The organism is Pseudomonas sp. XWY-1, from assembly GCF_002953115.1.
Taxonomy (GTDB): Bacteria; Pseudomonadota; Gammaproteobacteria; order Pseudomonadales; family Pseudomonadaceae; genus Aquipseudomonas; species Aquipseudomonas alloputida.
Genome location: NZ_CP026332.1, coordinates 171686 through 227791, shown reverse-complemented (window position 1 = coordinate 227791; position 56106 = coordinate 171686). Strand labels below are relative to the sequence as shown.

Annotated in this window: 52 protein-coding genes, 1 tRNA gene and 1 pseudogene (2 of these 54 only partly in view); 25 read left to right on the top strand and 29 right to left on the bottom strand. The window is 62.5% G+C overall.

Annotated features, from left to right (window positions below):
* Positions 1–344, bottom strand: the 5' portion of a protein-coding gene (locus PRJ_RS01010) for a peroxiredoxin (RefSeq protein ID WP_003255836.1). Its footprint begins 295 nt before the window's first position; the window shows 344 of its 639 coding nt (coding positions 1–344); it begins with the start codon at positions 342–344; the stop codon falls past the left edge of the window.
* Between the two features lie 165 nt (positions 345–509).
* Complete coding sequence (locus tag PRJ_RS01005) at positions 510–1847, bottom strand: OprD family porin (RefSeq protein ID WP_104960592.1); 1338 nt, start codon at positions 1845–1847, stop codon at positions 510–512.
* A 474-nt stretch (positions 1848–2321) separates the two neighbouring features.
* Here PRJ_RS01005 and tauA point away from each other — a divergent pair, with 474 nt between their 5' ends.
* The 4 genes from tauA to tauD are packed head-to-tail and all read left to right on the top strand — an operon-like array spanning position 2322 to position 5813.
* The gene (gene tauA / locus PRJ_RS01000) at positions 2322–3293 is read left to right on the top strand and encodes a taurine ABC transporter substrate-binding protein (protein WP_020191047.1); all 972 of its coding nucleotides are present in this window, start codon (positions 2322–2324) and stop codon (positions 3291–3293) included.
* 13 nt (positions 3294–3306) lie between these two features.
* On the top strand, positions 3307–4095 hold the full coding sequence (gene tauB / locus PRJ_RS00995; protein ID WP_104960591.1) for a taurine ABC transporter ATP-binding subunit: 789 nt from the start codon (positions 3307–3309) through the stop codon (positions 4093–4095).
* Positions 4092–4931: a taurine ABC transporter permease TauC gene (gene tauC, locus PRJ_RS00990; RefSeq protein WP_047603216.1), complete on the top strand. Its 840-nt coding sequence runs from the start codon at positions 4092–4094 to the stop codon at positions 4929–4931. The genes tauB and tauC overlap by 4 nt, the downstream gene beginning before the upstream one ends.
* A gap of 48 nt (positions 4932–4979) precedes the next feature.
* Positions 4980–5813, top strand: coding sequence for a taurine dioxygenase (tauD, locus tag PRJ_RS00985; RefSeq protein WP_104960590.1), 834 nt, complete (start codon positions 4980–4982; stop codon positions 5811–5813).
* Positions 5814–5933: 120 nt separating this feature from the next.
* On the opposite strand, the gene betT is transcribed toward tauD, so the two are convergent.
* Complete coding sequence (betT, locus tag PRJ_RS00980) at positions 5934–7895, bottom strand: choline transporter BetT (RefSeq protein WP_010951610.1); 1962 nt, start codon at positions 7893–7895, stop codon at positions 5934–5936.
* 312 nt (positions 7896–8207) lie between these two features.
* Complete coding sequence (gene epsC / locus PRJ_RS00975) at positions 8208–9140, bottom strand: serine O-acetyltransferase EpsC (RefSeq protein WP_003255846.1); 933 nt, start codon at positions 9138–9140, stop codon at positions 8208–8210.
* Between the two features lie 309 nt (positions 9141–9449).
* Here epsC and tcyJ point away from each other — a divergent pair, with 309 nt between their 5' ends.
* The 9 genes from tcyJ (at position 9450) to PRJ_RS00930 (ending at position 18472) form a co-directional block, all read left to right on the top strand.
* Entirely contained in the window at positions 9450–10244 is a 795-nt protein-coding gene (gene tcyJ / locus PRJ_RS00970; RefSeq protein WP_014589324.1) for a cystine ABC transporter substrate-binding protein, read from the top strand.
* Positions 10241–10909 (top strand): cystine ABC transporter permease, encoded by a 669-nt coding sequence (gene tcyL / locus PRJ_RS00965; RefSeq protein WP_003255849.1) that lies wholly within the window; start codon positions 10241–10243, stop codon positions 10907–10909. Before tcyJ ends, tcyL begins: the two co-directional genes overlap by 4 nt.
* A gap of 2 nt (positions 10910–10911) precedes the next feature.
* Positions 10912–11670, top strand: coding sequence for an L-cystine ABC transporter ATP-binding protein TcyN (tcyN, locus tag PRJ_RS00960; protein WP_010951607.1), 759 nt, complete (start codon positions 10912–10914; stop codon positions 11668–11670).
* Positions 11671–11984: 314 nt separating this feature from the next.
* Positions 11985–13226 (top strand): SfnB family sulfur acquisition oxidoreductase, encoded by a 1242-nt coding sequence (locus tag PRJ_RS00955; protein WP_104960589.1) that lies wholly within the window; start codon positions 11985–11987, stop codon positions 13224–13226.
* Between the two features lie 141 nt (positions 13227–13367).
* A complete protein-coding gene (locus tag PRJ_RS00950; protein ID WP_104960588.1) occupies positions 13368–14549 on the top strand; it encodes an SfnB family sulfur acquisition oxidoreductase in 1182 nt (393 codons plus the stop codon).
* Positions 14549–15934 carry an LLM class flavin-dependent oxidoreductase gene (locus PRJ_RS00945; RefSeq protein ID WP_104960587.1) on the top strand — a complete coding sequence of 462 codons (1386 nt, stop codon included), beginning with the start codon at positions 14549–14551 and terminating at the stop codon, positions 15932–15934. Before PRJ_RS00950 ends, PRJ_RS00945 begins: the two co-directional genes overlap by 1 nt.
* Positions 15927–16727 carry a MetQ/NlpA family ABC transporter substrate-binding protein gene (locus PRJ_RS00940; protein WP_104960586.1) on the top strand — a complete coding sequence of 267 codons (801 nt, stop codon included), beginning with the start codon at positions 15927–15929 and terminating at the stop codon, positions 16725–16727. The genes PRJ_RS00945 and PRJ_RS00940 overlap by 8 nt, the downstream gene beginning before the upstream one ends.
* Position 16728: 1 nt before the next feature.
* On the top strand, positions 16729–17838 hold the full coding sequence (locus tag PRJ_RS00935) for a methionine ABC transporter ATP-binding protein (RefSeq protein WP_104960585.1): 1110 nt from the start codon (positions 16729–16731) through the stop codon (positions 17836–17838).
* Positions 17828–18472 (top strand): methionine ABC transporter permease, encoded by a 645-nt coding sequence (locus PRJ_RS00930; protein ID WP_010951601.1) that lies wholly within the window; start codon positions 17828–17830, stop codon positions 18470–18472. The genes PRJ_RS00935 and PRJ_RS00930 overlap by 11 nt, the downstream gene beginning before the upstream one ends.
* 28 nt (positions 18473–18500) lie before the next feature.
* Here the strand turns inward: PRJ_RS00930 and dibA are convergent, their stop codons facing one another.
* Positions 18501–20396 carry a phosphodiesterase DibA gene (dibA, locus tag PRJ_RS00925; protein ID WP_104960584.1) on the bottom strand — a complete coding sequence of 632 codons (1896 nt, stop codon included), beginning with the start codon at positions 20394–20396 and terminating at the stop codon, positions 18501–18503.
* A 146-nt stretch (positions 20397–20542) separates the two neighbouring features.
* Here dibA and desA point away from each other — a divergent pair, with 146 nt between their 5' ends.
* Positions 20543–21727 carry a delta-9 fatty acid desaturase DesA gene (gene desA, locus PRJ_RS00920; protein WP_014589316.1) on the top strand — a complete coding sequence of 395 codons (1185 nt, stop codon included), beginning with the start codon at positions 20543–20545 and terminating at the stop codon, positions 21725–21727.
* 99 nt (positions 21728–21826) lie between these two features.
* On the top strand, positions 21827–22855 hold the full coding sequence (locus tag PRJ_RS00915) for a sensor domain-containing diguanylate cyclase (protein WP_064491760.1): 1029 nt from the start codon (positions 21827–21829) through the stop codon (positions 22853–22855).
* Between the two features lie 89 nt (positions 22856–22944).
* Here the strand turns inward: PRJ_RS00915 and PRJ_RS00910 are convergent, their stop codons facing one another.
* From PRJ_RS00910 to gabD, 3 genes are all read right to left on the bottom strand, one after another.
* Positions 22945–24204: a response regulator gene (locus tag PRJ_RS00910; protein ID WP_104960583.1), complete on the bottom strand. Its 1260-nt coding sequence runs from the start codon at positions 24202–24204 to the stop codon at positions 22945–22947.
* A gap of 137 nt (positions 24205–24341) precedes the next feature.
* The gene (gene gabT, locus PRJ_RS00905) at positions 24342–25619 is read right to left on the bottom strand and encodes a 4-aminobutyrate--2-oxoglutarate transaminase (RefSeq protein WP_003255866.1); all 1278 of its coding nucleotides are present in this window, start codon (positions 25617–25619) and stop codon (positions 24342–24344) included.
* A gap of 182 nt (positions 25620–25801) precedes the next feature.
* Entirely contained in the window at positions 25802–27244 is a 1443-nt protein-coding gene (gene gabD / locus PRJ_RS00900) for an NADP-dependent succinate-semialdehyde dehydrogenase (RefSeq protein WP_010951596.1), read from the bottom strand.
* A 475-nt stretch (positions 27245–27719) separates the two neighbouring features.
* Here gabD and PRJ_RS00890 point away from each other — a divergent pair.
* The 3 genes from PRJ_RS00890 (at position 27720) to PRJ_RS00880 (ending at position 30296) form a co-directional block, all read left to right on the top strand.
* Positions 27720–27796 (top strand) — tRNA-Arg (locus tag PRJ_RS00890).
* A 162-nt stretch (positions 27797–27958) separates the two neighbouring features.
* Positions 27959–29689 (top strand): dipeptidase, encoded by a 1731-nt coding sequence (locus tag PRJ_RS00885; RefSeq protein WP_104960582.1) that lies wholly within the window; start codon positions 27959–27961, stop codon positions 29687–29689.
* A 169-nt stretch (positions 29690–29858) separates the two neighbouring features.
* A complete protein-coding gene (locus PRJ_RS00880) occupies positions 29859–30296 on the top strand; it encodes a CBS domain-containing protein (RefSeq protein WP_014589311.1) in 438 nt (145 codons plus the stop codon).
* A gap of 6 nt (positions 30297–30302) precedes the next feature.
* On the opposite strand, the gene PRJ_RS00875 is transcribed toward PRJ_RS00880, so the two are convergent.
* The 3 genes from PRJ_RS00875 to PRJ_RS00865 form a co-directional block, all read right to left on the bottom strand.
* Positions 30303–30941 carry a hypothetical protein gene (locus PRJ_RS00875; protein ID WP_003255871.1) on the bottom strand — a complete coding sequence of 213 codons (639 nt, stop codon included), beginning with the start codon at positions 30939–30941 and terminating at the stop codon, positions 30303–30305.
* A 69-nt stretch (positions 30942–31010) separates the two neighbouring features.
* Positions 31011–31253, bottom strand: a complete 243-nt coding sequence (locus tag PRJ_RS00870) for a DUF2789 domain-containing protein (RefSeq protein ID WP_104960581.1) — start codon at positions 31251–31253, stop codon at positions 31011–31013.
* Between the two features lie 61 nt (positions 31254–31314).
* The gene (locus PRJ_RS00865) at positions 31315–31773 is read right to left on the bottom strand and encodes an aminoacyl-tRNA deacylase (protein ID WP_104960580.1); all 459 of its coding nucleotides are present in this window, start codon (positions 31771–31773) and stop codon (positions 31315–31317) included.
* A gap of 98 nt (positions 31774–31871) precedes the next feature.
* Here PRJ_RS00865 and PRJ_RS00860 point away from each other — a divergent pair, with 98 nt between their 5' ends.
* Both PRJ_RS00860 and PRJ_RS00855 read left to right on the top strand, forming a co-directional pair.
* Complete coding sequence (locus PRJ_RS00860; protein ID WP_104960579.1) at positions 31872–33218, top strand: nodulation protein NfeD; 1347 nt, start codon at positions 31872–31874, stop codon at positions 33216–33218.
* 2 nt (positions 33219–33220) lie between these two features.
* The gene (locus PRJ_RS00855) at positions 33221–33973 is read left to right on the top strand and encodes a slipin family protein (protein ID WP_104960578.1); all 753 of its coding nucleotides are present in this window, start codon (positions 33221–33223) and stop codon (positions 33971–33973) included.
* Between the two features lie 48 nt (positions 33974–34021).
* Here the strand turns inward: PRJ_RS00855 and PRJ_RS00850 are convergent, their stop codons facing one another.
* The 3 genes from PRJ_RS00850 to PRJ_RS00840 all read right to left on the bottom strand — a co-directional run bounded on the left by PRJ_RS00850 (position 34022) and on the right by PRJ_RS00840 (position 37345).
* On the bottom strand, positions 34022–34654 hold the full coding sequence (locus PRJ_RS00850; protein ID WP_010951582.1) for a LysE family transporter: 633 nt from the start codon (positions 34652–34654) through the stop codon (positions 34022–34024).
* 193 nt (positions 34655–34847) lie between these two features.
* Positions 34848–35435 carry a mechanosensitive ion channel family protein gene (locus PRJ_RS00845; protein ID WP_010951581.1) on the bottom strand — a complete coding sequence of 196 codons (588 nt, stop codon included), beginning with the start codon at positions 35433–35435 and terminating at the stop codon, positions 34848–34850.
* Positions 35435–37345: an ATP-binding cassette domain-containing protein gene (locus tag PRJ_RS00840; protein WP_104960577.1), complete on the bottom strand. Its 1911-nt coding sequence runs from the start codon at positions 37343–37345 to the stop codon at positions 35435–35437. Before PRJ_RS00840 ends, PRJ_RS00845 begins: the two co-directional genes overlap by 1 nt.
* A gap of 50 nt (positions 37346–37395) precedes the next feature.
* On the opposite strand from PRJ_RS00840, the gene PRJ_RS00835 reads away from it, so the two are divergent.
* Complete coding sequence (locus tag PRJ_RS00835; protein WP_064491755.1) at positions 37396–37875, top strand: TIGR02444 family protein; 480 nt, start codon at positions 37396–37398, stop codon at positions 37873–37875.
* Here the strand turns inward: PRJ_RS00835 and PRJ_RS00830 are convergent.
* Positions 37854–38842: pseudogene (locus PRJ_RS00830) on the bottom strand (AlgP family protein). The gene PRJ_RS00835 and the pseudogene PRJ_RS00830 sit on opposite strands and share 22 nt — an antisense overlap.
* Before the next feature lie 178 nt (positions 38843–39020).
* Between PRJ_RS00830 and PRJ_RS00825 the strand changes: the two are divergent.
* Entirely contained in the window at positions 39021–39659 is a 639-nt protein-coding gene (locus tag PRJ_RS00825; protein WP_049588040.1) for an FKBP-type peptidyl-prolyl cis-trans isomerase, read from the top strand.
* Between the two features lie 8 nt (positions 39660–39667).
* On the opposite strand, the gene rsd is transcribed toward PRJ_RS00825, so the two are convergent.
* From rsd to PRJ_RS00790, 7 genes are all read right to left on the bottom strand, one after another.
* Entirely contained in the window at positions 39668–40138 is a 471-nt protein-coding gene (gene rsd, locus PRJ_RS00820) for a sigma D regulator (RefSeq protein ID WP_104960576.1), read from the bottom strand.
* 231 nt (positions 40139–40369) lie between these two features.
* Positions 40370–40876, bottom strand: coding sequence for a disulfide bond formation protein B (locus PRJ_RS00815; RefSeq protein WP_010951575.1), 507 nt, complete (start codon positions 40874–40876; stop codon positions 40370–40372).
* A 222-nt stretch (positions 40877–41098) separates the two neighbouring features.
* The gene (locus PRJ_RS00810) at positions 41099–42337 is read right to left on the bottom strand and encodes a heme biosynthesis protein HemY (protein ID WP_010951574.1); all 1239 of its coding nucleotides are present in this window, start codon (positions 42335–42337) and stop codon (positions 41099–41101) included.
* Positions 42334–43434: a uroporphyrinogen-III C-methyltransferase gene (locus PRJ_RS00805; RefSeq protein ID WP_104960575.1), complete on the bottom strand. Its 1101-nt coding sequence runs from the start codon at positions 43432–43434 to the stop codon at positions 42334–42336. Before PRJ_RS00805 ends, PRJ_RS00810 begins: the two co-directional genes overlap by 4 nt.
* A gap of 45 nt (positions 43435–43479) precedes the next feature.
* Complete coding sequence (locus PRJ_RS00800) at positions 43480–44247, bottom strand: uroporphyrinogen-III synthase (RefSeq protein WP_104960574.1); 768 nt, start codon at positions 44245–44247, stop codon at positions 43480–43482.
* Positions 44244–45185: a hydroxymethylbilane synthase gene (gene hemC, locus PRJ_RS00795; RefSeq protein WP_104960573.1), complete on the bottom strand. Its 942-nt coding sequence runs from the start codon at positions 45183–45185 to the stop codon at positions 44244–44246. The genes PRJ_RS00800 and hemC overlap by 4 nt, the downstream gene beginning before the upstream one ends.
* 118 nt (positions 45186–45303) lie before the next feature.
* Positions 45304–46047, bottom strand: coding sequence for a LytTR family DNA-binding domain-containing protein (locus PRJ_RS00790; RefSeq protein ID WP_010951571.1), 744 nt, complete (start codon positions 46045–46047; stop codon positions 45304–45306).
* Positions 46048–46344: 297 nt separating this feature from the next.
* Here PRJ_RS00790 and argH point away from each other — a divergent pair, with 297 nt between their 5' ends.
* The gene (gene argH / locus PRJ_RS00785; protein ID WP_014589296.1) at positions 46345–47739 is read left to right on the top strand and encodes an argininosuccinate lyase; all 1395 of its coding nucleotides are present in this window, start codon (positions 46345–46347) and stop codon (positions 47737–47739) included.
* 124 nt (positions 47740–47863) lie between these two features.
* Here argH and PRJ_RS00780 read toward each other — a convergent pair whose 3' ends face one another.
* Positions 47864–48526, bottom strand: a complete 663-nt coding sequence (locus PRJ_RS00780) for a glutathione S-transferase (protein ID WP_019439226.1) — start codon at positions 48524–48526, stop codon at positions 47864–47866.
* A gap of 148 nt (positions 48527–48674) precedes the next feature.
* Between PRJ_RS00780 and PRJ_RS00775 the strand changes: the two genes are divergently transcribed.
* Together PRJ_RS00775 and PRJ_RS00770 are read left to right on the top strand one after the other, a co-directional pair.
* On the top strand, positions 48675–48977 hold the full coding sequence (locus PRJ_RS00775; protein ID WP_010951568.1) for a hypothetical protein: 303 nt from the start codon (positions 48675–48677) through the stop codon (positions 48975–48977).
* Positions 48978–49046: 69 nt separating this feature from the next.
* Positions 49047–49292, top strand: a complete 246-nt coding sequence (locus tag PRJ_RS00770; RefSeq protein WP_003255900.1) for a TIGR02647 family protein — start codon at positions 49047–49049, stop codon at positions 49290–49292.
* 62 nt (positions 49293–49354) lie between these two features.
* Here PRJ_RS00770 and PRJ_RS00765 read toward each other — a convergent pair whose 3' ends face one another.
* From PRJ_RS00765 to PRJ_RS00740, 6 genes are all read right to left on the bottom strand, one after another.
* Complete coding sequence (locus PRJ_RS00765; protein WP_104960572.1) at positions 49355–51298, bottom strand: FTR1 family protein; 1944 nt, start codon at positions 51296–51298, stop codon at positions 49355–49357.
* Between the two features lie 110 nt (positions 51299–51408).
* Complete coding sequence (locus PRJ_RS00760) at positions 51409–52827, bottom strand: efflux transporter outer membrane subunit (RefSeq protein WP_010951566.1); 1419 nt, start codon at positions 52825–52827, stop codon at positions 51409–51411.
* Positions 52824–53699, bottom strand: a complete 876-nt coding sequence (locus PRJ_RS00755; protein WP_010951565.1) for an HlyD family secretion protein — start codon at positions 53697–53699, stop codon at positions 52824–52826. Before PRJ_RS00755 ends, PRJ_RS00760 begins: the two co-directional genes overlap by 4 nt.
* Positions 53696–53908, bottom strand: a complete 213-nt coding sequence (locus PRJ_RS00750) for a DUF1656 domain-containing protein (RefSeq protein ID WP_003255905.1) — start codon at positions 53906–53908, stop codon at positions 53696–53698. The genes PRJ_RS00755 and PRJ_RS00750 overlap by 4 nt, the downstream gene beginning before the upstream one ends.
* Positions 53905–55992, bottom strand: coding sequence for an FUSC family protein (locus PRJ_RS00745; protein WP_020190729.1), 2088 nt, complete (start codon positions 55990–55992; stop codon positions 53905–53907). Before PRJ_RS00745 ends, PRJ_RS00750 begins: the two co-directional genes overlap by 4 nt.
* On the bottom strand, positions 55989–56106 hold the final stretch of the coding sequence (locus PRJ_RS00740; protein ID WP_003255908.1) for a MarR family winged helix-turn-helix transcriptional regulator. 335 nt of this gene lie beyond the right edge of the window; only the last 118 of its 453 coding nucleotides appear in the window; the start codon falls outside the window, past its right edge; its stop codon occupies positions 55989–55991. The genes PRJ_RS00745 and PRJ_RS00740 overlap by 4 nt, the downstream gene beginning before the upstream one ends.

Genomic DNA, 56106 nt, shown 5'->3' with positions numbered 1-56106 from the left:
GCGTTCGGGTGGATCAGGTCGTAAAGGTCGGACACCTTGCGGTCAGCGTCAGCAATGATCGGGAAGTTGACCACGGTATTCTGTGTTTCGTTGATGTCATCGATCCACTTGTGATGCGAGTCGACCGGGTCCACCGACAGGGCGATGGCCTTGACCCCGCGCTTGGCAAACTCGTCCTTCAGCTTGGCGGTCAGGCCCAACTCGGTGGTGCACACCGGGGTGAAGTCGGCCGGGTGGGAGAACAACACCCCCCAACTATTGCCCAGCCACTCGTGGAAGCGGATCTTGCCTTCGCTGGAATCCTGTTCGAAATCGGGGGCGATATCACCGAGTTTGAGGCTCATGGGCTGCGGCTCCTGGGCTAGGTTCTGTACCTTATGGGTTCAATGTGCCTGCAATCGGTTAAAAACAAAAAGAATAAATAACAATTTATTTATAACCAAAATACATATAAATCTGCAGGCACAAAAAAGCCTCGCATCAGGCGAGGCTTCTTTTTCAGCTACGGCTTACAGGAAGTTGTAAGTGTAGTTGAAGATCAGGCGGGTCTGGTCCTGGTCAGCCAGCGAGCTGGTGCCGGTGCCACGGTAGACGCCGTGACGCAGGCTGGCGCCCAGGCCCTTGAAGGTGCCGTCCTGGATAACGTAGTCGACACGGGCGTCACGTTCCCATTCGCTGAAGTGGCCGTTGCCATTGGCATTCTTGCCATCTTCACCTTTCAGGTAGGAAACCGACGCTTTCAGGCCCGGCACGCCCAGGCGAGCGAAGTCGTAGGCGTACTGACCGAAGGTGGTGTTTTCACCGGCCTTGGCGAACTGGTTGATCATGCTGTCGGTGAACAGGTAGAAGCTGGAGCCACCGGCGCCTTCGTTACGACCGTTGCCGTCAACCACGCCGCCCTGGTTCAGCCAGACGAAACCACCGTCGTCACTAATTTGCTGATGGCCCAACAGCAGCGAGTGACCACCCAAGGTGTACGTGAACATTGCGGACCAGGTCTTGTTGTCGACCTCGCCATTGGTTTTGGCGTAACCCTTGTTGTTATCGAAGTTGTAACCACCGCCGCTACCGTTCTTGCCGTCGCTGCTGCTGTCGAAGTAACGCAGGTCGGTTTTGAACGACTGATCGTCAGCGATTTTGAATACGTGAGTCGCGCCCAGGAAATGCTGCTTGTAGAAGTCTTCCAGGTTCGAATAGTAGTACTGCAGCGTCAGGTCTGGCGTGAGCTTGTAGTCCAAGCCACCGTAGCGGAACTTGTTGCTGTCAGCAGACGCGCCGGAAACAGACAGACCGGTACGGTTGCTCGAAGCACGGCCCATGGCGTGGGTCAGCTGACCGGCGTTGATGGTCAGGTTGTCGATTTCCTTCGACTGGATGGTGCCACCCTCGAAGGTTTGAGGCAGCACACGGCCGTCGTTGGCGACCAGGATCGGCAGGTTAGGCGCCAGCGCACTACCGTAGTGCACTTCGGTTTTGGAGAAGCGCGCTTTTGCGTTAGCGCCGAAACGAGCCCACTGGTTTACAGAAGAACCATTGCTGTCGTCTGGCATGAAGCCGCTTTTGTGGTAGCCACGGCCACCATCCAGGTGGATACCCCACAATGCCTGGGCATCAACACCAAAGCCAACAGTCCCCTCGGTGAAACCCGAAATATAGTCAAGTTTGAAACCTTGGCCAGTTTCGCGCTGATCCGGACGAACAGTACCGTGGGCTTCACGGTTGTTGTTGTCGTAGTACATGGTGCGCGAGCTGAGCGACAGCTTGCTGTCCTCAACGAAACCGGCAGCGCCTGCTTGTTGGGCGAGAACCCCCAGTGCCACGGCCAGAGCCAGGCTGGACTTGTACATGTTTTGCTCCTCTACGTTCTAATTTTTGTGTATCTCTGGCGGAGGGGTCTGATGCCCCGCTCACCGGGATGGGCGATTTAGTCCCAAAGCGTGACCGTTAAGTCAATCGTTTCTAAACGTTTCGCGACTTTGGTCTAAGACGCCACCTGCGCTACAGGATAATGACAATCCTATAAATCCAAAATGACTGTTTTATGAATTTGTAAGACTTTTAAGGAATATGTTAGGAACCTTTACTGCCATCCGTTGTAGCAGAGAATCTTCTAATAACTTTTGGTTATTTGCAAACGTTTGCTCATAACCTAATGCCAAATCGTTCTATAGGGTCTTGCAGGCACCTCTGGCTTCGTCAGGGGTCATGGCTTTAAAGCGTTTGGCTCCTAAGCTAATGCAAAAAAGTTATTTATTTTAATTTTCTTAGATCATTTAGCCTTCTCGTTATCCAACACGACTTGCCTGACGAGAGGTTCAACCATGATCCCGCACGCTCCGCTGCGCCTGTTCGCCGCCCTGACCCTCGCCAGCACCAGCTGGTTGGCCCAGGCAGCCGACCTGACAGTGGCCTACCAGACCACTGTCGACCCGGCCAAAGTGGCTCAGGTCGATGGCGACTACGAAAAAGCCAGCAAGGCCAGCATCGACTGGCGCAAGTTCGATAACGGCGCAGACGTGATCACTGCAGTGGCCAGCGGCGACGTGCAGATCGGCTACCTGGGCTCCAGCCCGCTGGCCGCTGCCGCCACCCGCAAGCTGCCGGTCGAGACCTTCCTTATCGCCACCCAGATTGGCGCGGGTGAAGCGTTGGTGGCCCGTGACAGCATCAAGTCGCCGCAAGACCTGATCGGCAAGAAGGTCGCCGTCCCGTTCGTGTCCACCGGCCATTACAGCCTGCTTGCCGCACTGAAAAGCTGGAATATCGACCCTTCCAAGGTACAGATTCTCAACCTGGCGCCGCCGGCCATCATTGCCGCCTGGAAGCGCGGCGACATCGATGCGACCTACGTGTGGGACCCGGCTCTGGGCGTGGCCAAGGAAAACGGCAAGGTCCTGATCACCTCCGGCGAACTGGCGCAGAAAGGCGCGCCTACCTTCGATGCCTGGATCGTGCGCAAGGACTTCGCCGAGAAACACCCTGATGTGGTCAAGGCCTTTGCCAAAGTCACCCTTGATGCCTACGCCGACTACCGCAAAGACCCGAAAGCCTGGCTGGCCGACAAGGGCAACGTAGACAAGCTGGTGAAGCTGTCCGGTGCCAAGGCCAGCGACATCCCGGTGCTGCTGGAGGGCAACGTCTACCCGCTGGCCGCTGACCAGGCCCACGCCCTGGGCGCGCCGACCACCCAGGCGCTGACGGACACCGCCAACTTCCTCAAGCAGCAAGGCAAAGTCGAAGCAGTGCTGCCGGACTACTCGCCGTACGTCAGCGCCAAGTTCCTTCCAAACTGATCCGGAGCCCGTCATGGCCTTGCTCGAGCTGGAGCGCATCAGCGCACAGTACCCAGGCGCCAGCACCCCGGTGCTGGCCGATATCAACCTGAGCCTGGGGCCACGCCAACTGCTGGTGGCCCTGGGGCCTTCCGGCAGCGGCAAGACCTCACTGCTCAACCTTATCGCCGGCTTCGTCGCCCCCAGTGGCGGTCACATCACGCTCGATGGTGTGCCGGTGCAGGGCCCCGGTGCAGAACGCGGCGTGGTGTTCCAGGACGATGCCCTGCTGCCATGGCAGAACGTGCTGGGCAATGTCGCCTTCGGCCTCGAACTGGCCGGCGTACCCCGCGCCCAGCGTGAGGCCAAGGCCCGCGAAATGCTCACCCTGGTCGACCTCGATGGCTTCGGCGAACGGCGTATCTGGCAATTGTCCGGTGGCCAGAAGCAGCGCGTGGGCCTCGCCCGGGCGCTGGCGGCTGACCCTCGGGTATTGCTGATGGATGAACCGTTCGGTGCCCTCGATGCCTTCACCCGTGAGCAGATGCAAGAGCTGCTATTGCAAGTTTGGCAACGCACCGCCAAGCCAGTGTTCCTGATTACCCACGACATCGAAGAAGCGGTGTTCCTCGCCAGCGAACTGGTACTGCTGGCGCCCAACCCGGGACGCGTAGTGGAACGCCTGCAGCTGAACTTCGGCCAGCGCTATGCCGCTGGCGAATCGGCCCGGGCCATCAAGTCCGATCCAACGTTCATCGAAACCCGCGAGCATGTGCTGGCGCGGGTGTTTTCCCAACGCCAAAGCCTGCAGGAGCGCGCATGAGCAGCCTGGACCTGCCGGTCGCCGGCAAACACGACGCCCAAACCCGGCCAGCTGCCACGCTACGCCGCCCGCTGTCTACCCGCTGGATCAGCACCCTGACCCTGGCCAGCCTGCTACTGGTCTGGTGGCTGGTGACGGCCGCCGGCTGGGTAGAGCCCCTGTTCCTGCCCTCGCCCGGCGACATCCTGGCCAAGGCATGGACCTTGCTCACCCAAGGCTACATGGATGCCAGCCTGTGGCAGCACCTGAGCGCAAGCCTTGGCCGCATCGGTCTGGCGCTGGTGGCTGCGACCCTGACCGCAATACCAGTCGGCATCGCCATCGGCTACAACCGCGTGGCCCGCGGCATTCTCGACCCGCTGATCGAGTTCTACCGGCCCATCCCGCCGCTGGCCTACCTGCCACTGATCGTCATCTGGTGCGGTATCGGCGAGCTGTCGAAAGTGCTGCTGATCTACCTGGCAATCTTCGCCCCCATCGCCATTGCCACAGCCACCGGTGTGCGCACGGTAGACCCGGCCAAGCTGCGGGCGGCGCAGTCGCTGGGTGCAACCAAGGCCCAACTGATCCGCCACGTCATTTTGCCCAGTGCATTGCCAGACATCCTTACCGGCATCCGCATTGGCCTGGGGGTCGGCTGGTCGACCCTGGTGGCCGCCGAACTGATAGCCGCCACCAGCGGCCTGGGCTTCATGGTGCAGTCGGCGGCGCAGTTTCTGGTCACCGACGTGGTGGTGCTGGGCATCCTGCTGATCGCTCTGATCGCCTTCGCTCTGGAAATGAGCCTGCGTGCCCTGCAACGCAAGCTGGTGCCCTGGCATGGGCAGATTCACTGAACTCCATTGTCCACGCCAGCACACTGGCGCCCGATTGAAGAGACCGACATGAGCCTGACCATCACTCCCCTAAGCCCAGCACTCGGCGCCCAGATCAGCGGCGTGGACATCAGCCGCGATATCAGCGCAGAAGAGCGCGATGCCATCGAACAGGCACTGCTCCAGCACCAGGTGCTGTTCCTCCGCGACCAGCCGATCAACCCGGAACAGCAGGCGCGCTTTGCCGCACGCTTCGGCGACCTGCACATCCACCCGATTTACCCCAACGTGCCAGACACCCCACAGGTGCTGGTGCTCGACACGGCGGTTACCGATGTGCGCGACAACGCCGTGTGGCACACCGACGTGACCTTTTTGCCGACCCCGGCACTGGGCGCGGTACTCAGCGCCAAGCAATTGCCTGCTTACGGTGGTGATACCCTTTGGGCCAGCGGCATTGCGGCCTTCGAAGCCTTGTCGGCGCCGCTGCGTGAAATGCTGGACGGGCTGACCGCTACCCACGACTTCACCAAGTCGTTCCCGCTGGAGCGCTTTGGCACCACGCCGCAAGACCTGGCGCGCTGGGAGGCCACCCGGCGCAACAACCCACCGCTGTCGCACCCGGTGGTGCGCACGCATCCGGTGAGCGGGCGCAAGGCGTTGTTCGTCAATGAAGGGTTCACTACACGCATCAATGAACTGAGCGAACTGGAAAGCGATGCGCTGCTGAGGCTGCTGTTCGCCCATGCGACGCGACCGGAGTTCAGCATTCGCTGGCGTTGGCAGGAGCATGACGTGGCGTTCTGGGACAACCGCGTGACCCAGCATTTTGCGGTGGATGATTACCGGCCGAACCGGCGGGTGATGCACCGGGCAACCATCCTTGGGGATGCACCCTTCTAGCGGTTGCCCGTCCTGGCCTCTTCGCGGGCCGATCCCGCAGGTACGACACAGGGTTCGAAACCGGTGCCGTGCCTGTGGGAGCGGGCAAGCCCGCGAAGAGGCCAGGACAGGAGAGCTTGGTCAGCGGACCAGGTGCAGGTACTGCATGTGCCGCTCATACTGGTCGAGGATGTCGTTGATGATCTGCTCCTTGCTGTAGCCCACCAGGTCATAGTTCTGGCTGCCTTCGCTCAGGTGCACCTCCGCCCGGTAATAGCGGCGGTTCTTCAACTCCTGCGTACCCAGCCCCCCCAAGGCGAACGATGGTGTGAAATAGCCACGCATCTGCACCTGGTAAATGAACGGCTGTTCCTCGCCATGGCCAATCTTCAGGCTGACGTTGTCATGGCTAGGGTCGTCCTGGGTAATCAGTACCAGGCCTTTCTGCTCGAACACTTCACGCACATCGGCAATCGCCGGGCGCACCACATCATCCATGAAGCGGTACACCTCATCACGCGACGGGAAGTGCACCGCCTGGCTCAGGCGCTGGCGCCAGCCGCCACGACCGCGACGTGACTGGGCGAACGGGGCCAGCGAGTGCATCTGCGCGATCTGCCGCTGCGACTCCAGGTAGAACGCCTTGTGCAGCCCCCACATCATGCACAGCAGAATGAGCGAGAACGGCAGCGACGTCAGCACCACTGCCGACTTCAGCGAATCGATGCTGCCAGCGAACAACAGCGCGCTGGTGATCAGTGCAGTCATCGCCCCCCAAAAGATACGCAGCCAGTTCGGCCCATCTTCATCAGCGTCACCACCCTTGGCCGACAAGGTCGACAGCACCACGGTGCCCGAGTCAGCCGAGGTGACGAAGAACACGAAGCTGATGAACACCGTGGTGGCGATCACTGCCTTGCTCCAGGGGTAGGTTTCCAGCAGCAGGTACAGGCTCATCGACGGGTTATCCAGCGCCGACTGACCCAGTGCGGTCATGCCGTGGTTGATCACCTGGTCCAGGGCGCTGTTGCCGAAGATCGACATCCACGCCAGGGTGAAGCCCAGCGGAATCAGCAGCACGCCAAAGACGAACTCACGGATGGTACGGCCACGGGAGATGCGGGCGATGAACAGGCCCACGAACGGCGCCCAGGCAATCCACCAGGCCCAGTAGAACACGGTCCAGCCGCCCAGCCAGCCACGGTTTTCACCATAGGCATACACGTCGAAGCTCTTGCGCGGCAACGCACCCAGGTAGTCGCCCAGGTTCTGGATCAGCGTGTTGAACAGGTGCTGGGTAGGCCCGGCGAACAGCACGAACAGCAGCAGCGCACAGGCCAGGAACAGGTTGATATCGCTCATCACCCGCACCCCCTTCTCCACCCCGGCCACGGCTACGGCCACAGCCGCGCCCATCATCAGGGTGATGAGGATCACCTGCACCCACTGGCTGTGGCTGATGCCGAACAGGTAGTCCAGACCGGCGTTCAGATGCAACACCCCAAAGCCCATGTCGGCGCCCAGGCCGAACACCGTAGCGATGATGCCGAAGCCATCCACCGCATAGCCGATTGGGCCGTTGATGCGCTTGCCAATCAGCGGGTACAGCGCCGAACGCAGGGCCAGCGGCAGGTTGTGCCGGTAGGCGAAATAGGCCAATGCCATGCCGACGAAGGCGAACACCCCCCAGCCATGCAGGCCCCAGTGCAGGAACAGGATCTGCATCGCCTGGCGCCCGGCCTCGACCGTGCCGGCTTCGCCTTGCGGCGGTTGCAGCATGTGGGTCAGCGGTTCGGAGACACAGAAGAAGAACAGCGTGATGCTGATGCCGGCGGCGAACAGCATGCCGGCCCACGACAGGTAGCTGAACTCGGGTTCGTCGTGGTCGGCACCGAGTTTGATCTTGCCGTAGCCAGACAAGGCGGTGACCACCACGAAGACCAGGTACAGCGTCATCGCCAGCATGTAGTACCAGCCGACCGTGTTGGCCGCCCAGTTCTGCGCCGCCAGCAACCAGTCACCTGCGGCTTGCGGGTTGGAGATGACTACCAGGCCAAAGATGAGGATGAAACTCGCCGCAAAGTAGAACACCGGGGGGTTCATGCGGATCTTGCCATTGGCAAGGGAAGGGTTCGGTGCACTCATAGGGCGTGCACCTCGTCGAATGACGTGAGGTTCGGAATGAACGGGTTCAGCAAAGGAATCCTCCTGTTGAACACCGGCAGCGGACCAGCGTTTTTTCATTGAACAAGCGTTCAAGTTAAACATGGATCGGATTTCAATGCGAATTGGGGCGCTGATTGGTGTCGTCCTGCTCCGGCCTTTTCGCGGGTTAGCCCTCCCCTACATTGGTATGTTCTTTGTAGGAGCGGGCTTGCCCGCGAAGAGGCCAGCACAGGCAATTGCAATGCGGGATCAGTTCTTGTCCTGGCAATCCAGTTGCAGGTTGGCCTGAGTAATGTTGCTTTCAGCCGGCACACTGCGCGTCAGCCACACATTACCGCCAATGGTCGAACCCTTACCGATGGTAATACGCCCCAGCACCGTGGCCCCGGCATAGATCACCACATCGTCCTCGACGATCGGGTGGCGTGGCAGGCCTTTATGCAGCGTACCCGACTCATCGCTGGGGAAACGCTTGGCGCCCAGGGTCACCGCCTGGTAGATGCGCACGCGCTCGCCGATGATCGCGGTTTCACCAATGACCACACCCGTACCATGATCGATGAAGAAGCTCGGGCCGATCTGCGCCCCCGGGTGAATGTCGATACCGGTGGCCGAATGCGCCAGCTCCGAACTGATCCGCGCCAGCAGCGGCAGCCCAGCCTTGTACAGGTGGTGTGCCAGCCGGTGGTGGATAATCGCCAGGATGCCCGGGTAGCACAGCAGCACTTCATCGACGCTGCGCGCTGCCGGGTCGCCGTGGTAGGCGGCCAGCACATCGGTGTCGAGCAGAACGCGCAGTTCCGGCAGCGCAGCTGCAAAGCCCTGGATCAGGCTCAGCGCACGGGCGTCGACGCCCGCCAGCTCAGCCTTGCTTTGCCGTGCTGCGTAGCGAAGTTCAAGACGAGCCTGGGCCAGCAAGGCGGTCAGCGCGGCATCCAGGGTATGGCCGACGTAGAAGTCTTCACTTTCTTCGCGCAGGTCGACTGGCCCCAGGCGCATGGGGAACAGCGCCCCGCACAATTGCTCCAGAATCTGTCGCATCGCTTCGCGCGACGGCAGCTCGCGCCCGCCCTGCTCGCCAATACTGCGGCCATTACGGGTGCGCCATTGCTCACGGGCCCCGCGCAGGCCAGTGACAATGCTCTGCAACTGCCAATGCGCGGATGAAGGTTGTTCGCTCACGGTTTTCTCCTGCCGTATAGGCCATCTGATTTTGTTGCCAGGCCCGCGAAAGGGCCGAACCTGCCTGCATGCAATCCACTTTACGGCAAATCCGAGGCTTGGAAAAAACAACGCTTTATTCCATCCTGCGCTAAGTCAGGCATAAGCCGCGATGACGGAGTGGGTATCGTCGCCTACCCTCAAAGCAGCCGGCACCTGGCAAAAATCAAAAAATGGAATATTAAAGTGATTTTTTAGTATTTCCCGGCCTAATCAGCCAACCCTATAGTCGCCACCTCACTACCTAGACAACAAGCGCGGGGCTCTGCCATGTCGAAATTCGCCAAACCGCTACTCAACGCCAGCCTGGCCCTCCTGCTGGGTGCCGGCCTGCTCAGCCAGGCTTTCGCCGGCGAGCAATTGAAGACCATCCAGGAAAAAGGCGTCATCAACGTCGGCCTCGAGGGCACCTACCCGCCATTCAGCTTCCAGGACGAAAACGGCAAACTGACCGGCTTCGAAGTGGAGCTGTCCGAGCTGCTGGCCAAGGAGCTGGGGGTCAAGGCCAAGATCCAGCCGACCAAGTGGGACGGCATCCTCGCCGCGCTGGAATCCAAACGCCTGGATGTAGTGGTCAATCAGGTGACCATTTCCGAAGAGCGCAAGAAAAAGTACGACTTCTCCGAGCCCTACACTGTCTCCGGCATCCAGGCACTGATCCTGAAGAAGAAAGCCGAGCAGCTGAACATCAAGGGCGCACAGGACCTGGCCGGCAAAAAGGTCGGCGTAGGCCTTGGCACCAACTACGAACAGTGGGTTAAAAAGGACGTGCCGCAAGCCGATGTGCGCACCTATGAAGATGACCCAAGCAAGTTCGCTGACCTGCGCAACGGCCGTATCGACGCCATCCTGATCGACCGCCTGGCGGCGCTGGAATACGCGCAAAAAGCCAAGGACACCCAACTTGCCGGCGATGCCTTCTCGCGCCTGGAAAGCGGCGTGGCCATGCGCAAAGGTGAGCCGGAACTGTTGGCAGCCATCAACAAGGCCATCGACAAGCTAAAAGCTGACGGCACGCTGGCCAAGCTGTCCGAGAAGTACTTCGGTGCCGATGTCACCAAATGATCGCTGAAAGCCTGCAACTCGTTGTCGACTCCGCGCCCTTCCTGCTGAAGGGCGCGGGTTATACGGTGCTGCTCAGTGTCGGCGGCATGTTCTTCGGTCTGGTGCTGGGCTTTGCCCTGGCGCTGATGCGGCTGTCGAAGATTCTGCCGCTGAACTGGCTGGCTCGGGTCTACGTGTCGTTCTTCCGCGGCACGCCGCTGCTGGTGCAGCTGTTCGTCATCTATTTCGGCATGCCGCAAATCGGCATCGAGCTGGACCCGATCCCCGCTTCGCTGATCGGCCTGTCGCTGAACATGGCGGCCTATATCTGCGAGATCCTGCGCGCAGCCATTTCCTCGATCGACCGGGGCCAGTGGGAAGCAGCCGCCAGCATCGGCATGACCCGCGTGCAAGCCATGCGCCGGGCGATCCTGCCACAGGCCTTGCGCACCGCGTTGCCACCGCTGGGCAACAGCTTCATCTCGCTGGTAAAGGACACCGCCCTGGCGGCGACCATCCAGGTGCCCGAGCTGTTCCGCCAAGCCCAGCTGATTACTGCGCGCACGTTCGAAGTGTTCACCATGTACGTGGCGGTCGCGGTCATCTACTGGGTGCTGTGCAGCATCCTTGCGCACTTCCAGAACCGCATGGAAGCGCGGGTCAACCAGCATGACCAGGAGCATTGAGCATGATTGAAGTCAAAGGCCTGACCAAGCGGTTCAAGGGCCAGACCGTGCTCAACGGTATCGACCTGACCGTGCAGCCCGGTGAAGTGGTGGCCATCATCGGCCCCAGTGGCTCGGGCAAAACCACCTTCCTGCGCTGCCTTAACCTGCTGGAAACCCCCGATGCCGGGCAGATCCAGATCGGCGCCATCAGTATCGATGCCAACCGCCCTTTGGGCGGGCAACAGAGTGCGATTCGCCGTTTGCGCCAGCAGGCCGGGTTCGTGTTCCAGAACTTCAACCTGTTCCCCCACCGCACCGCCCTGGAGAACGTGATCGAGGGGCCGGTGATCGTCAAGAAGACGCCCCGCGAGCAGGCCATCGAGCTTGGCCGGCGCCTGCTGGCCAAAGTCGGCCTGGCGGGCAAGGAAGACGCCTACCCACGGCGCCTGTCCGGCGGCCAGCAGCAACGCGTGGCCATCGCCCGTGCCCTGGCCATGGAACCGGAGGTAATCCTGTTCGACGAACCGACCTCGGCGCTGGACCCGGAGCTGGTCGGTGAAGTACTGGCGACCATCCGCGGCCTGGCCGAGGAAAAGCGCACCATGATCATCGTCACCCACGAGATGAGTTTTGCCCGGGATGTGGCTAACCGGGTGATCTTCTTCGACAAGGGCGTGATCGTGGAGCAGGGCGAGGCCAAGGCCCTGTTTGCAGCGCCGAAGGAAGAGCGTACGCGGCAGTTCTTGCGCAAGTTCCTCGGGACTGCGGCCTCCGAGTAAACCTGTTCCGGCCCATTCGCGGGTAAACCCGCTCCTACAGTGCACAGATCTTGAGGCATATGTGTAGGAGCGGGTTTACCCGCGAAGAGCCCGGCACCTCTGTAACCAATCCCCCTTCTATAAATATTCCAAAAAGTTAGTTCATAAAATTTTTATAAATCATTAGGGTATATATACCGGACCACCGGACCAGCACACGTCTGTCGCGATCAGCTGTAGCGACATAACTATTTTGTGAGGTCAGGAATGGTCAGGATCACAATCACCCCAGTGCGTAACGCCAGGGCATTGAGTGCAGCCAAGGAGCGGCACTGATGCCCAGCCAAGCCAACACCCAATTCCATAGCGATCTCGACAGCTCGCCCCCGCTGCTGCCGGCCAAGGTACTGCGCAACGACGCCGAAGCCCTGCAAGCGGCCCGCGAGCTGGCCGAGGTCGCCCGTGAGCAAGCTGCCCGACGCGACCAGCAACGCAAACTGCCCTGGGCCGAAATCGAACTGTTTACCCGCAGCGGTCTGGGCAGCATCACCGTACCCAAGGCCTACGGTGGCCCCGACGTGTCGTTCGCAACCGTCGCCGAAGTGTTCCGCCTGATCAGCGCCGCCGACCCCGCCCTGGGGCAGATCCCGCAGAACCAGTTCGGCATGCTGCAACTGCTGCGCCTGACGGCCAGCGAGGCGCAGCAAGCGCTGATCTTCCGCAGCGTGCTCGACGGCTGGCGCATCGGCAATGCCGGGCCTGAACGTGGCACCAGGGATACCCTCACCCTCAAGGCCCGAATCACGCGCGCCGGCGACAGCTACCGCATAAGTGGCGAGAAGTTCTACTCCACCGGTGCCTTGTTCGCCCATTGGGTGGCGGTAAAAGCCCTAGACGATGAAGGCCGCCAGCGCCTGGCATTCGTGCGCCGGGGAAGCCCGGGGTTGCGCATTGTCGATGACTGGTCCGGGTTCGGCCAGCGCACCACCGCCAGCGGTACCGTGCTGCTGGACCAGGTGCCGGTGGACGCGGAACTGGTGATCGACAACTGGCGCCAGCGCGATATCCCCAACATTCAGGGCGCCGCTTCGCAGCTGATCCAGGCGGCGATCGACGCCGGCATCGCCGAAGCAGCTATCGATGATGCGATCACGTTCGTGCGCGAAAAGTCCCGGCCGTGGATTGAAGCCAACGTCGACCGTGCCAGTGACGACCCTTATGTAATTGCCGACATCGGCCGCCTGAAACTCGAGCTGCACGCCGCCGAAGCACTGCTGCGCAAAGCTGCTCGGGTACTCGACGAGGTCAATGCTGCGCCTATCGACGCAGCCAACGCGGCACGGGCCTCGATTGCGGTGGCCGAGGCCAAGGTGCTGACCACCGAGATTGCCCTGCAGGCCAGCGAGAAGCTGTTCGAGCTGGCCGGCAGCCGCGCCACCCTTGCCGAGTTCAACCTCGACCGCCACTGGCGAAATGCCCGGGTGCACACCCTGCACGACCCGGTGCGCTGGAAGTACCACGCGGTGGGCGCTTACCACCTTAACGGCACCCTGCCTGCACGGCATTCCTGGATCTGATTTGCTGCCTTTGGGGCTGCTGCGCAGCCCTTCGCGGACTTGCCCGCTGCCACAGGATTGTCACCGCCTGAACCGGCATCACTTTACCTGTGGGAGCGGGCAAGCCCGCGAAGGGCCACGAAGCGGCCCCCGGAGAACTCCATGACAATTGCTATCATCACCAGCGACGCCCAAGCCCTGGCCGTCGCCGAAGACATCGCCCAGCAACTGCGCCGCGACAGCGCCTTGCGCGACCGCGAGCGCCGCCTGCCGCTCGCCGAACTCGAGCTGTTCACCCGTTCCGGCCTGTGGGCCATCAGCGTGCCCAAAGCCTTCGGCGGTGCCGGCGTGTCCAACGTCACCCTGGCCAAGGTCATCGCCCGTATCGCGCAGGCCGACGGTTCGCTCGGGCAGATTCCGCAGAATCATTTCTACGGTCTGGAAGTGCTGCGGGTAAACGGCAGCCCCGAACAGCAACAGCGCCTGTACGCCGAGGTACTGGCCGGCCGCCGTTTCGGCAATGCCCTGGCCGAGCTGGGCACCAAGACCGCCCACGAGCGCACCACCCGCCTGAGCCGTGACGGCGACGGTTTCCGCATCAACGGGCGCAAGTTCTATTCCACAGGCGCCATCTATGCCCAGCGCATTCCAACCTCGGTCGTGGATGAACAAGGTATACAACAGTTGGCCTTCGTCCCGGCCGACAGCCAGGGGCTGCAGGTGATCGACGACTGGAGCGGCTTCGGCCAGCGCACCACCGGCAGCGGTTCGGTGGTGTTCGATAACGTGTACGTCAGCGCAGCGGACGTGGTGCCGTTCCAGAGCGCCTTCGAGCGCCCCACCCCGGTTGGCCCGCTGGCGCAGATCCTCCATGCCGCCATCGACACCGGCATTGCCCGCGCCGCCTATGAAGACGCCCTGCACTTCGTGCGCACCCGCAGCCGTCCGTGGGTCGACTCCGGCCTGGACAAGGCCACGGATGACCCGCTGACGCTGAAAAGTTTCGGCCATCTGGCGGTCCGCTTGCACGCGGCCGAAGCCCTGCTGGAGCGCGCAGGCGAATACCTCGACCGCGCCCGCGACGACAGCACTGCCGACAACGTGGCCGCCGCCTCCATTGCCGTGGCCGAAGCACGCGCCATCAGCACCGAAATTTCCCTCGCCGCCGGTACCACCCTGTTCGAACTGGGCGGCAGCCAGGCAACATTGGCCGAACACAACCTCGACCGCCACTGGCGCAACGCTCGCGTGCACACCCTGCATGATCCGGTGCGCTGGAAGTACCACGCCATCGGCAACTACTACCTCAACGATGCCAACCCGCCACGCCGGGGGACCATCTGATGGCCACGCAGATTCTGCTCAATGCCTTCAACATGAACTGCATCGGGCACATCAACCACGGTTTGTGGACCCACCCACGGGACACTTCGACCCAGTACAAGACCCTGGACTACTGGACCAACCTGGCACGCCTGCTGGAGCGCGGTCTGTTCGACGGGCTTTTCATTGCCGACATCGTCGGTACCTACGACATCTACGGCGAGTCACTGGACGTCACCCTCAAGGAGTCGATCCAGCTGCCAGTCAACGACCCGCTGCTGCTGGTGTCCGCCATGGCTGCGGTCACCCGTCACCTGGGTTTTGGCCTTACCGCCAACCTCACCTACGAGGCGCCGTACCTGTTCGCCCGGCGCCTTTCCACACTCGACCACCTGAGCAATGGCCGGGTGGGCTGGAACATTGTCACCGGCTACCTCGACAGCGCTGCCCGGGCCATGGGCCTGGCGCAGCAACCGGAGCATGATCGCCGCTACGACCAGGCCGATGAATACCTGCAGGTGTTGTACAAGCTGCTGGAAGGCAGCTGGGCCGATGACGCAGTGGTCGCCGACCGCGAGCATCGCGTCTATGCCACGCCCGACAAGGTGCGCAAGGTTCAGCACCAGGGCGAGTTCTACAAGGTCGAAGGCTACCACCTGTGCGAGCCCTCACCGCAGCGCACCCCGGTGCTGTTCCAGGCCGGCAGCTCGCCGCGTGGCCTGGCCTTCGCCGGCAACCATGCCGAATGCGTGTTCATCAGTGGCCAGGACAAGGCAGCCACCCGCGCCCAGGTCGACAAGGTTCGCGCGGCCGCCCAGGCCGCCGGCCGCGACCCGCAGGCGGTCAAGGTGTTCATGGGCATCACGGTGATCGTTGCGGCCACCGAGCAACTGGCCCAGGCCAAACATGCCGAGTACCTGCGCCACGCCAGCGCCGAAGCGGGCGTCGCGCACTTCGCCGCGTCCACTGGCATCGACTTCGCCGCCTATGAATTGGACCAACCCATTGCCTTCAACCAGGGCAACGCCATCCAGTCAGCCACGCGCCAGTTGCAAGACAACGCCTGGACCCGCCGGCGCCTGTTGCAACAGCACGCCCTGGGCGGCCGCTACGTAACCCTGGTCGGCGCGCCTGAACAGGTGGCCGAGCAGTTGATCGCGTGGATCGATGAAACCGGCCTGGACGGTTTCAACCTGACCCGCACCGTCACCCCGGAAAGCTTCGAGGACTTCGTCGAGCTGGTCATCCCGCAACTTCAGCAGCGTGGCCGCTACAAGACTGCCTACACCGAAGGCACCCTGCGCGAAAAACTGTTCCATACCGACCACCCGCACTTACCCGCCGACCACCCTGGCTCGGCTTACCGCTTTACCCCTACCCCGACTGGAGCCCTGCACCATGCTTGAGAAACTGTTCCGGCCCGTCGCGGCCATTGCCATCACCCTCGGCCTGTGCGCCGGTACCCTTGCTGCCGAGCCGTTGAAGATCGGCACCACCTCGGCCTTTGCCATTCCGCTGGAAGCCGCGGTTGAAGAAGCCCACAAGCAAGGCCTGGAAGTGAAGCTGATCGAGTTCAGCGACTGGATTGCGCCCAATGTCAGCCTCAACAGCGGCGACATCGACGCGAACTACTTCCAGCACATCCCGTTCCTGGAAAACGCCAAGGCTGCTGCAGGCTTCAACCTCGTGCCTTACGCCCCGGGCATCATCAACAACGTTGGCCTGTACTCGAAAAAGTACAAAAGCTTTGCCGAGCTGCCTGAAGGCGCCAGCGTGGCCATCGCCAACGACCCGATCAACAGCGGCCGTGGCCTGCTGCTGCTGGCCAAGGCCGGGTTGATCACCCTGAAGCCCGGCGTGGGCTACAAGGCCACCGAGGATGACATCGTCGCCAACCCTAAAAAGCTGAAGATCCTTCAGGTCGAGGCGGTGCAACTGGTACGTGCCTACGACGACGCCGACCTGGTGCAGGGTTACCCGGCCTACATCCGCCTGGCCAACACCTTCGATACCACCTCGGCGTTGCTGTTCGACGGGCTGGAAAACAAGGAATACGTGATCGAGTTCGTCATTCGCCCGCAAAGCAAGGACGATCCACGCCTGGCCAAGTTCGTCGACATCTACCAGCATTCGCCAGCGGTGCGCGCTGCGTTGAACAAAGCTCACGGCAAGCTCTACCAAGCCGGCTGGGAAGGCTGAAATGAGCCAGGCCAGCGCGCTCAGAGCGCCCACACCCCAAGCACTGCCGCCATTGGCCAGGGAACAGGCCCTGCGCCCCGAGGTAAATGAAGCTCACGTGCGCTTCATCGGCCTGGGCAAGACCTACCCGGGCCAGGCGCAACCGGCCTTGCAAGGCATTGACTTGAACATCCGCCATGGCGAGATCTTCGGCATCATCGGCCGCAGCGGCGCCGGTAAGTCATCACTGCTGCGCACCATCAACCGCCTGGAGCAACCCAGCCAGGGCCGCGTATTGATCGACCAGGTGGATATCGCGCCTTTCAATGAGGACCAGCTTGTGGCCCTGCGCCGGCGCATCGGCATGATCTTCCAGCACTTCAACCTGATGTCGGCCAAGACCGTGTGGCAGAACGTGGAATTGCCTTTGAAGGTCGCCGGCGTGCCCAGGGCCGAGCGCCAGCGCAAAGTGCACGAACTGCTGGAACTGGTCGGCCTGCAGGAAAAACATCACGTGTACCCGGCGCAACTGTCCGGCGGGCAGAAACAGCGCGTGGGCATTGCCCGGGCACTGGTGCACAGCCCCGAGATCCTGCTGTGCGACGAGGCCACCTCGGCGCTGGACCCGGAAACCACCGCCTCAATCCTGGAGCTGCTGCGCGATATCAACCAGTGCCTGGGCCTGACCATCGTGCTGATCACCCACGAAATGGCAGTGATTCGCGACATCTGTCACCGGGTAGTGGTGCTGGAACGCGGCGCAGTGGTCGAGCAGGGCGAGGTCTGGCGGGTGTTTGGTTCACCTCGTCACGAGGTTACCCGCACCCTGCTCGCCCCTTTGCAGGCCAAGCTACCCGCCGCACTGCAAGCCAGCCTCCAGGCCCACCCGGCGAGCGGCAACAGCGCCGTAGTGCTGAAACTGACGGTGCTCGGCGAGCCAGAGCTGTCTGCCCTGTTCAACGACCTGGGCGGGCGTGTGCGTCTGCTGCAGGGCGGCGTGGAAACCATCGGCGAACATGCCTTGGGGCAACTCATCCTCTCGGTGCAACACTCGCCGCACGACACCCATCAATTGCTGGAACGTGCCCGCCGTTGGGCCGAGGACGTGGAGGTATTGGGCCATGTGGATTGATCGCCTGCTGGAAGGCTTGCTGGATACGCTGCTGATGGTTGGGGTTTCGTCACTGATCGCCCTGCTGGTGGGTGTACCCATGGCGGTGCTGCTGGTGACCAGCGACAAGGGCGGGATCTTCGAGGCGCGGCTGCTGAACCGGGTGCTGGGCGCCTTCGTCAACCTGTTCCGCTCGATTCCGTTTCTGATCCTGATGGTTGCGCTGATTCCTTTCACCCGCCTGGTGGTGGGTACCACTTATGGTGTGTGGGCGGCAGTGGTGCCGCTGACCATTGCCGCCACACCGTTCTTTGCGCGGATTGCCGAGGTCAGCCTGCGTGAGGTCGACCATGGTCTGGTGGAAGCCGCACAGGCCATGGGCTGCCGGCGCTGGCACATCGTCTGGCATGTACTGTTGCCCGAGGCGCTGCCGGGGATCGTCGGGGGCTTCACCATTACCTTGGTGACCTTGATCAACTCGTCGGCGATGGCCGGGGCGATTGGTGCCGGCGGGCTGGGGGATATCGCCTATCGGTATGGCTACCAGCGTTTCGACAGCCAGATCATGCTGACCGTGATCGCCATGCTGGTAGCGTTAGTGGCGTTGATCCAGCTGGGCGGGGACCGCCTGGCGAAGGGTTTGAACAAGCGTTGAAATCTGAGGGCTGCTTTGCAGCCCGCTCTCAATCCCAGCGAAGATCCTCAGCCGGCACTGGCCGCCCGAACCAGTACCCTTGACCCAACTGGCACTCCTCCTGCAGCAGGAAGCTGGCCTGTTCCGCCTGCTCGATGCCCTCGGCATGCACCTGCATACCCATGCTACGGGCCAAGGCGATGATCACCCGCACAATTGCGATGTCATCCTCATCCAGTGGCAACCCAGCTACAAACCCTTGGTCGATTTTCAGCTTCTGCACCGGCAAACGCTTGAGCCGTAGCAGTGACGAATACCCGGTGCCAAAGTCGTCGATGGCCAGGGTCACCCCCAGTTCGCGCAAGCGGTGCAGTTGCTCCAGCGCCACCTCAGGGTCTTCCATCACCGCGCTTTCGGTCACTTCCAGCTCCAGCAAGGCCGGGGCGAGGCCGGTGTCGTGCAGCACTTCGGCTACCTGCCGATACAGCTCATGCTGGCCAAACAGGCGACTGGAGATGTTCACCCCCACAAATGCCAGCTGCCGGCCTTCAGCCTGCCACTGCACCATTTGCCGGCAGGCCTGGCGCAGCACCCAGGTATCGATCTCGGCAATCAGGCCGGTGCGTTCGGCAATCGGGATGAACTCGCCCGGCGGTACCAGACCGCGCCTGGGGTGCTGCCAGCGCACCAGCGTCTCGACCCCGACCTGTCGGCCTGATGCCAGGTCGTGTACCGGCTGGAAGTACACCCGCAGTTCATCCTGCTCCAGGGCCCGACGCAATTCAGCGGCGGTCTCGACCCGATGCTGGGCGTGGGCGGTCAGCTCTTCGGTGTACAGCGCATAGCAGGCCCGCCCGTTGCTTTTGGCCTTGTACAACGCCGAGTCGGCATTGCGCAGCAACTGCTCGGCACCCAAGGCATCGCTGGGGTAAAGGCTGATTCCGACGCTGGCGCTGATGAACAGACGATTGCCGTCGAACTGAAACGGCTCACGCATACGCTCGATGATGCACTGCGCCAGCTTGCCCGCCTGGCCGACCTGCTGGCAGTTCTCGACCAGCACGCCGAATTCGTCGCCGCCCAGACGCGCCAGGGTCACACCGTTACCCAACACCTCCCCCAGACGCTCGCCCACCAGCTTCAGCAACTGGTCGCCAATGGTATGGCCCAGGCCGTCGTTTATGCTCTGGAAGTGATCCAGGTCCAGCAGCAACAAGGCGCAACCGCGCTTGTTGGCCTGCGCAGCCGCCAATGCCTGCTCCAGCCGGTCGGTAAACAGCAGGCGGTTGGGCAGGCCGGTCAGCGGGTCGTGGTGGGCGAGGTAGGCAAGCTCTTGTTCCGAATGCTTGATGGCGCTGATGTCACTGAACACCGCCACGTAATGGCTGAGCTCACCCTCGTCATCACGAATGGCGCAAATGGTCTGCCACTGCGGGTAGATTTCCCCGCTTTTGCGCCGGTTCCAGATTTCACCACTCCACTCGCCCTTCTCGGCCAGGGTGGCGAAAACCTCCTGGTAGAAGGCCAGGCCATGGTGGCCCGACTTGAACTTGCTCGGGCGCTGGCCGATAACCTCATCCTGCTGGTAGCCGGTGATGCGCATGAAGGCACGATTGACGTGCACGATCAGGCCTTGGCGGTCGGTCACCAGCACACCTTCGAGGGTACTGTCGAACACTGCGGCAGCCATGCGCAGCCGTTCACGATCTTCACAACGCAAACGCGCGCCATGGCCGATGAAATTGAGCAGGCGCACGCGCGACACATAGATCAGCAAGGCACTGAGCAGCACCCAGACCACCACGTTGATCTGCCGCCCCACGGTCAGTGCCAAGGGATCGTCAGTCATGCTGTGCAGCATCACCTCCGCCAGCGCAAGCCAGAGGATCGAGAGCACCACATACAGCGCAGCCATGCGCAAGGCGTCGCGAACGGAAACAGACATGTCGGGTGGGAAAGGCCATCAAAAAGGAGTGGGCATTATAAAGGCTGAAACATGTCGTGACCTCCTATCTCAACGGTTGACTGGTTTTATTTCCCCGCCAAGGGATAATCAGCCCTTCCCCCTGCATTTCGAGGGTATTTGCACCTATGTGGTATAACGGCCTGCTCGACCTGTCGGCCTGGCAACTGGTCGGCATCACTCTGTTGATGACCCACGTGACCATTGTCAGCGTCACGGTCTACCTGCATCGCTACTCCGCGCACCGGGCCCTGGAGCTCAACGGCGCGCTCAAGCACTTCTTCCGCTTCTGGCTGTGGCTGACCACGGCGCAGAACACCCGCGAGTGGACCGCCGTCCACCGCAAGCACCACGCCAAGTGCGAAACCCCCGACGACCCGCACAGCCCGGTGTACAAGGGCCTGGGCACAGTGCTGCGCAAAGGTGCCGAGCTGTACCGTGAAGAGGCGCGCAACCCCGAAACCCTGCGCATCTATGGCAAGAACTGCCCGGATGACTGGATCGAGCGCAACCTGTACTCGCGTTACAAACTGGGCGGTATCGCACTGATGGCGGTAATCGACCTGCTGCTGTTCGGCACCCTGGGCATCACCATATGGGCGGTGCAGATGATGTGGATTCCGTTCTGGGCCGCCGGTGTGGTCAACGGCCTGGGCCATGCCCTCGGCTATCGCAACTTCGAATGCCGCGACGCCGCCACCAACCTGGTGCCCTGGGGCATCGTCATCGGCGGTGAAGAACTGCACAACAACCACCACACCTACCCCAACTCGGCCAAGCTCTCGGTCAAACGCTGGGAGTTCGACATGGGCTGGGCGTGGATCCGCCTGTTCTGCCTGCTGCGTCTGGCCAAGGTGCAGCGCGTGGCGCCCATCGCCCACCGGGTGGCCGGCAAGGCCAGCCTGGACATGGACACCGCCATGGCCATCCTCAACAACCGCTTCCAGATCATGGCCCAGTACCGCAAGCTGGTGATCGGCCCGCTGGTGAAACAGGAACTGGCCCGTGTCGACGCCTCGGTGCGTCACCGCTTCCGCCGTGCCAAACGGCTGCTGTCTCGCGAAACCAGCCTGCTGGAAGACCGCCACCACGTGCGCATCGAGTCCATGCTCGCGCACAGCCAGGCACTGAAAACCATCTACGAAAAGCGCCTGGCCCTGCAGCAGATCTGGGCGCGCACCAGTGCCAACGGCCACGACATGCTGGCAGCCATGAAAGACTGGGTACATGAGGCCGAAACCAGCGGCATCCAGGCACTGCGCGACTTCGCAGCACAACTCAAGACTTACTCGCTGCGCCCGACCGGCGCCTGACCGCCGTTGATCGGCACGCCCCGCAGCGGGGCGTGCCATTCGGAACTTCGCCCCTACCTCTCCACTCGAATCCGGAATATCGCCTGCGTGGCGGGCCGGATGCTGGCCGCACGCTTTCACGTTGAGACCTGCTCCGTGCACATGGCCAAGAACATTCCAACGATTTTCCCCGGCACCCCTCCTCCCGAAGCCGCCCAGACTTTACTGGCGTTGCTCCACGCCCAAGGAGAGGTTGCCCGCCTGAGTGAGCGTGATCAGCTGTTCAGCTCGTTGCTCGACAGCGTCAACGCAGTGCTCTGGGCCTTCGACTGGGAAACCCGTCAGGTGCTGTACGTGAGCCCAGCCTACGAGCGCATCTTTGGCCGCCCGGTCAGCCTGGTGCTGGCTGACTACAACGAATGGCGTGACAGCATCTACCCCGACGACCTCGAGTTCGCCGAACGTAGCCTGGCCCAGGTACTGCTCAAGGGCGCGGTGGAAGACCGCGAGTACCGCATCCTCAATGCCGACGGGCAACTGCGCTGGCTGAGCGACAAGTGCTACATCAACCAGCAGCACGATAGCGACCGGGTAATCATTGTCGGTATCGCCGAAGACATCACCGAGAAGAAGCAGCTTGAAGGCGAACTGCAGCGCCTGGCCACCACCGACGTGCTGACCCAGAGCAGTAACCGCAGGCACTTTTTCGAATGTGCCCAGCAAGCCTTCGACAGTGCACGTGAGGACGGTACACCGCTGGCTTTCCTGCTGTTGGATATCGACGACTTCAAACGCATCAATGACAGCTATGGCCACCAGGAAGGCGACCAGGTGCTACAACACATCGCCGACAGCGGCAAGGCCGTGCTACGCCGGGGCGACCTGTTCGGACGCATTGGCGGCGAAGAATTTGCGGCAGTGTTTCCGGGCTGCAACGCCCAGGTCGCGGAGCAGATTGCCGAGCGCTTGCAACGACAGATTCAGCACTTGAGCTTCACCCATGGCCAGCAGACGTACGGGGTGACGGTGAGCCAGGGGCTGACCGGGCTGACCGACGAGGATGTGGCGCTGGACAGCCTGTATGCGCGGGCCGATGCGGCAATGTACCGGGCCAAGCGGCAGGGCAAGAACCAGATAGTCCGCGGCTGATCAGGCGGCACGGGCACTGGCTGTGGCCGCTATTCGCGGGCCTGTGGGAGCGGGCAAGCCCGCGAAGGGCCGCAATGCGGCCCCGAATCTCAGCTGGAAACCTCGGCCCCAGCCACCGGCGGTTCTTCCTGCGGCTTTACTTCCGGGTTCTCCACTTTGCGCAACCGCCTCAGCTCCGGCAGGCCAAGCTTGAGCAGCCGCGCCGTCTTGCCGCTGGCCACCTTCTCCAGCCCCTGCCCGGCCGGCAGCCGCGACAACTGCCCAGCCAGGTTCATGGCCAGGATCTCCAGCGAGTAAACGCCACCACCCAACTGGTAGATCGCAGCGATCAACTCGCGCAGTGCCAGCGGCAAACGCCAGCGAGTACGCAACGCCGAGCCGAATGCCGCAGCAAACTCTTCCAGCGATTGCTGCACATTGCGCTCGTCCAGATCCCCCCCGGCCAACCGCCACTCTTGCAGGCAGCGCAACACCGCCAGGTCGCCCAGGCAATGCAGCAAGCCCGCGCAGTAACAACGCCCCTCGTCCAGCTCGAGCATGCGCGCCAAGGTGCGGCCATATTCGGCAGTGTGCAGTGACAGGTCCCAGTAACGGGTCGCGTGCTCCGCCAACAGCGGGTCACTGAGGCGGGCGCTGCGCTTGAGGGTCATGCCCAGGATCAGGTTCATGCTTTGGGTACTGCCAAGCTTGTTCAGGGCCTGCAGCAACGTCTGCACCGGGACTTCACGGTGCAATGCCGCACTATTGGCGGCAGCGATCAGCACCGCCGTAACTTGCGGATCGTTACGCACTTCCTCTTCGAGCACCCTGAGGTTCAGGCCCTGGGGGTTCAGCGCTCGATTGATCGCTACCTGCACATCGGCCAGCAGCGGCCCGCCATCGGCGGTAGCGCGACGCTGCTCAAGGTAGGCTGACAGGGTGGCCCCCGCCTGCAACGCCGGTACCGGGCAGGCGATCTCCTCGCCAACGGCCAGCAGCAACTCTTGCAGGCGCTTGCGCAGGTTATCCAGGTTCAGCGGCTTGCTCAGGTACGCCGTGGGGTGCAGGGGCAGCGCTTCGCGCACACTGGCGCTGTCATTGCGGTTACTCATGAGAATGAACGGCACCCCTGGCCCTTTGGCGCGCACCTTGCGCAGCAGGTCGAGGCCGTCGACACCGGCCAGCTCACGGGCGGCGATGATCAGGTCAGGCTTGCTGGACAAGGCACTGAGCGCCTGCGAGCCGTCCGCGCATACCTGCAGGCGGGCGTCACAGCGCACGCTGAGCAGCATCTCGCTGAGCATGTCCCGTACCCAAGGATCGCCTTCGACAATCAGTACGCTTGGTGGGGTGGGGGCTGCAGCGCTCATCGCCAACTACTCCTGAATAACCTGACACACAGTCCGTCGCAGCTTCCAAAGCCAGTCCTCCGATAACCATAGCGCCACACGGCTTATCTGGGCATAAAAAAACCCGCCTAGGCGGGTTTTTTCTGAAGCGCGTCACATCAGGCGATTTCAGCGAAGCACTCTTCGATGATGGCCAGGCCTTTGTCCAGCAGCGCGTCTTCGGCGGTCAGCGGAACCAGGATACGCAGGACGTTGCCGTAGGTGCCGCAAGACAGCAGGATCAGACCCTTTTCACGAGCCTTGGCGACAACCTGGCCAACAGCAGCAGCGTTCGGGGTGTGAGTGCCCTTCTCGAAGACTTCGACGGCAATCATCGAGCCCAGACCACGGACGTCGCCGATGATCGGGTACTTCTTCTGGATTTCGCGCAGGCCGGCGGTCAGGCGCTCACCCACAGCCTTGCTGCGGTCCAGCAGTTTTTCTTCTTCGAACACTTCGATCACGGCCAGGGCCGCGGCGCAAGCGATCGGCGAACCGGCGTAGGTACCGCCCAGGCCGCCAGGCGCGATGGCGTCCATGTATTCGGCCTTGCCGCACACACCGGCCAGCGGGAAGCCGCCAGCGATGGATTTGGCGAAGGTGGTCAGGTCAGGCGCAACGCCCATCTGTTCCATGGCGAAGAAGGTGCCGGTACGGCCAGCGCCAGTTTGTACTTCGTCGGCGATCAGCAGGATGCCGTGCTGGTCGCACAGGGCGCGCAGGCGTTTCATCAGCTCTTTCGGCGCTGGCAGGAAGCCGCCTTCGCCTTGTACTGGCTCGAGGATGATTGCGGCGATGTCGCGCGGCTCGGCGTCGTTCTTGAAGATGCGCTCGACCGAGGCGATGGCGTCGTCAACGCTGATACCGTGCAGTTCGCTCGGGAACAGGGCGCGGAAGATGCCGCCTGGCATCAGGCCCATGCCAGCGGAGTACGGCACGACCTTGCCGGTCAGGCCCAGGGTCATCATGGTACGGCCGTGATAACCGCCGGTGAAGGCGATGACGCCAGCGCGGCCAGTGGCAGCACGGGCGATCTTGACGGCGTTTTCAACGGCTTCGGAGCCGGTGGTGACCAGCAGGGTCTTCTTGTCGAAGTCGCCTGGGACCAGCTTGTTGATCTTTTCGCACAGCTCTACGTAGGGCTCGTAAGCCAGCACCTGGAAGCAGGTGTGGCTGACCTTGGTCAGCTGCTCTTGCACAGCTGCAACCACTTTCGGGTGCAGGTGGCCGGTGTTCAGTACTGCGATGCCGCCAGCGAAGTCGATCAGTTCGCGGCCTTCAACGTCGATCACGGTCGAGTTCTTCGCGGTGTCGACGAAGATCGGGTGGATCTGGCCGACGCCACGTGGGACGGCAGCTACACGACGTTGCATCAAGGATTCGTTGGTTTTGCTCATAATGCCCTCATTGCGCCGACAGGAATGGCGCTTTTATTCGGGGGCGGCTGGGAGTGCTCGCGAACAGTATTCGTTGATCGACTGTCGTGAACGCCCTGGCCACCAGGTACTGCAATGTAAAAAAGGCCAGCGAGACGTCGCTCTCGCGCCCCGCTGGCAGAGGTAAAGCCTTTACCGTGCTATCAGACGCTGATGCACAGGTATTTGATTTCGAGGTAGTCCTCGATACCGTACTTGGAACCTTCGCGGCCCAGGCCCGAAGCCTTGATACCACCGAACGGCGCGACTTCGTTGGAGATCAGGCCGGTGTTGATACCCACCATGCCGTACTCCAGGGCTTCGGCGACACGGAACACACGGCTCATGTCGCGGGCGTAGAAGTACGAGGCCAGGCCGAACTCGGTGTCGTTGGACATGGCGATGACTTCGGCTTCGTCTTTGAAGCGGAACAGCGGCGCCAGTGGGCCGAACGTCTCTTCCTTGGCGACAGCAGCGGTCTTCGGTACGTCAACCAGGATGGTCGGCTCGAAGAAGTTGCCTTCGATCAGCTTGCCACCGGACAGCACTTTGGCGCCTTTGCTGACGGCGTCCTCGATGTGTTCCTGGACCTTGGCGACAGCCTTGCCATCGATCAGCGGGCCAGTGGTGGTGCCTTCTTCCAGGCCGTTACCGATCTTCAGCTTGGCAACTGCAGCGGCCAGCTTCTCGGCGAACGCGTCGTAGACGCCGTCCTGCACGTAGATACGGTTGGCGCAGACGCAGGTCTGGCCGTTGTTACGGTACTTGGAGATGATCGCGCCCTCGACCGCCTTGTCCAGGTCGGCGTCGTCGAACACGATGAACGGGGCGTTGCCACCCAGCTCCAGGGAAACCTTCTTGATGTCCTTGGCGCATTCTTCCATCAGCTGGCGACCGATTTCGGTCGAGCCGGTGAAGGACAGCTTGCGTACCAGGGAGTTGCCGGTCAGTTCGCCGCCAACTTCGCCGGCGCTGCCGGTAACCACACTCAGCACGCCAGCCGGGATGCCGGCACGGTGGGCCAGCTCGACCAGCGCCAGAGCGGAGTATGGGGTTTGCGAAGCCGGCTTGAGGACCATGGTGCAGCCAGCGGCCAGGGCCGGGCCGGCTTTACGGGTGATCATGGCGGCCGGGAAGTTCCACGGGGTGATGGCCGCGGTAACGCCGATTGGCTGCTTGATGACAATCAGGCGCTTGTCTGGCTGGTGGCCCGGGATGGTGTCACCGTAGATGCGCTTGGCTTCTTCGGCGAACCACTCGATGAACGAGGCAGCGTAAGCGATTTCGCCCTTGGCTTCGGCCAGCGGCTTGCCCTGTTCGGTGGTCATCAGGCGAGCCAGGTCGTCCTGGTTCTCGATCATCAGTTCGAACCAGCGACGCAGCTTGGCCGAGCGCTCTTTCGCAGTCAGGGCACGCCAGGCCGGCAGGGCCTTGTCGGCGGCCTCGATGGCGCGGCGGGTTTCCGCGGTGCCCATCTTCGGCACGGTACCGATGACTTCGCCGGTGGCCGGGTTGGTCACCTTGATGGTCTGGCCGTTGTCCGCATCCAGCCACTCACCATTGATATAGGCTTGCTGGCGGAACAACTGAGCGTCTTTGAGCTGCATGTCGGCTTCCCGAATTGTTGATTGTTGAAAAGCGCCCAAGGCAGGGCATCGAGCGTTTGAAATCTCAAACGAATGCTAAGCGGCTGCTGGGGTGTTGGACAATAGGCTGTTCGAAAAAAAGAACGAATGGTTGCACAGCCCATCTGAAATCGCCCGCAGAATGGCCGCTGAAGGGTAGACGATGCTGCGGCCGGACGTGGGGCGAAACCAAAATTCGTTTCACTGCTTGTCACGGCTAATTTCCCCCCGCCCTGATGCTGGGCTGAAACGATGATGCTGTCGTCATCGGCGCCGTAATCGATGGCATTGGCGTGCGCTCGGTTACGGCCGGTCCCCCCGGCCCACCGTTGTTCATTTCCGATCGGTATTGTCGTGTATCCGCCCCACAGGGATCTGCACAGCCAACACGGTAAAAACAGCTACAGATCAAGGCGATGGACGTCAACGACACAGATGGGTATCATGCGTGCGCGTTGCACTCGTAGCTCAGCTGGATAGAGTACTGCCCTCCGAAGGCAGGGGTCGTGGGTTCGAATCCCGCCGAGTGCGCCATATCAAGAAAGCCCTGGGCCTGAGCCCGGGGCTTTTTCGTTTGTGCGCCATGTCACCTTTCTGGTACTCCCGTGCCACGGGTCATTGATGTTAGCGTGGGCGTCTTCCCGTTCTCCGAACGGGTAACCCATAACAATGATTGGCGAAGGAATGCGCACAACCATGCAGTTGAAAAAACTCACCGCCACCACCCTGTTGCTGGCCAGCATCGGCCTGTTCACCCAGCCTGCCCAGGCCAACCTCACCCAGCAGCAGTCCGCAGCTATCGTCAAAGCCTTCGACGGCAGCGACCCAAGCGACTTCAGGCAATTCCTCGGCAAGCTCAAAGGCAGCGACCTGGGCAAGGCCGACGACCTCGAGGCAACCGTCGACGCCTACCTGGCCGACAAGCCATTGGCCGCCGGGCAACAAGACGAGATCAACCGCCTGCTCGGCCTGTATACCCGCATCAAGTATGGCAAAGCCGCAACCGAAACCCTGCGTGAACTGGTAGCCATCCCCACCTTCAATGTCGAGGGTACGCCGCAGTACGAAAACCCTGAATTCCTCAAGATCGCCGACAAGATCAAGGCCTTGGCCGACCGCTTCGGCCTGGCCTTCCGCAACATCGACAACCGGGTGTACGAGATCTCGCTGGGCAGCGGGAAGGAAGTGATCGGCATCCATGCCCACGCTGACGTCGTGCCGGTCAACCCGGACAACTGGAAGCTGGCCGACGGTACGCGCCTGGACCCGTTCAAGGTCACCCTGGTGGGTGACCGCATGTACGGCCGCGGCACCGAGGACGACAAGAACGGCATCGTGGTGGCGATGTACGCGCTGAAAGTGGCCAAGGACGAAAACCTGCCGCTCGCCCGGCAGTTCAAGCTGCTGATCGACACCACCGAAGAAACCAGCGGTGATGCCATCCCCTACTACTTTGAGCGCAACCCTACGCCCGATTACAACCTGGCCCTCGACGGCGGCTACCCGGTAGTGATTGCCGAGAAAGGCTACGGCACGGTCATGGCCAGCTTCACCAAGCGCCCGGCCAGCGGCAAGGGTGCCGAGATCGTCAACCTGACCGGTGGCCTGGCCACCAACCAGATCCCGACAACGTCGGTTGCGACCCTGATTTCTGACAACCCGGCACAGCTGGTCAAGCACCTGCAGCAAGCCGGCGCCAGATATGTGAAGCAGCATGGAAGCGACTTCAGCATCGACGCCAAGGCCGACGGCAAGCAAGTCTTGCTCACCGTGACCGGTGTTTCCGCACACTCTTCGGAGCCGGAATCCGGCATCAACCCGGTGGCGCGTATGCTCGACTTCATCAATGGCCTCGGCCAGCAGGTGTCGCTCAAGCACAACCACTTTACCGACGCGGCCCGCTACGCCGCCGAAAACTGGGGCCTGGACTACCTGGGCAACAAGCTCGGCGTGGCCTTCAAGGACCCGTTCATGGGCCCGCTGACCACCTCGCTGACTTTTGTCGGGGTGGATGACAAAGGCTTGAAACTGGCGGTGAATCTGCGCATTCCCAAGGGGAAGCCGATCGCCACGATCAAGGACGAACTGGCCGACAAACTGGGCAAATGGACCCGGCAAAGCAACACCTCGGTGGCATTCGACTTCAGCCTGGACGAGCCGATGTACCGCAACCCTGAAGGCGAATGGGTCAAGGCTCTGCTCGCTGTGGCCACCGAGAACCTGGGTATGAAGCATGAGTTCGGAACCTCGGCCGGCGCGACTTCGGTGCACGATCTTCCCAACGGTGTGCAATTTGGCCTGGCCATGCCGGACGTGAAGTACACCGGGCACAACGACAACGAGTTCAAGACCGTGGAGCAGTTCATGCTGGACTTGCAGGTGGTGAGCGAAATGGTGGCGCGGATCGGCCAGATGCCGAAGCTTTGATGCGCAGTACCGGCCTCTTCGCGGCTTTAGCCGCGAAAAGGCTGTTACAAGCGAACGGCAATGACGTTTTTCAATCGCCTCCATGCCGTTTCCTGCATTGCCGTGCAGAGCGCCGTACCGGATGCTTTAGTTAAACCGAGACAGCGTTTTTTCACCCGCAGAGGCCCGTATGAAGAACGTCGAACAAATCCTCAAGACCAAGTCCCAGCACCAGACCGTGTACACCATCGGCCCGGATGACTCGGTGCTCGACGCCCTGAAACTGCTGGCGGAGAAAAACGTCGGTGCACTGCCCGTGGTTGAGGGTGGCCAGGTGGTGGGTATCGTCAGTGAACGGGACTATGCGCGAAAACTGGTCCTCAAGGGCCGCTCTTCCGCCGCCACGCCGGTACGCGAAATCATGAGCGCACCGGTGGTCACCGTGGAGCCCAAGCAAAAGCTCGATTTCTGCATGAATCTGATGACCGACCGGCACCTGCGTCACCTGCCGGTGGTCGACAACGGCAGATTGCTCGGCCTGCTGTCGATCGGCGACCTGGTCAAGGAAACCATTGACGAACAGGCGAGCCTGATCAAGCAAATGGAGCAGTACATCCGCGGCGAATGAAGCGCCTCAATGGTAGGCGCGCTCCAGCTCGTCCAGCTGATGGTCGAAGCTACGCAAGCGCGCCGACCAGGTGTACACCAGCACTTCCAGGTCACGGTTGAGCACTGCCGTATTGCCGTGGCCGCTGTGCGTGGGCTCGCCGAGGTCCAGCTGGTAGCGTTCGCGGGCCATCGCCTGGGCCACGCTGGACAGGTCGCGAGCGTTGGCCAGCCAGTGGTGATGGCGGTCATGGATTTCGCGGTCGAGCACCCGGCACTGGCGCTTCAGCGCATCCAGGCTCTGCTCCAGCGGAGTGCCCCTGAGCTCGCCCATGACCTCTTCGAAGGTACGCCCCGAATGCCAGTAGCTGCCCCAGAAATAACGGTCGAAAACCGTCTCGACGCGGCGTAGCGCAACCTTGGTATTCCAGATGGTCAGCAACGTTCGCCCCTGCACCACTTCGCGCTTGTTCAGGCGCAACTGCTGCCAGGCGATCCATGTCAGCGCCACCAGTGCAACCGCTACAGTGACTGCGGCAGCGGCGTACAGGAAATGCACGGCCTGGTTCATCTGTTGCGTCTGTCTGATGCCATAGAAGTAACTGGCCGTCAGGGTGCCCAGGATCGTCACGGAACACCAGAAACCTGGTGCGTAGGGATCTTTCATCGCGCTATCCCCTTATTGTTTTCCTGAGCATAGCAACGGCCGATCACTCGTCAGGTGCCGCTCGGCGCTTTATTTTCGGGGGCGGCGCAACGCTTCGTTGAGTTGATCGAAGGGCACGGCCCAATCGGAATCTTCAATGATGCTGTCCTGGAGAAATGCCCGCTGAGAGTCGCTCCAGAACGGCGCATCCACCAGCTTGATTTCGTTCTTCAGCGGGGAATGGCTGGTGATGAACTGATCGATACTCGTGGGATCGTCGGGCAAGCCCAGCTGCTTGAACAGTTCGGCAAAGGGATGGATCGGCGCTTCCATGGTTCCTCCTGAGCGCCAGGCAAGCCGTCCACGACGCCCGCCTGGCATTGGTTTGAAAACATCAGCACAGCTCGCGCACTTCGGCGTGCGGCACCAGTTTCATGTACTGCTCCATGCTCATGTGAATCAGGTGATCGTGGTCACCCGCCTCCAGGTAGACATCGCCTTGGCGGGTAAGACTCGGGTCGAGCAGCATTTTTATCTGGTAAGCATCGCCAAGGGCCGGCACGGCACCGCGTTCGCAGTCATTGAACAGGCTCGGCAGACCACTTTCACGGGTCAGATGCCAGGCCCCGGACATACGCACCTTGGTCATGTCCAGGTGCCGGTTGGCCGGTAGAACGGCCATGATGTAGTTGCCATGACGGTCATCGAGCATCACCGACTTGGCCACCCGCTCGGCGGGCACGCCGGCCGTTCGGGCCGACTCCAGGCTGGTGGCCGAATGTGGGTGGGGAATGATGTCGTAGTCGCAGTTGGCCTTGTCCAGGCTGGCCTGCAGGGTCTTTGCCATACGCATGATGCACCTCCGGTTTCGCCCCCCAATTCTCAATTTTAGGCCGGGTACGGGTGGGCGGGGCTAAACTTGTGTAATACGCGCAAATGAGGTGACGACAGGTGATCGCCCGCTGCTGGCGCTGGCTGTTGCTGCTGTTGTTGCTTGGCATCACGCCAGGTGGCCAGGCAGCGCCCGGCGCGGTGTGGGTGCTGAACATCGACGACGCCATCGGCCCGGCCAGCGCCGACTACCTGGTGCGCAGCCTCAGCCAGGCCCAGGCGCAAGGCGCGCAACTGGTGGTTATCCGCATGGATACCCCGGGCGGGCTGGACAGCGCCATGCGCCAGATGATCAAGGCAATTCTCGCCAGCCCTGTACCGGTCGCCAGCTACGTTGCCCCCAGCGGAGCCCGCGCCGCCAGCGCCGGCACCTATATTCTCTACGCCAGCCATGTCGCGGCGATGGCGCCCGGAACCAATCTGGGAGCTGCCACGCCGGTGCGGATCGGCGGTGCGCCTGGCACGCCCAGTGACGACAAAGCCAAAAGCGGCGACGATGAAACCCTCGCACGCAAACAGGTCAACGACGCTGCCGCCTACATCCGTGGCCTGGCGCAGTTGCGCGGCCGCAACGCCGACTGGGCGGAGAAGGCCGTGCGCGAGGCGGTCAGCCTGTCCGCCAGCGAGGCCTTGCGGCTGAACGTGATCGATCAGGTGGCCGATGACCTGCCTGACCTGCTGCGCAAGCTCGACGGCAAAACGCTTCAGGTGGCCGGCCAACCACGGCAGTTGCAGACCGCAGGCGCCAGCGTGGTCGAGCATCTGCCGGACTGGCGCACACGGTTTCTGGCGGTCATCACCAACCCCAGCGTAGCGCTGATCCTGATCATGATCGGCGTTTACGGCCTGTTGTTCGAATTCATGAACCCAGGTTCTGCGGTGGGCGGTGTGGTCGGTGGTATCTGCCTGCTGCTGGCGCTGTATGCGCTGCAGCTGTTGCCGGTGAGTTTTGCCGGGGTGGCGCTGATCCTGCTTGGCATCACCTTCATGATCGCCGAAGCCTTCTTGCCCAGTTTCGGCGTGGTCGGCTTCGGCGGCATCGTTGCCTTTGTGGTCGGCGCATTGATCCTGATCGACACCGACGCCCCCGGTTTCGGCATCCCCCTGGCCTTGATCGGCACCTTGGCGCTGCTCTCGGCACTCCTGATCGGTGGCGTGCTGGGCATGGCTCTCAAGGCCCGGCAACGGGCGCTCGTCAGTGGCGACGCCGGCCTGGTCGGCAGCCTGGTCACCGTCACCCAGGTGATGGCAAGCGACCCCTTCTGTGGTGTCGTGCTGGCTCAGGGCGAGCCATGGCAAGCGCGGTGCGCAACGCCGCTGCAAACTGGCCAGAACGTACGGGTGACCGCGCGCCATGGCGTGATGCTGGAAGTGAGCGCCGCCGCGCCTGCGACGCAAGGAGAATGAGCATGTTCATGCAATTCGGTTTCGGCGCTGTGTTGATCGTGCTGGCCATGCTGGTGCTGTCGGCGTTTCGCATCCTGCGCGAATACGAGCGCGGCGTGGTGTTCCAGCTGGGGCGCTTCTGGCAGGTCAAAGGGCCGGGGCTGATCCTGTTGATCCCGGTGATCCAGCAAATGGTACGGGTCGACCTGCGTACAGTGGTACTGGATGTACCGCCGCAGGATGTGATCACCCGCGACAACGTTTCGGTCAAGGTCAACGCAGTGTTGTACTTTCGCGTGCTCGACCCGCAGAAAGCGATCATTCAGGTCGAGGATTTTCTGGTGGCGACCAGCCAGCTGGCCCAGACGACCCTGCGTGCGGTGCTGGGCAAGCACGAACTGGATGAGCTGTTGGCAGAACGCGAGCAACTGAACCTGGACATCCGCCAGGTACTGGATGCGCAGACGGATGCCTGGGGTATCAAGGTGGCCAACGTCGAGATCAAGCACGTTGACCTGAACGAGTCGATGGTACGCGCCATCGCCCGCCAGGCCGAGGCCGAGCGCGAACGTCGGGCCAAGGTGATTCATGCCGAGGGTGAACTGCAGGCGTCGGAGAAACTGATGCAAGCCGCGCAAATGCTGAGCAAGGAACCGGGGGCGATGCAGTTGCGCTATATGCAGACGCTGGGGACGATTGCCGGGGACAAGAGCTCGACCATCGTCTTCCCGCTGCCGATAGATCTGCTGAAGGGGTTGGTGGACAAGGAGAAATAGTGATGGGCCAATCGCGGGTTTGCCCGCGAATGGCCTGTATGCGGTCTGTCAGACCGGCGCGCGGCGCAAGGTCGCCAGGAAGGTGGCTGCACCAATGAACAACCCGGCAAAGGTGCGGTTCAAACGCTTCTGCTGTTTGGGCGTGCGCAGCATGCGCAACACATGCGAAGCCAACCCGGTGTATCCCGCCATCACCAGCAGGTCGACCGTGACCATGGTCACGGTGATCGCCACATATTGCGGCAGCAGCGGCGCATGGGGATTGAGGAACTGCGGCAGCACCGCCAGCATGAACACCAGCGCCTTGGGGTTGCTGATGTTGACCAGGAAGCCACGGAACACCAGGCTCAGCGGCTTGCCGATCGGGCGCACGCCTGATTCATCGCTCATGTCCATCGGCAGGGCACGCCACTGCTTGTAGGCCAGGTACACAAGGTAGCCGACGCCAAACCACTTGATGACCTGGAACGCCGTGGCCGAGGCAGCCAGGACGGCACCGACGCCGGCGGCGATGATGGCGATCTGCATGATCAGGCCCAGCTGCAGGCCCAGGGCGTTCCAGTATCCACGCCAGAAGCCGTATTGCAGGCCGCTGGACATCGAGGCAATCGCCCCGGCACCGGGTGAAAGGCTGATCACCCAGCAGGCGGCAAAAAAGCCTAACCATACTTCCATCGACATCACACACCTCGCTCGAACATTTGTTGCAAAACGTTAAGCTAAGGTTTTGGCGAAAAAATAACCAGTGATTTCTGATGGATTTGTGTGGCCTGACCTCTTCGCGGGCACGCCCGCTCCCACGCCTACAGTGCATTTTCAGACGCTGTGAAATACCTGTGGGAGCGGGCGTGCCCGCGAAGGGGCCAGAACAGGCTCAGTCCGCTTCCGCAGCTGTTTCTTTGTGCAGGGCCTGTACCTCGGCCCCGCGCCAACGCCGCACGGACTTCTGGAAGAACTGACTATTGGGCACCTGCACCAGCGCTCCGCCCGCTTCGGGCACTTCCAGCAGGGTGGTGAACAGCAGGTTGATGGCGATCACCCGGCCTTTGACGCCAGGCTTGTCGAGGGTGTCGACCAGCTCGACCACATCGCCGATGCGAAACGGCCCGACCGTGAAGATCAACACCGCGCACAACAGGTTGGACAGCACGCTCCACATGGCGAAGAAGGCCACCGCCGCTACCGCTACGAAGCCGGAAAGTGCTGTCCACAACACGGTTGCCGAAACACCCATGCGCTCCAGCACGAACAGCAGCGCGCTGCCCATGATCAGCCAGCGCAAGCCACCGCGCACGGGCACCAGCAGCTCCGGCGGTAACGGGTAACGCTGGCCCAGGCGGCTTAGCCCGCGAGCGACGATACGTTGCAGGATGAACGCCGCTGCCAGGATCAAGAGGATCTGCAAACCCAGCCAGAAGGTGTCCATCCATTGCCCTGGCAGCAGCGAACGCAGTTCCTCCATCAGGACAACGCCTCGAGTTCGGCCTGCATGCTTTCTAGGGTTTCCAGCGCTTCCATCCAGGCCTCTTCCAGCTCGCCTTCGCGTTGCTTGAGCCGGGTCTGGCGCGCCAGCAGGTCGCGCAACTCGTCCTTGCGCGCCGCATCGTAAAGGCCACCATCACCCAGCGCGGTCTCGATCTCGGCCAATTGCGCGTGCACCTGGTTGAGCTCGGTTTCCAGCTTGTCAGCAGCCTTCTTGTGCGGTGCCAACTGCTGACGCAAGGCTGCGGCAGCCTGGCGCTGGGCTTTCTTGTCGGTCTTGTCCGGGTTGGCCGGTGCAGTACTGGCCGGCGCACTGCGCTGGCGGTACTCGACCAGCCAGCGGCTGTAGTCCTCCAGATCACCGTCGAAGGTGTCGACCTTGCCGTCGGCCACCAGCAGGAAGTCGTCCGTGGTGCTCTTGAGCAAATGACGGTCGTGGGACACCACCACCACTGCACCGGCAAACTCCTGCAAGGCCATGGTCAGCGCCAGACGCATTTCCAGATCGAGGTGGTTGGTCGGTTCGTCGAGCAGCAGCAGGTTTGGCCGCTCCCAGGCAATCAGCGCGAGTGCCAGGCGGGCCTTTTCGCCACCAGAGAAGTTAACCACCGGCTCGTCGCAGCGGGCACCATGGAAATCGAAGCCGCCGAGGAAGTCGCGCAGCGTCTGCTCACGCTCGGTAGGGGCGATGCGCTGCAGGTGCAGCAGCGGGCTGGCCTTGTCGTCCAGCGAGTCCAGCTGGTGCTGGGCAAAGTAGCCTACAGCCAGGTTCTCGCCACGAACCAGGCGGCCCGACAACGGCTCCAGCTCACCTGCAAGGTTCTTGATCAGGGTCGACTTGCCGGCGCCGTTGGGCCCGAGCAGACCAATACGAGCACCCGGGGTCAGCTGCAGCTTGACCTTGTCGAGGATGGCCTTGTCGCCATAACCCAGGCGACCTTCGGAAAGGCTCAGCAACGGGCTGGAAATTTTCTGCGATTCACGGAAGACAAAGTCGAACGGTGAATCGACATGCGCCGCCGACAGCTCTTCCATGCGCTCCAGGGCCTTGATCCGGCTTTGCGCCTGGCGGGCCTTGGTGGCTTGCGCCTTGAAGCGGGCAATGTACTTCTCCATGTGCGCGCGCTGCGCCTGCTGCTTCTCGTAGGCCTGCTGCTGCTGCGCCAGGCGCTCGGCACGGGTGCGCTCAAAGGCGGTGTAGCCGCCTTTGTACAAGTTGAGCTTGCGCTGCTCGACGTGCAGCACATGGTCGACCACGGCATCGAGGAAGTCACGGTCGTGGGAGATCAGCAACAACGTGCCGGGGTAGCCCTTGAGCCAGTCTTCCAGCCACAGGATAGCGTCGAGGTCGAGGTGGTTGGTGGGCTCGTCGAGCAGCAACAGGTCGGACGGGCACATCAGTGCCTGGGCCAGGTTCAGGCGCATCCGCCAGCCACCAGAGAAATCGCCGACACGGCGGTCCATCTGTTCGTTGGTGAAGCCCAGCCCAGCCAGCAACTTGCGCGCACGGGCGTCGGCGGTATAGCCGTCGGCGCTTTCCAGCTCACTGTGCAGACGCGCCAGGGCGGTGCCGTCATGGGCCTGCTCGGCCGCGGCCAGTTCGGCCTGGACCTTGCGCAGGCGCACGTCGCCATCAAGCACATAGTCCACAGCCAGGCGGTCGAGGGTGTCGACCTCTTGGCGCATGTGGGCGATGCGCCAGTCGCCGGGCAGTTGGCAGTCACCGGCATCGGGCGACAGCTCACCGCGCAGCAAGGCGAACAGGCTGGATTTTCCGGCACCGTTGGCGCCGATCAGGCCGGCCTTGTGACCGGCGTGCAGGGTCATCTCGGCGCCTTCTAGCAAGCGCTGCGGACCACGCTGTAAAGTGAGGTTGGATAGTCTGATCATGATGGTCGCGGAGTCTACCAGCTTCCTCGGCCCATAGCGCGAGTGGAACCATGCACACCGACCTGTGGAATTACGCCCTGGCCCTGTATGCCAGGCCCGGCGTGGAAGCCGCCTGCCTTGAACTGCAGGCACTGGGTGGCGATGTCTGCCTGCTGCTGTGCGCGACCTGGCTGCAAGCACGTGGTGTGGCCGTACTAGGCGAACGTGCGCAAGCACTGCAAGAACTTGCCGAGCCTTGGCAGCGTGACGTGGTCGCCCCGCTGCGCAGCCTGCGCCAGCAATGGCGAACCCCAGCATCGGGTGATGCACAACTGGCCGCATTGCGTGAACAGGTGAAGGGGTTGGAGTTACAGGCAGAAAAAGCCTTGCTGGAGCGCTTGCAGGAACGCTCACAACAGTGGCCCGTGGGCTCCCATGAGCCCGCGGACGACTGGCTGGCCCGGCTGGCACCGGACCAGGCTCTGCATCATGACGCGCTAGTTCAGTTGCGCGTCGCAGCGGCTGCGCTTCAGGACGCCGAAGGTGCCTGAGCCGGAGTACTCACAGGTGCCGACGGTGCAGCAGCAGCCGGGCTCACCGAGTTGGTTGCGGCGGCCGGTGTAGCGGGTTTGGCTTCAGCAGGTTTGGCGGCGGGTTTGGCGGCCGTGCGTGCTGGTGCCTTGGCGGCAGCTGGTTTTGCGGCCGGCTTGGCAGCAGGGGCTTTGGCAGCTGGCTTGGCCGCAGGTTTGGCTGCCGCAGTCGCCTTGGCAGCCGGTTTGGCCGCAGCGGTCGCCCTGGTAGCCGGTTTGGCCGCAGGCTTGGCGGCAGCGGTCGCCTTGGCAGCTGGTTTGGCCGCAGGCTTGCGGCAGCGGTCGCCTTGGCAGCTGGTTTGGCCGCAGGCTTGGCGGCAGCGGTCGCCTTGGCAGCTGGTTTGGCCGCAGGCTTGGCGGCAGCGGTCGTCTTGGCAGCTGGTTTGGCCGCAGGCTTGGCCGCAGGCTTGGCGGCAGCGGTCGTCTTGGCAGCTGGTTTGGCCGCAGGCTTGGCGGCAGCGGTCGCCCTGGCAGCTGGTTTGGCCGCAGGCTTGGCAGCAGCGGTTGCCTTGGCAGCCGGTTTGGCCGCACGTTGATCAAGGGCCTTGCCTGCAGCTTCGCGTACTTTACCTACACCCTGAGCCAGCTTGAGGCTGTCCTGAGCATCGCGTTTGAGTTGCTGAATGTAAGAGCGCGTCTGGGTTTGACGTTCCTTGAGAGACTCGAGCAGTTCTTCAAGTTCACCGATGGCTTTTTGCGCCTTGCTTTGCGCCTTGGCTTTACCTGCCTTGGCCGCGTCTTGCAGTTTCAGGCGACCGTTGTGCAGTTTTTCCTGCGCCTTGCCACGCTGCTTTTCCAACTTCGCCAGCAGTTTTTCCGCATCAGCCAGCGCTTGCGAGCAGGCCTCTTCCAAGTGTTCGAGCAAGCTGCCCGAAAGTTGCTGGAGCAGGTGTAACGGCGTACTTACTGGCTTCTTTTTGGCCGACATGGTTTACCTCCTGGCTGACGAGATTGCGGCTCATACTATGCTTCTGCTGCTACCGCCGCTAGGGCATGTTGACCGTAATGTTTACGCCGCGTTGCATGCCTGGGCAAAGTTGTTATCTTGCAGCTGCGTGAAAGTGTAGTTGCTGAATTAATCATTGCTGGTATTTGGGAGTCAGGCGTTGCCTCGATATCTTGTTTTGGGTTTATGCCTGATGGCGCCCCTCGCCTTGGCCGACAACGACGACCACGATTTGGCCTACAGCCTGGGTGCCAGCCTGGGTGAACGCCTGCGCCAGGAGATGCCGGGCTTGCAGCTGGATGCACTGGTCGAAGGCCTGAAGCAGTCCTATCAGGGGCAACCCCTGAAACTCGACAAGGCACGCATGCAGGCAGTGCTGCAGCAGCATGAAGCCCAGGAAGGTGACGCCGCTGCGCAAAAGCTGCAGGCCGCCGAAACGCGTTTCATGGCTAATGAACGTGGGCGTTATGGGGTGCACGAACTAACGGAAGGTGTGCTGTACAGCGAATTGCAGGCAGGCACGGGTGCACAGCCAAAAGCGGGCGGCAAAGTGCAAGTGCGCTATGTGGGCAGATTGCCGGACGGCTCAATATTCGACCAGAACCAGACCCCCCAATGGTTCAACCTGGATTCGGTTATCGAAGGCTGGCAGGTCGCCTTGCCGAAAATGCACACCGGCGCCAAATGGCGCCTGGTAATTCCTTCAGCGCAAGCCTATGGCGCCGAGGGGGCGGGAGACCTGATTGCACCCTACACCCCCTTGGTATTCGAGATTGAACTGCTGGCGGTTGGCGACTGACGCCAACCTCAGGCCTGCACTGCACCCTCTTCCTTGTGTGCGTTGTGCAGCACTTCGATCAGGCAGTCTTCAAGCTCGAAGCGCTCATGCAACAACCCGCCCAATTTGGCCAGCTTCTCGGCAAAGCGTTCGGTGTCCTTGCACTCCCCCTTGGTGCAATGGTCATTGAAGGCCAGTGCGATCTGAGTACTGTCGTTGATCCGTGGGTTGATCTCTTCGGCCAGTTTCAGCGCCTTCTCGTCTCCGAACGCCTTGGCCTCGCTGACCAGTTGCTCGCAGACTTCGAAGTGCCACGCCGAAACGTAGTCGACCAGAAGGGCGCAAAAGTCCCCGTTGGTGTCCTTGTCGGCGAAGGCTGGCCTCACATCGCGCAGGGCGCGAAAAGCCTGCACCAGTTCCTGGCGCTCCTCCAGCCAACGGTCGATCAGCTTGTGAACCCCACCCCAGCGTTCCTGGGCGTTCTGACAACTATCGAGCATGGCGATCTCTTCCCTTCTGGGTAGATGCCGCTGCACCTCGCACCACGACCGCGCAGCACAAAGGTGACATCAGCAGGACGGCATCGAGCAGTTGTTTTTCCGGTATGCGTGCTGGGAGATTATTCCCGCGCGTGCTGCCCTTCAAGGTACGCAGCACACAAAGTTCATACAAGTGTTTAATACCCTGTTACATCACCATTGGTCGCGCTAATGGCACAACCTTGCGCCAGGTCATGTTCTTGCCAAGGTGCGGAAACGATACGCCAGCAGGCAACTCAAGGGCAGCACCGCCAGCAGCAGGAAGGCCAACAGGCTCCATTCCGGTAGTGTCAGATCGAGAAAACTCCAGGCAAGCGAACGGCAATCCGGGCCACCCAGCAGCAGTTGCCGTGCCGCCTCACTCCAGGATTGCTCGAACACTCGCCCGATCGGCACCGGGCATACCTCATTGACCCCCTCAGCCCCCTGCAACCAGACATGCCGTGCTGCCAGCAATGCGCCGGCCAGCGAGCAGCCCAGGGCCAGCCGAGCATAACGAAGGATGCCCCGAGTGCCCGGCGCCTGCAGCACGGCTGCGAAACACAGGAGCGCGTACCCGCCAAGCAGCAACCGTTGGCTGAGGCACAATGGGCACGGCATCAGCCCCACTGTGTTTTCCAGACGGAAGGACGCAACCAGTACTGCCAGTGCGACCAGGCAGGCAGGAAGAAAAAAGGTGCGCAAACGGGCCGGCAGCATGGGCGGTGAAGGTCCCGGGGAAAAAGTAGTGGCTTGAAACGGTAGAGGAAAGACACGCTTTGTTTCAAGGCACGACAGCAACGACAAGTCACTGAATCGCGTAGGAAATTTCCAGATATGCCGTAGGAGGCGACGGAAGAAATGGACTTCAGATCAAACTGACAGCGAAAGATAAATTACCTGCCCCCAATGCCCGCACCTTTGCGCGGGCCTTGGGGTAGGTCAGGCGCGCACGCCTTCTGGCAAAGGCAGCGCCAGCAGGCGCTCGTCCAGCAGGCCGAGGCCCTCCTGGAACAGCTGGTTGCTGCGCTCGGTCTCGCCCAGCCCCGCGAGCAGGCGGGCCAGCTCAGCACAGGCCTCGGGGTTGCGCTCCATGCGCAGGCTGCTTTCCAGGTAGTCACGCGCCTTGCCCCACAAGCGGTTTTGCAAGCTCAGACGGCCCAGGGTCAGCAGCAGGCTGGCGTCTTGCGGGTGAGCCTTGAGCCAACCTTCAGCGGTTTGCAGCTGACGCGCCGGGTCATCACCACGCACCAGGCCGTAAAGGCGGGCCAGGTGGCTTTCGTAGTCGCGCTTGAGGGCCGTGCGCAGTACTTGTTCGGCCTCGTTCTGGGCACCTACCTGGCGCAGTTGCTCGGCGTACGCCAGCACCAGTTGTGGCTCCTGGCGCTGGGCTGCGGTCAGCTGCTGCCAGGCGCGCTCCAAGGATTGACGTGCACTGAGCGCATCTTCGCCACGGGTGGTCGCCAGGCTCAGGTTCTGACCCCATGCACGTTGCTCCAGAGCAGCCAGCTCGGCGGGCGGCAGCACCTTGCCCTTGCGCAGGTCGGGCAGCAGGCGGATCAGTGCAGACCAGTCGCCGCGCTCCACGTACAGGCGTTGCAGCAAGCGCAGCACCTGGCCGTTGTGCGGGTGGCGCTCCTGCATGGCCAGCAGGGTTTCCAGGGCCCCATCGTTTTCGCCACGGTCCATTTGCAACTGGGCATGGGTCAGGGCAATGGCCAGCTCCGCTTGCGGCTGGCGCTCCAGGGCACGCTCCAGCAGGTTGTCGCTGTCTTCGGTACGGCCTTGCTCGTTGGCGGCACGCGCGGCACCAAGGTAGTACAGCAACGGTTGGCGCTCCGCCTCGGCGGCACGGTGCAAGTGCCGTTGGGCACTGGCCCAGCGGCCTTCGGCAAGGTCGAGCTGGCCCTGTTCGATGGCCAGGCGGATACGTCGGCTGCGGTTACGCCGTGACCACGGGTTGACCACACCACTGGAAGTCAGCACCAGGCCGACCAGATAGCGCAGCAACCACAGCAGCAGGACGACCGCCAAAATACCCGCCAAGGCTGCCCACAGCCCCGACTGATAACGGAAGCCACCATAGGAAATCAGTACATAGCCGCTGTGCTTGGCAACCGCGATGCCCAGTGCCGCAGCAACCACGATCGCAAGCACGGCCAACAGGTAGACACGCTTCATGGCTTGCCCCCTTCAGCCTCGGCCGGCAGGTGACGGCGCTGAATATAGGCCTGCACTGCCGCCAGGCTTTCACTAAGGTCAGGGGTAACCACCGACACCGGCTGATCGGCCAAGGCATTGAGGCTGTCGAGCATGGCCTTGCTTTGCGGATTGTCTGCGTTGAAGTTGGCCAGCAGTACGCTGCGGGCGTCGTCCAGCGCCTGCGTGTAAACCTTGGCATCACCATTGAGCGCCGCCCACTGGGCCTGCTCGATAGTCAGGCTCAGGGCCAGACGCAGCTGGTTCAGTTGCTGCCCGGCCAGCAACGGACGCACGTTTTCATCGGCATTGAAGTCGATCTGGAAGTACTTGGATATTTCTGCCCACCACTGCGACAGCCTGCTGGCACCATCACCGTCGGCGGTCAGGGCGCCAAGCGCATCGGCGTTACTGTCGAACTCGGGGGACTGGGCGCTCAGCTGCTGTACCAGCTCACGCTGCGCAGCCAGTTTCAAGAACAGGCCAGTACGGTCCGGTTGCTGAGTGCTGTTGAGCGTGGCCAGGCTGCGGGCCAGTTGCTCGCGGGCGGCGAAGGCACCCGGGTCGCTCTGCTCGCGCAGGATCTCGTCGGCGCCTTCGACCAGGGCTTTGGCACTGGTGATGTCCTGCAACGCCGAAAGGCGCAGGGTAGCCAGCCGCAGGAGGTGCTCGGCTTCAGCCAGGCGCCACTCTTTGCGGCTTTCTCCCAGCACGGTTTCCAGGCGCTGGCTGAGACGCTGCTGGTCGCCCTGCAGTTGGGCTACCAAGCGCCGGCGGTCTTCCAGCTCGCTGGCGGCTGGCAGACTGGCCAGTTGCGCACTGATCTGCTGTTCACGTTGCTGCAGCGCCTCGGCGCGCTGGTTCAGCGCCTCGATGTGCTGGCCCTGGTTGAACTCACTGCCCTGCAGTTGACGCACCTGCCAGACACCCCAGCCACCTACCGCCACCCCGGCCGCACCAAGCAGCAAGGCCAGCGCTGCCAGGCCACTGCCGGAGCGCTTGGCAGGTGGGGTGGTAACGGGTTCCGCAGGCGCCTGCGCCGACGGTTTATCGTTATTGGACAAGACAGTCTCGCTCACGTATCCATCCTTTGCATGGGGGCGCACCGCATTCAGCTTAGCGCCTTAAGAGGCAGGTGCAGCGCTACGCTGCACGGCTGCCAGCAAGGCCGTGGCACTGGCGCCACGGCAATCCACAACCTGTTGGGCCCCAGCGGCCTTGGCCTGCTCGGCGACCCGCGGGCTGGGCACGAACAGCGGCAACTGGGCCAACCGCTGCCAATCGGCACCGGCCATCTGCTGCAAATGTTCAAAACCCTGCCCACTGCTGACCACCAGGCCATTGAGGCGTTCCGCTTCAATGCGGCGCATCAGCGTACCCGCCGGGTAGGCCGGCAGGCAGCGACGATACAGTTCCAGATATTCGACACTAGCACCTTGCTCTGCAAGACGCTCTGCCAGCAGTTCGCGACCTCCGACGCCGCGAACGATCAAGACACGCGGTGCCGGCTCGGTAAGTGCCTGGCGCAGGGCCGGCAGTGCCAGCAAGGCTTCGCTGTCATCGCCACGCGGCGGAAAGCAAACCTTCAGCCCAGCACCCTGCAGCACCCCGGCGGTTGCCTCACCCACGGTGAACCAGCCTCGCTGCGGAGGCCGGTTGCTGGTCTCGGCCAGATGCTCAAGCAACAGCCGGGCGGCCGGCTTGCTGACCACAATGATCGCCTGGAAGTCATGCAAGCCTTCCAGCGACAGCCGCTGTGGGGCTTCCACGGTAATGGGTTCAATCTCCAGCAGGGGCAGGCAACTGCTGCCCACGCCTGCTGCCGCCAGGCTTTGCGCCAGCGCCGCGCAGTCCTCGGCAGGCCGGGTCAGCAACAGGCGCCATTGGCTCACGGGTGACCGGCCTCGCCGTAGACTTCCTTGAGAATGGCCTCGGCGCCCTGCCCCAGCAGGTCTTCGGCCACCTGCACGCCCAAGGCCTCGGCAGCAGCACGGGGTGCACGGGCATCGGCCACCAGCAAGGTCCCGCCGCTAGGCTGGCCGACCAGGCCACGCAGCCACAGCTGGTCACCTTCAAGAACCGCGTAGCAGGCGATCGGCACTTGGCAGCCACCATTCAGGCGTTTGTTCAGCGCGCGCTCGGCGATCACCCGGTCAGCGGTGTCGACATGGTGCAGTGGCGCCAGCAGTGCATGGATCTCATCGTCGGCACTGCGGCACTCGATGCCCACCGCGCCCTGACCACCTGCCGGCAGGCTGTCATCGACGCTGATGGTGGAGGTGATGCGGTCTTCGAAGCCCAGACGGATCAGGCCCGCGGCGGCGAGGATGATGGCGTCGTACTCGCCGGCATCCAGCTTCGCCAGGCGGGTGTTGACGTTGCCGCGCAGAAAACGGATTTGCAGGTCCGGGCGGCGCGCCAGCAACTGGGCCTGACGGCGCAGGCTTGAGGTGCCGACGATACTGCCGGCGGGCAGCGCTTCGAGGCTGTCAAAGGTATTGGAAACGAAGGCATCACGCGGGTCTTCACGCTCGCAGATGCAGTAAAGGCCCAGGCCCTCGGGGAAGTCCATGGGCACGTCCTTCATCGAATGCACGGCGATGTCGGCTTCGTTGTCCAGCAGCGCGGTTTCCAGTTCCTTGACGAACAGCCCCTTGCCGCCAATTTTTGCCAGCGGCGCGTCGAGCAACTTGTCACCGCGGCTGACCATGGGTACCAGGGTCACCTGCAGACCGGTGTGGGCCTGCTCGAGGCGGGCCTTGACGTATTCGGCCTGCCACAGGGCCAAAGCACTTTTACGGGTGGCAATGCGGATTTCGCGAGTGGACATGAAACGCCCCGATCCAGAGAAATACCGTCGATCATAACAGCATCGCCGGTATCGCTTGCAGATACGGATCAACAGGTCATACGCAGTCAGGTGCAGGTGCGGGCCGAGTCCAAGGGCCTCAGAGGGTCTGCATCATCTTGCGCACACCGGCCACATGGCGACGGCTAACGGTCAAGGCATCGCCGTCCAGGCCTTTCAGATACAGCTGAAAGTGACCCAGTGGGGTGCGCTGCAAGCGTTCGATGCGCTCGCGGGCGACCAACGCATTGCGGTGGATGCGCACGAAGCGTTCGCCAAATTCGTCTTCCAGGGCTTTGAGTGGCTCGTCAAGCAGCACTTCACCGGCTTCGTGACGCAAGGTCACATACTTGTGGTCGGCAATGAAATAGATCACCTGGGGTAACGGGATCAGTTCGATGCCTTTGCGCGTGCGGGCGCTGATATGGCTGCGTGGGCCGCCGCCTTCATTGGCCGGCCGGGTAAGCGCCGCCAATTGGGCGCGGTTGGGTTTTTCGGCCTTGCGCAGGGCATCGCGCAAGGCGTGGGCCTGGAAGGGCTTGGTCACATGGCTGAGGGTACTGTCCTTGAATGCCTCTGCACCGTATTCATCATCCCCGGAGCAAAACACCACCGCGGGCGGCGCCTCGCGTTCGCACAGGCGAGCGGCAACCTGCAGGCCATCCAGGCCTGGCATGCCGATGTCCAGCAGGACCACATCGGGCTTGAGGCTTTCAATCAGCGCCAAGGCCTCATCGCCGTTGGTGGCGCTGGGCTCCAGCACAGTGTAACCCTCCAGTTCGCCGAGCAGCCGGGTGAGGCGTTCACGGCCTTGGGGTTCGTCATCAACGATCAGGACATTCATAATTGCGCTGGATTCCTGAATGAGTCTCGCACAGGTATAGCGTAGACAGGTGTGGTTCGAGCGACACTGCGGTCACGCTCTAGACCGGTGCGATGGCCAAAGATTCACTCGGCCCGGCAGATTCACTGCCAGTCCTTTGTCCAACTGTAGACGGTCCGTGGAACACTGCCGTTCATTCCTTGAAATCCTTCTCTGCGATTTTCCGGGCATTTCTCTCGACCGGCGCCCTGCGGCAGCCAGCCCAACCCTGCTATCATCGACGCCACTTTTTCGTTCACGCCTGCAATGAGTGAATCCATGAGCACCGAGAAGACCAATCAGTCCTGGGGCGGCCGCTTCAGTGAGCCCGTCGACGCCTTCGTCGCCCGTTTCACCGCCTCGGTAGATTTCGACAAGCGCCTGTACCGTCACGACATCATGGGTTCGATTGCCCATGCCACCATGCTGGCGCAGGTCGGCGTGCTCAGTGATGCCGAGCGCGACACCATCATCGATGGCCTGAAAACCATCCAGGGCGAGATTGAAGCCGGCAACTTCGACTGGCGTGTCGACCTCGAAGACGTGCACATGAACATCGAAGCACGCCTGACCGACCGCATCGGCATCACCGGCAAGAAGCTGCACACCGGGCGTAGCCGCAACGACCAGGTGGCCACCGACATCCGCCTTTGGCTGCGCGACGAAATCGACCTGATCCTGGCCGAAATCACCCGCCTGCAGCAGGGCCTGCTGGAGCAGGCAGAGCGTGAAGCCGAAACCATCATGCCTGGTTTCACCCACCTGCAGACGGCGCAGCCGGTCACCTTTGGCCACCACCTGCTGGCGTGGTTCGAAATGCTCAGCCGCGACTATGAGCGCCTGGTCGACTGCCGCAAGCGCACCAACCGCATGCCACTGGGCAGCGCCGCGCTGGCCGGCACCACCTACCCGATCGACCGTGAACTGACCTGCAAGCTGCTGGGCTTTGAAGCCGTGGCCGGCAACTCGCTGGATGGCGTGTCGGACCGTGATTTCGCCATCGAATTCTGCGCCGCTGCCAGCGTGGCGATGATGCACCTTTCGCGCTTCTCCGAAGAGCTGGTGCTGTGGACCAGCGCGCAGTTCCAGTTCATCGACCTTCCGGACCGCTTCTGCACTGGCAGCTCGATCATGCCGCAGAAAAAGAACCCGGACGTGCCAGAGCTGGTACGGGGCAAGAGCGGCCGCGTGTTCGGCGCCCTGACCGGCCTGCTGACCCTGATGAAAGGCCAACCGCTGGCCTACAACAAGGACAACCAGGAAGACAAGGAACCGCTGTTCGACGCCGCCGATACCCTGCGCGACTCGCTGCGGGCCTTCGCTGACATGATCCCGGCGATCAAGCCCAAGCACGCCATCATGCGTGAAGCGGCCCTGCGCGGTTTCTCCACCGCTACCGACCTGGCCGACTACCTGGTTCGCCGTGGCCTGCCGTTCCGTGACTGCCACGAGATCGTTGGCCACGCGGTGAAGTATGGTGTGGACACTGGCAAGGACCTGGCCGAGATGAGCCTGGACGAACTGCGCCAGTTCAGCGACCAGATCGAGCAGGACGTGTTTGCCGTGCTGACTCTGGAAGGCTCGGTGAATGCGCGTGACCACATTGGTGGTACGGCGCCGGCGCAGGTGCGTGCTGCCGTAGTGCGTGGCAAGGCCCTGTTGGCGTCTCGCTAACCCCCCAAGGCGAGGGCTTCGCCCTCGTTCGCGGGCACGCCCGCTCCCACAGGTATTGCACAAGTTTCAAAAACGGTGCAGACCTGTGGGAGCGGGCATGCCCGCGAAGGGCTCAACACCAGACTCAGCGCTTGCCGCTGCGGATCATCTCCATGAAGGCCGGCATCGACGCTTCCTTGTCCGCCAAGATCCGCGGCATGTGCGGGTTCTCCCCCATCAGTTGCAGCAACGCCTTGGCCTGCGGGAAGTCCGCCAGGAAGTCGATGTCCAGCACCTTCTTGCCCACCGCGTTGGCCAGGTCGACCGAGAAGCAGAACATCAAGTCTGCCAGCGTCAACTGCTCGCCCGCAACATAGGGGGCAAAGCGCCCGTTGCGCTTGAGCGTGGCAAACCCGGCCAGCAGGTCCGCACGCGCTTTCTCTTTGATCAGCGGGTCGACCGACATGCCAAAGAACGACTCGGCATAACAGGTACGCGCAGGCAGCTCGATGTACAACTCGATTTCCTTGAGCAGCTCCCGCACCTTGGCTTGGCCGAACGGGTCGGCTGGTAGCAGTGCCTTGCCACCCTGGGTCTGCTCGATATAGTCGAGGATCACACTGGTTTCGCTGAGGAAGCCATGTTCGGTTTCAAGCACCGGCACCTTGCCCCGCGGGCTCACTTCCAGCGCCTGTGGCGCCTGGCCGCCATAGAAGGTGACTTCCTCGAAAGGCAGGCCTTTTTCGAGCAGGGCCAGCTTTACCATGTTGTAGTAGTTGCTGACCGAGAATCCATAAAGCTTGAGCATGACGAAACAGCCTCCAGGCCGTAAGGGGTTGGCGTGGACTTTATAGACTGAACACCTGCCACTGACCAGCGTCATGCACCCCGTCAATGCCCGGGCATTGCCGCCACAGGCATGGCACACTGTTGCATCCCATCCTAGGAGTACCGCGATGAGCGAGCCCACCGACATCGACAATGACGACGACGAAGCCTTCGCCGAGGCAACGCTGACCCAGGCCATCGAAAACCAGATCGAAAGCGGCGAGCCGCCTGCAGCAAAGGCCACTTTCAACAAGCTGACGCTGGTCGGCTATGAGCGTGAAGACATTCTGAACCTGATGGCCCATGTGCTGGCCTTCGAGATCGACAACATGCTGGTAGAGGACCGTGCGTTCAACGGCGAGTGGTATGAGAACGCTCTGCGGGCACTGCCGGAGCTGCCGCCTGAGATGGATCAAGGCGACGACGAATAACCCGGCTACACTCGAAGATCAGGCACCGTAGAAAGTGCCGCAATCCTTGTCTGGAAGTCAGGAGTCGTCATGCCTTTTACCCCCGATTTGATCGACGAAATGGAAGTACTCGCGCTGTTCAAACACGACAGCAGCCAGGAAGGCATCAAGATAACCAGCACCGCATCCCCTGCCCTGATCGCGGCTGCGCAACGCCTGCATGAGAAGGGGCTGACCGATCAGCCGGATGGCGGCTACCTGACCAGCCTGGGTCATGACGCCGTTGAAAGTGTCCAACTGCTGCAGAACATTCTCAAGGCGCCACAGCCAGCCTGAGCATCAGGCTTGCGCAAGATCTGAGACCTTGCGCGGTCCCTGTGGGACCGCGCAGGCTCCAGTCAGTTGGCCGCAGCACTGCGCTTTTCCGCCAGCCACGAGCGGCCGTAAAGGAACACGATGGCCAGCAAGGCCACCGCTTGCGCCGACAGCGAGTAGGCATCGGCATGAATCCCCAGCCAGTCGAACTCAAAGAACGCCACTGGCCGTGTGCCCAGCACACCGGCCTCTTGCAGCGCCTTCACGCCATGCCCGGCGAATACTACCGACAGCGCGCACAGCAGCGCGGCGTTGATGCTGAAGAACAGCGATAGCGGCAGCTTGGCCGAACCCCGCAGAATCACCCAGGCCAGGCCCACCAGCAGCACCAGTGCCGTCGCGCCACCCGCCAGCACCGCCTGATGCCCGGCGGGGCCTGCCTGCAGCCACAGGGTCTCGTAGAACAGGATCACTTCGAACAATTCGCGGTACACCGAGAAGAATGCCAGCACAGCAAAGCCGAAACGCCCGCCACCGCTGACCAGGCTGCTCTTGATGTAGTCCTTCCAGGCGGCAGCGTGGCGGCGGTCATGCATCCACACGCCAAGCCACAGCACCATTACCGCGGCGAACAACGCCGTGCAGCCTTCCAGCAGCTCGCGCTGAGCGCCCCCCACATCGATCACATAGGCCGCCAGCGCCCAGGTGGCGAAGCCGGCAACCAGCGCCAGGCCCCAGCCGATGTTGACGCTACGTACTGCCGACTGCTGCCCGGTATTGCGCAGGAAGGCCAGGATCGCCGCCAGCACCAGAATCGCCTCGAGGCCTTCACGCAGCAGGATCAGCAAACCGGAGATATAGCTCAGCGTCCAGCTCAGGCCATCGCTGCCCAGCAGCTTGGCCGCCTGCTCGAGCTTGGTTTTGGCGTCGGCCAGACGCTGTTCGGCCTGGGCCACGGGCAGGCCGTCCTGCAGGGACTGACGGTAGGCCATCAGCGATTTTTCGGTGTCCTTGCGCGCCTGGGTGTCGATGTTGTCCAGCGAGCTTTCCACCAGTTCGAAACCCTCCAGGTAGGCCGCCACCGACAGGTCATAGGCCTGATCGTGGTCGCCTGCGCGGTAGGCCGCCAGGCTCTTGTCCAGAGTGCTGGCAGTGTATTCGAGCAATTGCGCCGGCCCGCGCTTTACCTGCGGCGGCTGGGCACGCTGGGCGCGGAATGCCTCGACGGCCGCAGTGCCTTCGTTGACGGCGACTTCGGCCGGGGTTTGGCGAGCCAGGTCGGCGAGGTTCCAGGTCTTGTCACCTTTGCCCGCTTCCGGCTTGGCGGTGAAGCTGGCGATATACGCGGCCACATCCCAGCGTTGGCGGTCGTCCAGCTGGTCGGCAAACGACGGCATTTCGGTGCCGTCTATACCCAGGGCCAGGGTGTTATAGAGGTCGAACAGGCTTAACTGGTCCAGGCGCGAGACATCGCGCAGGTTGGCGGGTGCAGGCTCCAGGCCCACGCCAGCCGGGCCATCGCCGGCGCCGGTGGCGCCGTGACAGATCGAGCAGTTCTGTGCGTACAGCGCAGCGCCGCGGGCGGGGTCCGGGGTAATCACCGGGGCCTGGCTGACCTCGTAGGCCACCGCCAGTCGCGCACCCAGCTGCCGGGCCTGTTTGGCGACCGCAGTACCTTCCTGACGCTGGTCGATGGCCTGGCGCAGCGCCTGGACGCCCTGTTCCAAAGCCGCTTGTTCAGTATTTGCGGGCAGGCCTTTGACCAGGTCAGCCAATACCGCGCTGAACTCCTGTTGCTCGCGGTATTCGCCCTCGTCGATCACCTTGCCGTCCTGCACGGTCGGCGGGTAGTCGGCGCCAATGTAGTCCAGCAAGTGCTGGGCTTTGGCAGCCTCGGCGGGGGACTCGGCCAGCGCCAAGGTGCTGCACAGCGCCAGCACCGGGCCGAGCAATGCAGCCGGCAGCCAGGCAAGCAGACGGGAACGGGTTTTCATGGCCAGTCTCGAAGGAAATGCGAAAGAGAACATTGTTCACTTCCACTTTGCTTCACTCAAGGGTGCTGGGCAGATTTCATGAAAAATCTTGCTACAAATCAGATGAAGTGGAGGGCATAGCGGACCAGCCCTCAAGGATCGCATCAGGGCTTGGCGGTGCCCTTCCAACCACCACCCAACGCCAGGAACACGGCAATTTGCCCCTGCGCCACTTGACTATTGGCTGCAGCCAACTGCGCACGCATATCGGTATAGGTTCGCGTCGCCTGCAAATCCGCCAGGAACGACTCACGCCCTGCCTGGTAATACCGGTGCGTCTGGTCCGCGGCTTCCTTCGCCGACTTCTCCGCCTCGGCCAGCGCATCGCGCCGATCGAGCAAGGCGCTGTACTGTGCCAGCCGGGTCTGGGTCTCGCGAATGGCGTTCAGCACCACGCCATCGAAGTGCGCCAGGGCCGCCTGGGTCGAGGCCTCGGCCATGCGAATGCGGGCACGGGTGCCGTTGGTGGGGATGCTCCAGCTAATCTGCGGGCCAAAGCCCCAGCGGTTGGTCGAAGGCTCGCCAAGGTTCTCCAGGATACCGATGGTGCCAACCTGGGCGCCAATGCTGATGTCCGGGTACAACGCGCCGGTAGCCACGCCAATATAGGCGGTGGCGGCAGCCAGCTGGCGTTCGGCCTGGCGCACGTCGGGGCGGCGCTTGAGCAGGGCCGCGCCATCGCCCACAGGAACCAGCTGGTTCAGGTGCGGCAGCTCGGCGCAATCGGCGGTACCGGCAGGCAACTGGTCGACCGGCTTGGCCAGCAGCGCGGCCAGGGTGTACATGCCCGTCTCGCGTTCGGCCTTGAAGCGTGGCAGTTCGGCACGCAAGGATTTGAACTGGGTCTGCGAGCGGGTGACCTGGGTTTCATCGCCACGCCCAGCATCGCGCAGGCGCTGGTTGAGTTTCACGCTTTGCTCCTGCAAATCGAGGGACTCGCGGGCAATGTGGTATTCCTCATTGGCCGAGCACACCTGGGTATAAGCCTTGACCACGTCCGCCACAAGCGTGATGCGGGCAGTGTCGGCAGCGGCCTGCACCGCGTCGGCATTTGCCTTGGCAGCCTCGGTACCACGCTTGAAGGTGCCCCACAGGTCGAACTGGTACGAGGCACTGATGATGGCCTCACCGATGTTGGCTACCGGCACCTTCTCAGGCTGCAGGAAGGCTTCGCCCGACTCCTGCAACCGCTGAGCGCCGAGTTTGACGCCACCGTTGAAGCCGCCTTGCGATTCAGCCACCTCCACCTGGGCGCGAGCTTTGGCGATGTTGGCCGCCGCCACGCGCAGTTCGGTGTTGGCACTCAGCGCCTGACGCACCAGCTCGTTCAGCCGCTGATCCTGATACAGCTGCCACCAGTCCTCGGGGACCGGTGCCGATACGACGCTGTCGGCATCCTGGCGCAGCGGGCCGTTCAGGTCATTGCGTTGCACGGCCGCATCCCCAGGCACCTCATAGTCGGGCCCCACCATCATGCAGGCACCCAGCGACAGGCACAGGCCAGCCAGGATCAGCTGTTTCATGGGCGCTGGCCCTCGATGATCGACACCGTCGCAGTACGCCCGGCGATCATGCGGAAGTCTTGCGGCACTTCGTCAAAGGCGATGCGCACCGGAATGCGCTGGGCCAGGCGTACCCAGCTGAACGCCGGGTTGACGTTGGGCAGCAAGTTGGCGCCACTGCTGCGGTCGCGGTCTTCGATGCCAGCGGCGAAGCTCTGCACATGGCCACGCAGGCGGGTGTTGTCGCCCATCACGCGGATGTCCACGGCATCGCCGATGTGTATACCGCCCAGCTTGGTTTCCTCGAAGTAGCCATCGACGTGGTAGGAGGCACTGTCGACCACCGAAAGCACCGGGCGGCCAGCAGTGACGAACTCGTGGTTACGCGGCGCGCGGTCGTTGAGGTAGCCGTCTACCGGGCTGCGCACCACCGAGCGGTCAAGGTTGAGCTGGGCAGTATCGACAGCCACTTGCGCCTCGCTGACAGCCGAACGGGCACGGGCCTCGCGGGACTGGCTTTCTTCCAGTTGCTCGGCGGCCACCAGGTTGCCCAGCTTGCGGTTGCGCTGCGCTTCGCGGGAAGCCTGGGCCAGGGTCTCCTGGCGCTCGCCAAGGGTTGCCTTGGCTTGACGCAGGGCCAGGGTGAAGCGGTCCTGGTCGATGGTGAACAGCACGTCGCCACGTTTGACGGTCTGGTTGTCGCGCACCTCGACCTTCTGGATCAATCCCGACACATCGGGGGCGATCTGGATCACGTCGGCGCGTATGTGGCCGTCACGGGTCCAGGGGGCAAACATGTAGTAGACCACCATCTGCCACACGAGCACGGCGGCGAAGGTCACTACCAGCAAGGTCAGGACCACACGGCCCAAGGTCAGCAAAGGTTTTTTCATGGCAGCATCAGGTTTCGACAAAAGTGGTCCACCGCACCAAGCAGCACGGCATACAGAGCAACGTTGAACAACGCCCGGTGCCAGACCAGGCGGTAGAAATGCAGGCGCACCAGCACCGCGTGCACCCCCAGGAACAGCAGGTAGGTGCCAAACATCATCACCAGCAGCGTGGGCAGAAACACCCCGCTGATATCCAGTTCACCAATCACAAGGGCGCTCCGTCGAGCCCGGGGGGCAGTTGCGGTTGTTCGGCGGGTTCGAGCATCACCTCCACCCCCGGCAGTAGCGCCAGGCGCAGGCCACTCAGGGCATGCAGCAGGTGGGTGCGGGCATCGCCGCGCTCGTACAGCTCATCCAGGTTCAGCGCCAGGCGAGCGCGTTCCATGTTGCGCAGCAGTGCGGCCGGGGCATGCAGGCGTTCGCCAGCACGCAGGCAGGCGGCGTAGTGCGCGCCAACTTCCTCGACCACAGTGTTCAGGCGCTCGCGAGCCTGCTGGCCGGCGCGCGGCATGTACGCCAGCAGGTCGAGCAGGTTCAACCCCACGCGCAGGTCACGCAGTGCCACACCACTGTCCTGGCCGGTTTGCGACAGACGTGGCAGGTGCTGCATCAGGCGGTCGAGCATCTGTACGCCAACCTGGCGATGTTCGGCCAAGGTCGCAGGCTCGGTCATTTCGACGATGTCGCGCCAGGCGAAGCGGGTCATGCGCTTGGCCGCCAGTTCCACGCCGAACGGGCGCATCACCAGGGTCCAGATAAAGGCGAACAGAAGGCCCGCGGGGCCGGCAAGGTTGGAGTTGAGGAAGGTAAAGAAGTCGGCGTCGTAGGCACCCTGGATGCTGATGAAGGTCGACGTGTTGACGATGGTCAGCAAGGTGCCCAGGTAGAAGCGCGGCTGTACGGTCAGGGTGCCTATGCAGATGAACGGCACGGCAAAGGCCAGCACCAGCATCGGGAAGTCGTGCAGGTTGGGCAGTACCAAAAACAGGTACAGACTGGAGAAGATGACCGACATCAGCGTCCAGAAAAAGAACCGGTAGATCTGCGGTGCCGGGTCGTCCATGGCGGCGAAGAAGCTGCACGCAACTGCCGCGAGGATTACCGCACTGGCGCCGTCGTTCCAGCCCAGGCCGATCCACAGGCCGCAGGCGACCACGATCGCCAGGACCGTGGAGGCTACCGAGTAGAGCATCAGGCCACGATCGAAAAACGCTGTCAGGCGGCCCAGCCGCCAGTGGCGATACACCGCACGCCAAGGCTTGGCATCATCGGTACGCAGGGCGTGCTGCAGGGTGCAGCAGTCCTGCCACAGGTCGGCCCATTCGGTCAGGCGGTACAGGGCGTTGGACAACAGCAGCTCGGCGCGCTGGTCGAGGGCGGCTGTAGCGGGCTGCAAGCGGCCGATCTGCTCATGCAACGTGGCCCAGTGCGCTACCGAAGCGCTGTCGGCGGTGCCTTTGAGCCATTCACGAGCGGCTTCCAGCACGGGTTGAAGCTGGGCGAACTGGGCCGGGGCGCGGCCTTCCAGGGCAACCAGTGCATCGTCGAGGGCGTCGATCACCGGCAGCAGATGGATCATCCGCCCGCGCAATTCGCGGGCGTTCTTCAGGGTATGCGGGCCGGCACCTTCGTGGGCGAGCTGACCGATCATCAGCTCCAGCGAGTTGAAGGTAGTGACCATCGCCCCGCGCATACCGCCGACCTTGTCAGCGCTGGCATCGCGGGCCAGGTAGGTGTCGCTGTAGCGAATCGCCTCGGTGAACCAGTTTCCGGTGGCACCGACTACCACCGGCGCCAGCCGGCGTGGCCAGAAGATAGCCCCGACGACTGCCGCGCAGACAATTCCCAAACAGATTTCCTGCGCGCGAGAAGAAGCCACATCGAACACTGCCAGCGGATTATCCACCACGGCCAAGGCAATCATCGGCAGGGTATAACCGGCCAGCATCAGCACGTAGTTGTTGGCCGTGCGCAGGTTCAGCGAAAGGAACAGCAAGGTGCCGGTCCACAGGGCAACGGCGATGCTCAGCAGCAACGGTGACTGCACCAGCGGCGGCACCAGGAAGATTGCCCCGCCAGCGCCGAGCAACGTGCCTACGGCACGGTACAACGCCTTGGAGCTGGTCGGGCCGACGAAGGGGCTGGAGACGATGTATACCGTCGCCATGGCCCAGTAGGGGCGCGGCAGTTGCATGAGCAAAGCAATGTACAGGGCAATCATGGACGCGCCGAAGGTGCGCACGCCGTAGAACCAGTCACGGGCCGGAGGGACGGAGCTGAAGAAGCCGTTCATGCCACCCCGCCTGCACTGCCCAGGCCGGCAGCCTCGAAGGCACGAAGCACACGCAAGGCAGCTTCCAGGTCGGCCTGATCGATACCGCCGAGCACATCGCGGCGCAAGCGCACC

Bases quoted from the DNA above. Each gene is read 5' to 3' on its own strand.
- PRJ_RS01005 (WP_104960592.1), bottom strand. From the start codon at position 1,847: ATGTACAAGTCCAGCCTGGCTCTGGCCGTGGCACTGGGGGTTCTCGCC.
- tauA (WP_020191047.1), top strand. From the start codon at position 2,322: ATGATCCCGCACGCTCCGCTGCGCCTGTTCGCCGCCCTGACCCTCGCC.
- tauB (WP_104960591.1), top strand. From the start codon at position 3,307: ATGGCCTTGCTCGAGCTGGAGCGCATCAGCGCACAGTACCCAGGCGCC.
- tauC (WP_047603216.1), top strand. From the start codon at position 4,092: ATGAGCAGCCTGGACCTGCCGGTCGCCGGCAAACACGACGCCCAAACC.
- tauD (WP_104960590.1), top strand. From the start codon at position 4,980: ATGAGCCTGACCATCACTCCCCTAAGCCCAGCACTCGGCGCCCAGATC.
- betT (WP_010951610.1), bottom strand. From the start codon at position 7,895: ATGAACCCCCCGGTGTTCTACTTTGCGGCGAGTTTCATCCTCATCTTT.
- tcyJ (WP_014589324.1), top strand. From the start codon at position 9,450: ATGTCGAAATTCGCCAAACCGCTACTCAACGCCAGCCTGGCCCTCCTG.
- tcyL (WP_003255849.1), top strand. From the start codon at position 10,241: ATGATCGCTGAAAGCCTGCAACTCGTTGTCGACTCCGCGCCCTTCCTG.
- tcyN (WP_010951607.1), top strand. From the start codon at position 10,912: ATGATTGAAGTCAAAGGCCTGACCAAGCGGTTCAAGGGCCAGACCGTG.
- PRJ_RS00955 (WP_104960589.1), top strand. From the start codon at position 11,985: ATGCCCAGCCAAGCCAACACCCAATTCCATAGCGATCTCGACAGCTCG.
- PRJ_RS00950 (WP_104960588.1), top strand. From the start codon at position 13,368: ATGACAATTGCTATCATCACCAGCGACGCCCAAGCCCTGGCCGTCGCC.
- PRJ_RS00945 (WP_104960587.1), top strand. From the start codon at position 14,549: ATGGCCACGCAGATTCTGCTCAATGCCTTCAACATGAACTGCATCGGG.
- PRJ_RS00940 (WP_104960586.1), top strand. From the start codon at position 15,927: ATGCTTGAGAAACTGTTCCGGCCCGTCGCGGCCATTGCCATCACCCTC.
- PRJ_RS00935 (WP_104960585.1), top strand. From the start codon at position 16,729: ATGAGCCAGGCCAGCGCGCTCAGAGCGCCCACACCCCAAGCACTGCCG.
- PRJ_RS00930 (WP_010951601.1), top strand. From the start codon at position 17,828: ATGTGGATTGATCGCCTGCTGGAAGGCTTGCTGGATACGCTGCTGATG.
- dibA (WP_104960584.1), bottom strand. From the start codon at position 20,396: ATGTCTGTTTCCGTTCGCGACGCCTTGCGCATGGCTGCGCTGTATGTG.
- desA (WP_014589316.1), top strand. From the start codon at position 20,543: ATGTGGTATAACGGCCTGCTCGACCTGTCGGCCTGGCAACTGGTCGGC.
- PRJ_RS00915 (WP_064491760.1), top strand. From the start codon at position 21,827: ATGCTGGCCGCACGCTTTCACGTTGAGACCTGCTCCGTGCACATGGCC.
- PRJ_RS00910 (WP_104960583.1), bottom strand. From the start codon at position 24,204: ATGAGCGCTGCAGCCCCCACCCCACCAAGCGTACTGATTGTCGAAGGC.
- gabT (WP_003255866.1), bottom strand. From the start codon at position 25,619: ATGAGCAAAACCAACGAATCCTTGATGCAACGTCGTGTAGCTGCCGTC.
- gabD (WP_010951596.1), bottom strand. From the start codon at position 27,244: ATGCAGCTCAAAGACGCTCAGTTGTTCCGCCAGCAAGCCTATATCAAT.
- PRJ_RS00885 (WP_104960582.1), top strand. From the start codon at position 27,959: ATGCAGTTGAAAAAACTCACCGCCACCACCCTGTTGCTGGCCAGCATC.
- PRJ_RS00880 (WP_014589311.1), top strand. From the start codon at position 29,859: ATGAAGAACGTCGAACAAATCCTCAAGACCAAGTCCCAGCACCAGACC.
- PRJ_RS00875 (WP_003255871.1), bottom strand. From the start codon at position 30,941: ATGAAAGATCCCTACGCACCAGGTTTCTGGTGTTCCGTGACGATCCTG.
- PRJ_RS00870 (WP_104960581.1), bottom strand. From the start codon at position 31,253: ATGGAAGCGCCGATCCATCCCTTTGCCGAACTGTTCAAGCAGCTGGGC.
- PRJ_RS00865 (WP_104960580.1), bottom strand. From the start codon at position 31,773: ATGCGTATGGCAAAGACCCTGCAGGCCAGCCTGGACAAGGCCAACTGC.
- PRJ_RS00855 (WP_104960578.1), top strand. From the start codon at position 33,221: ATGTTCATGCAATTCGGTTTCGGCGCTGTGTTGATCGTGCTGGCCATG.
- PRJ_RS00850 (WP_010951582.1), bottom strand. From the start codon at position 34,654: ATGTCGATGGAAGTATGGTTAGGCTTTTTTGCCGCCTGCTGGGTGATC.
- PRJ_RS00845 (WP_010951581.1), bottom strand. From the start codon at position 35,435: ATGGAGGAACTGCGTTCGCTGCTGCCAGGGCAATGGATGGACACCTTC.
- PRJ_RS00840 (WP_104960577.1), bottom strand. From the start codon at position 37,345: ATGATCAGACTATCCAACCTCACTTTACAGCGTGGTCCGCAGCGCTTG.
- PRJ_RS00835 (WP_064491755.1), top strand. From the start codon at position 37,396: ATGCACACCGACCTGTGGAATTACGCCCTGGCCCTGTATGCCAGGCCC.
- rsd (WP_104960576.1), bottom strand. From the start codon at position 40,138: ATGCTCGATAGTTGTCAGAACGCCCAGGAACGCTGGGGTGGGGTTCAC.
- PRJ_RS00815 (WP_010951575.1), bottom strand. From the start codon at position 40,876: ATGCTGCCGGCCCGTTTGCGCACCTTTTTTCTTCCTGCCTGCCTGGTC.
- PRJ_RS00810 (WP_010951574.1), bottom strand. From the start codon at position 42,337: ATGAAGCGTGTCTACCTGTTGGCCGTGCTTGCGATCGTGGTTGCTGCG.
- hemC (WP_104960573.1), bottom strand. From the start codon at position 45,185: ATGTCCACTCGCGAAATCCGCATTGCCACCCGTAAAAGTGCTTTGGCC.
- PRJ_RS00790 (WP_010951571.1), bottom strand. From the start codon at position 46,047: ATGAATGTCCTGATCGTTGATGACGAACCCCAAGGCCGTGAACGCCTC.
- argH (WP_014589296.1), top strand. From the start codon at position 46,345: ATGAGCACCGAGAAGACCAATCAGTCCTGGGGCGGCCGCTTCAGTGAG.
- PRJ_RS00780 (WP_019439226.1), bottom strand. From the start codon at position 48,526: ATGCTCAAGCTTTATGGATTCTCGGTCAGCAACTACTACAACATGGTA.
- PRJ_RS00775 (WP_010951568.1), top strand. From the start codon at position 48,675: ATGAGCGAGCCCACCGACATCGACAATGACGACGACGAAGCCTTCGCC.
- PRJ_RS00770 (WP_003255900.1), top strand. From the start codon at position 49,047: ATGCCTTTTACCCCCGATTTGATCGACGAAATGGAAGTACTCGCGCTG.
- PRJ_RS00765 (WP_104960572.1), bottom strand. From the start codon at position 51,298: ATGTTCTCTTTCGCATTTCCTTCGAGACTGGCCATGAAAACCCGTTCC.
- PRJ_RS00760 (WP_010951566.1), bottom strand. From the start codon at position 52,827: ATGAAACAGCTGATCCTGGCTGGCCTGTGCCTGTCGCTGGGTGCCTGC.
- PRJ_RS00755 (WP_010951565.1), bottom strand. From the start codon at position 53,699: ATGAAAAAACCTTTGCTGACCTTGGGCCGTGTGGTCCTGACCTTGCTG.
- PRJ_RS00745 (WP_020190729.1), bottom strand. From the start codon at position 55,992: ATGAACGGCTTCTTCAGCTCCGTCCCTCCGGCCCGTGACTGGTTCTAC.